This is a genomic window from Stenotrophomonas sp. YJH_SMC_14-1 (genome assembly GCF_059372275.1).
Genome location: NZ_JCAFVK010000015.1, coordinates 1 through 41,790 on the forward strand (window position 1 = coordinate 1; position 41,790 = coordinate 41,790).

Annotated in this window: 41 protein-coding genes; 40 read left to right on the forward strand and 1 reads right to left on the reverse strand. The window is 67.6% G+C overall.

The features are described from left to right. The 24 genes from AC5P9P_RS19915 to AC5P9P_RS20030 all read left to right on the forward strand — a co-directional run. The coding region (locus AC5P9P_RS19915; RefSeq protein WP_495233056.1) for a flagellin at positions 1–904 on the forward strand (904 nt) is incomplete at its 5' end. 440 nt (positions 905–1,344) lie between these two features. Then, positions 1,345–2,763 (forward strand): flagellar filament capping protein FliD, encoded by a 1,419-nt coding sequence (gene fliD / locus AC5P9P_RS19920; protein WP_012480116.1) that lies wholly within the window; start codon positions 1,345–1,347, stop codon positions 2,761–2,763. Positions 2,764–2,891: 128 nt separating this feature from the next. After that, on the forward strand, positions 2,892–3,308 hold the full coding sequence (fliS, locus tag AC5P9P_RS19925; RefSeq protein ID WP_005409561.1) for a flagellar export chaperone FliS: 417 nt from the start codon (positions 2,892–2,894) through the stop codon (positions 3,306–3,308). Continuing rightward, positions 3,305–3,598 (forward strand): hypothetical protein, encoded by a 294-nt coding sequence (locus AC5P9P_RS19930; protein ID WP_005413263.1) that lies wholly within the window; start codon positions 3,305–3,307, stop codon positions 3,596–3,598. Before fliS ends, AC5P9P_RS19930 begins: the two co-directional genes overlap by 4 nt. Continuing rightward, complete coding sequence (locus tag AC5P9P_RS19935) at positions 3,595–4,173, forward strand: PilZ domain-containing protein (RefSeq protein ID WP_005413262.1); 579 nt, start codon at positions 3,595–3,597, stop codon at positions 4,171–4,173. Before AC5P9P_RS19930 ends, AC5P9P_RS19935 begins: the two co-directional genes overlap by 4 nt. Positions 4,174–4,265: 92 nt before the next feature. After that, a complete protein-coding gene (locus tag AC5P9P_RS19940; RefSeq protein ID WP_005413261.1) occupies positions 4,266–4,898 on the forward strand; it encodes a response regulator in 633 nt (210 codons plus the stop codon). A 405-nt stretch (positions 4,899–5,303) separates the two neighbouring features. Continuing rightward, positions 5,304–6,713: an RNA polymerase factor sigma-54 gene (rpoN, locus tag AC5P9P_RS19945; protein ID WP_288468586.1), complete on the forward strand. Its 1,410-nt coding sequence runs from the start codon at positions 5,304–5,306 to the stop codon at positions 6,711–6,713. Between the two features lie 14 nt (positions 6,714–6,727). Continuing rightward, positions 6,728–7,105 carry a response regulator gene (locus AC5P9P_RS19950; RefSeq protein ID WP_033833134.1) on the forward strand — a complete coding sequence of 126 codons (378 nt, stop codon included), beginning with the start codon at positions 6,728–6,730 and terminating at the stop codon, positions 7,103–7,105. Next, positions 7,102–8,607 (forward strand): sigma-54 dependent transcriptional regulator, encoded by a 1,506-nt coding sequence (locus AC5P9P_RS19955; RefSeq protein ID WP_495233057.1) that lies wholly within the window; start codon positions 7,102–7,104, stop codon positions 8,605–8,607. Before AC5P9P_RS19950 ends, AC5P9P_RS19955 begins: the two co-directional genes overlap by 4 nt. A gap of 725 nt (positions 8,608–9,332) precedes the next feature. Further along, entirely contained in the window at positions 9,333–9,698 is a 366-nt protein-coding gene (fliE, locus tag AC5P9P_RS19960; RefSeq protein ID WP_005409552.1) for a flagellar hook-basal body complex protein FliE, read from the forward strand. A 13-nt stretch (positions 9,699–9,711) separates the two neighbouring features. Further along, positions 9,712–11,358, forward strand: coding sequence for a flagellar basal-body MS-ring/collar protein FliF (gene fliF / locus AC5P9P_RS19965; protein ID WP_033833132.1), 1,647 nt, complete (start codon positions 9,712–9,714; stop codon positions 11,356–11,358). 7 nt (positions 11,359–11,365) lie between these two features. Next, positions 11,366–12,352, forward strand: a complete 987-nt coding sequence (fliG, locus tag AC5P9P_RS19970) for a flagellar motor switch protein FliG (RefSeq protein WP_024958226.1) — start codon at positions 11,366–11,368, stop codon at positions 12,350–12,352. Further along, entirely contained in the window at positions 12,349–12,990 is a 642-nt protein-coding gene (locus AC5P9P_RS19975) for a FliH/SctL family protein (RefSeq protein ID WP_005409549.1), read from the forward strand. Before fliG ends, AC5P9P_RS19975 begins: the two co-directional genes overlap by 4 nt. Continuing rightward, complete coding sequence (locus AC5P9P_RS19980; RefSeq protein ID WP_005413257.1) at positions 12,987–14,372, forward strand: FliI/YscN family ATPase; 1,386 nt, start codon at positions 12,987–12,989, stop codon at positions 14,370–14,372. Before AC5P9P_RS19975 ends, AC5P9P_RS19980 begins: the two co-directional genes overlap by 4 nt. Positions 14,373–14,375: 3 nt before the next feature. Continuing rightward, the gene (gene fliJ / locus AC5P9P_RS19985) at positions 14,376–14,843 is read left to right on the forward strand and encodes a flagellar export protein FliJ (protein ID WP_495233058.1); all 468 of its coding nucleotides are present in this window, start codon (positions 14,376–14,378) and stop codon (positions 14,841–14,843) included. Beyond that, entirely contained in the window at positions 14,843–15,985 is a 1,143-nt protein-coding gene (locus AC5P9P_RS19990) for a flagellar hook-length control protein FliK (RefSeq protein ID WP_495233059.1), read from the forward strand. Before fliJ ends, AC5P9P_RS19990 begins: the two co-directional genes overlap by 1 nt. Before the next feature lie 222 nt (positions 15,986–16,207). Next, a complete protein-coding gene (locus tag AC5P9P_RS19995; protein ID WP_012480107.1) occupies positions 16,208–16,723 on the forward strand; it encodes a flagellar basal body-associated FliL family protein in 516 nt (171 codons plus the stop codon). Between the two features lie 10 nt (positions 16,724–16,733). Beyond that, positions 16,734–17,738: a flagellar motor switch protein FliM gene (gene fliM / locus AC5P9P_RS20000; RefSeq protein ID WP_005409544.1), complete on the forward strand. Its 1,005-nt coding sequence runs from the start codon at positions 16,734–16,736 to the stop codon at positions 17,736–17,738. Then, the gene (gene fliN / locus AC5P9P_RS20005; RefSeq protein ID WP_005409543.1) at positions 17,735–18,070 is read left to right on the forward strand and encodes a flagellar motor switch protein FliN; all 336 of its coding nucleotides are present in this window, start codon (positions 17,735–17,737) and stop codon (positions 18,068–18,070) included. The genes fliM and fliN overlap by 4 nt, the downstream gene beginning before the upstream one ends. Then, a complete protein-coding gene (gene fliO / locus AC5P9P_RS20010; protein ID WP_005409542.1) occupies positions 18,067–18,486 on the forward strand; it encodes a flagellar biosynthetic protein FliO in 420 nt (139 codons plus the stop codon). The genes fliN and fliO overlap by 4 nt, the downstream gene beginning before the upstream one ends. Before the next feature lies 1 nt (position 18,487). Beyond that, a complete protein-coding gene (fliP, locus tag AC5P9P_RS20015) occupies positions 18,488–19,267 on the forward strand; it encodes a flagellar type III secretion system pore protein FliP (RefSeq protein WP_005409541.1) in 780 nt (259 codons plus the stop codon). Between the two features lie 82 nt (positions 19,268–19,349). Continuing rightward, positions 19,350–19,619, forward strand: a complete 270-nt coding sequence (locus AC5P9P_RS20020) for a flagellar biosynthetic protein FliQ (RefSeq protein WP_005413254.1) — start codon at positions 19,350–19,352, stop codon at positions 19,617–19,619. Between the two features lie 13 nt (positions 19,620–19,632). Beyond that, positions 19,633–20,424: a flagellar biosynthetic protein FliR gene (gene fliR / locus AC5P9P_RS20025; RefSeq protein ID WP_005409539.1), complete on the forward strand. Its 792-nt coding sequence runs from the start codon at positions 19,633–19,635 to the stop codon at positions 20,422–20,424. 164 nt (positions 20,425–20,588) lie between these two features. Continuing rightward, positions 20,589–22,724 (forward strand): putative bifunctional diguanylate cyclase/phosphodiesterase, encoded by a 2,136-nt coding sequence (locus AC5P9P_RS20030; protein ID WP_111188682.1) that lies wholly within the window; start codon positions 20,589–20,591, stop codon positions 22,722–22,724. Positions 22,725–23,016: 292 nt separating this feature from the next. Here AC5P9P_RS20030 and AC5P9P_RS20035 read toward each other — a convergent pair whose 3' ends face one another. Then, positions 23,017–23,436: a hypothetical protein gene (locus tag AC5P9P_RS20035; protein WP_235643019.1), complete on the reverse strand. Its 420-nt coding sequence runs from the start codon at positions 23,434–23,436 to the stop codon at positions 23,017–23,019. Between the two features lie 198 nt (positions 23,437–23,634). Between AC5P9P_RS20035 and flhB the strand changes: the two genes are divergently transcribed. The 16 genes from flhB to AC5P9P_RS20115 all read left to right on the forward strand — a co-directional run. Then, positions 23,635–24,765, forward strand: coding sequence for a flagellar biosynthesis protein FlhB (gene flhB, locus AC5P9P_RS20040; protein ID WP_111188683.1), 1,131 nt, complete (start codon positions 23,635–23,637; stop codon positions 24,763–24,765). 44 nt (positions 24,766–24,809) lie between these two features. After that, on the forward strand, positions 24,810–26,870 hold the full coding sequence (gene flhA / locus AC5P9P_RS20045) for a flagellar biosynthesis protein FlhA (RefSeq protein WP_174842200.1): 2,061 nt from the start codon (positions 24,810–24,812) through the stop codon (positions 26,868–26,870). Between the two features lie 145 nt (positions 26,871–27,015). Continuing rightward, positions 27,016–28,632: a flagellar biosynthesis GTPase FlhF gene (gene flhF, locus AC5P9P_RS20050; protein WP_285311289.1), complete on the forward strand. Its 1,617-nt coding sequence runs from the start codon at positions 27,016–27,018 to the stop codon at positions 28,630–28,632. After that, positions 28,619–29,506: a MinD/ParA family ATP-binding protein gene (locus tag AC5P9P_RS20055; RefSeq protein ID WP_005409532.1), complete on the forward strand. Its 888-nt coding sequence runs from the start codon at positions 28,619–28,621 to the stop codon at positions 29,504–29,506. Before flhF ends, AC5P9P_RS20055 begins: the two co-directional genes overlap by 14 nt. Beyond that, complete coding sequence (locus AC5P9P_RS20060; protein WP_005413248.1) at positions 29,503–30,246, forward strand: RNA polymerase sigma factor FliA; 744 nt, start codon at positions 29,503–29,505, stop codon at positions 30,244–30,246. The genes AC5P9P_RS20055 and AC5P9P_RS20060 overlap by 4 nt, the downstream gene beginning before the upstream one ends. 57 nt (positions 30,247–30,303) lie before the next feature. Continuing rightward, positions 30,304–30,696, forward strand: coding sequence for a chemotaxis response regulator CheY (gene cheY, locus AC5P9P_RS20065; RefSeq protein WP_005413247.1), 393 nt, complete (start codon positions 30,304–30,306; stop codon positions 30,694–30,696). Then, positions 30,696–31,301, forward strand: coding sequence for a protein phosphatase CheZ (locus AC5P9P_RS20070; RefSeq protein WP_010482455.1), 606 nt, complete (start codon positions 30,696–30,698; stop codon positions 31,299–31,301). The genes cheY and AC5P9P_RS20070 overlap by 1 nt, the downstream gene beginning before the upstream one ends. A gap of 2 nt (positions 31,302–31,303) precedes the next feature. Further along, positions 31,304–33,133, forward strand: coding sequence for a chemotaxis protein CheA (locus AC5P9P_RS20075; protein ID WP_049404616.1), 1,830 nt, complete (start codon positions 31,304–31,306; stop codon positions 33,131–33,133). 101 nt (positions 33,134–33,234) lie between these two features. Further along, positions 33,235–33,975 carry a flagellar motor protein gene (locus AC5P9P_RS20080; protein WP_005409527.1) on the forward strand — a complete coding sequence of 247 codons (741 nt, stop codon included), beginning with the start codon at positions 33,235–33,237 and terminating at the stop codon, positions 33,973–33,975. Position 33,976: 1 nt separating this feature from the next. Beyond that, positions 33,977–34,993 (forward strand): flagellar motor protein MotD, encoded by a 1,017-nt coding sequence (motD, locus tag AC5P9P_RS20085; RefSeq protein ID WP_005409526.1) that lies wholly within the window; start codon positions 33,977–33,979, stop codon positions 34,991–34,993. 4 nt (positions 34,994–34,997) lie between these two features. After that, entirely contained in the window at positions 34,998–35,780 is a 783-nt protein-coding gene (locus AC5P9P_RS20090; protein WP_033833123.1) for a ParA family protein, read from the forward strand. Beyond that, positions 35,777–36,991 (forward strand): chemotaxis protein CheW, encoded by a 1,215-nt coding sequence (locus tag AC5P9P_RS20095; protein WP_111109032.1) that lies wholly within the window; start codon positions 35,777–35,779, stop codon positions 36,989–36,991. The genes AC5P9P_RS20090 and AC5P9P_RS20095 overlap by 4 nt, the downstream gene beginning before the upstream one ends. Positions 36,992–37,275: 284 nt before the next feature. Beyond that, the gene (locus AC5P9P_RS20100) at positions 37,276–37,584 is read left to right on the forward strand and encodes an STAS domain-containing protein (RefSeq protein WP_005409522.1); all 309 of its coding nucleotides are present in this window, start codon (positions 37,276–37,278) and stop codon (positions 37,582–37,584) included. Then, positions 37,581–37,946 (forward strand): response regulator, encoded by a 366-nt coding sequence (locus AC5P9P_RS20105; protein WP_005409521.1) that lies wholly within the window; start codon positions 37,581–37,583, stop codon positions 37,944–37,946. The genes AC5P9P_RS20100 and AC5P9P_RS20105 overlap by 4 nt, the downstream gene beginning before the upstream one ends. A 45-nt stretch (positions 37,947–37,991) precedes the next feature. Beyond that, on the forward strand, positions 37,992–39,983 hold the full coding sequence (locus AC5P9P_RS20110) for a chemotaxis protein CheA (protein ID WP_495233060.1): 1,992 nt from the start codon (positions 37,992–37,994) through the stop codon (positions 39,981–39,983). 343 nt (positions 39,984–40,326) lie between these two features. Beyond that, positions 40,327–41,790: MCP four helix bundle domain-containing protein (locus tag AC5P9P_RS20115; protein ID WP_495233061.1), on the forward strand; the 1,464-nt coding region annotated here is incomplete at its 3' end.

Below are 41,790 nucleotides of genomic sequence, written 5' to 3' on the forward strand. Positions count from 1 at the left end.
CAGCGACCGCAAGGCCCTGCAGGCCGAAGTGACCCAGCTGGTCAGCGAAATCGACCGCGTCGCCAAGCAGTCGGACTTCAACGGCACAAAGCTGCTGGACGGCTCGTTCTCCAGCCAGCTGTTCCAGGTCGGCGCCAATGCGGGCCAGGCCATTGCCATCGACAAGACCATCGATGCCAAGGCAAATGCCCTGGGTGGTGCGATGTTCGATTCGGTCAGCTTCACCATCGCCGCTCCGGCAGACGGCGCAACCGGCGTGAAGGTCAGCGGCATGACCATCACCAACGGCGCAGGTTCGGCAATCAGCATCGCCGACATCGACGTGGCCGCCCAGGGCGGTGCCGATGGCACCAAGACCCAGGACGCCGCCACCAAGGCCATGGTCGCTGCGATCAATGCCAAGATCGGTGAGACCGGCGTCCTGGCCGAGGTCGACGCTGCCGGTGGTGGCAAGATCAACCTGAGCTCGGTCAAGGACAGCGTCGACAAGAATGGCGCCTTCCTCGGTATCGCCGTGGAAACCGGCACCTGGACCGGCATCGCCACCGGCCCGGCCGACATCACCGCCAGCACCACCGCAGTGGCCAAGAGCTTCGCCGACAAGATCGACGTGTCCACCGTGAAGGGCGCGCAGCAGGCGATGGAAGTGGTCGACAAGGCCCTGGGTGCGATCAACAGCACCCGCGCCGACCTCGGTGCGATCCAGAACCGCTTCACCTCGGTCGTCGCCAACCTGCAGACCTCGTCGGAAAACCTGTCGGCGTCGCGCAGCCGCATCAAGGACACCGACTTCGCCAAGGAAACCGCAGAACTGACCCGCACCCAGATCCTGCAGCAGGCCGGTACGGCCATGCTGGCCCAGGCCAACCAGGTGCCGCAGGGCGTGCTCAGCCTGCTGCGCTGATCCACGGCAAGAAGGCGCCGCTACCGTCGGGTCGAACCGACGGTAGCGGCAACCGGGAAGCCACGATGCACGAAGGCGCGGGCCATGCCCGGCCCGGGATCACTCCCGAACCGGCTTGGCATCGCCCGCTCCTGCGGACCTCTCTTTCAGCGCTGTACCTTTGACTGTACGTACCGGGCGGCTTCGTCTCCCCCCGATTGTCAGTAGCCTGATCCCTCCCCTGCATTGGGGGAGGGCTTTTTGCAGACTCCCGGCAGCCCGCGGTGAACCTACCCGCACCCTGCCCCAGCCTTCCTGCAACCCGCGTGCCAGAACCTGCGCCAGACCATTGGCACGGCACGTGCATCAACGAAGTCCTCAAGACCCAGCGGCGCAGGCCGCTATTTTCGTTGACGACGGGCCACCGCACGACGGCCAGGCCCGGATACCAGGAGAATCACATGGCAAGCTTTGGATACGGTGGCATTGGCTCGGGGCTCAACATCTCGGACATCGTCAACCAGCTGGTCGCGGCCGACCGCAAGCCCGCCGACAACGCGCTGAACCTGCAGCAGTCCAAGGCCAAGATGCAGCTGTCGTCGATCGGCACCGTCACTGCGGCCTTCGACAAGCTGAAGACCGCGCTGACCGCACTGAAGGCCACCACCGCCTTCGATACCCGCACCGTGACCGCCACCGGCAAGGCGCAACCCGCCAACACCGACGACGTGCTGACGGCCTCGGTGGCACTGTACGACCTTGGCACGACCAAGGCAGCAGCCTCCAATGGCACCCACCAGGTGGAGGTGAAATCCCTTGCCACCGCACACAAGCTGATTGCCAATACCTCGGTAGGGAAGACCGACACCTTCGGCGCCGGAACCTTGACGCTGACCGTTGGCGTCGGCGACAAGGCAAAGACGATGAAGGTCGAGGTGGAAGCCGGCGATACGCTGACCACCGTGCGCAACAAGATCGACGCCGCAGGCCGCAAGGAAGGCGTGCAGGCGACCCTGATCGCCTCGGGCGACAACCAGTACCTGTCGATTGCCCAGGAAAAGACCGGCGCCGCCAATGCCATCAAGCTCGAATACGGCGGCAGCGACCCGAAACTGACCGCACTGGTGGGCAGCCTCCAGGAAAACACCGCGGCAGCCGATGCCGAGCTGACCATCGATGGCGTCACGGTGGTCAGCGCCAGCAACACCGTGGCCGACGCCGTGCCGGGGTTGACCCTGAACCTCAAGGTCAAGGGCAAGAGCACCGTCGTGATCAGCACCGATACCACTGCAGCCACCAAGGTGATGCAGGAGTTCGTGACCGCCTACAACGCAGCAATCGCGGCGATCAACACCGAGACCAAGTACGACGCCAAGACCAAGGAAGCCGCCACGCTGACCGGCGACGCGCAGATGCGTGGTGCCTCCAGCCAGTTGCGCTCGGTGATGTCGGGCGTGCTGAAGGAACTGTCCGCCGATGGCCTGGACCCGAAAACGCTGGGACTGCAGACGCGTGGCTACCCCAACGCCGACGGCAGCCTGGTGCTGGACGCCACCAAGTTTGCCGCCGCGCTGGCCAGTCAGCCCGAGAAGATCCGCTCGGCAATCACCGGTGACACCGGCGGTGCCGGCACGCTCTACACCATGGTCGACGGCTACGTCAGCACCACGGTCGGCAAGGAAGGCGCCTTCGTCGCCCGCACCAAGGGCCTCAACACCACGCTGGACAACATCGACAAGCGCCGCAAGGACCTCGACACGCGCATGAAGAACGTGGAAGAGCGCTACAAGAAGCAGTTCATCGCGTTGGACAGCCTGATGGGCAAGTTGCAGCAGAGCAATACGTCGCTGCAGCAGCAGCTGGCACAGCTGAACCGCTAAAGGACTGCGTGCAACGCTCAAGTTTGGCGTGCAACGCACCGATAACGGACGCAACAGCAATCAACGCCGCACCGCCGGCAGCGGTCCCCACGACCGTCCGGCGGCACCCCGCGCAAGGAGAATCACGAATGTACGGTTCCAGCCGTCAATATGCCGAGCAGTACCGCCAGGTGGGAGTGACCAGTGCGGTCGCCGATGCCGATCCGCACAAGCTGGTGGCGATGCTGCTGGCCGGCGCGCTGGAGCGCGTGCGGCGCGCCCTGGCCAGCCTCGAGCGTGGCGACCAGGCCGGCAAGGGCAAGGCGATCGGCGAGGTCTGCGCGATCGTCGGCCACCTCAATGGCTCGCTGGATCATGAGGCTGGCGGTGAAATCGCCGGGAACCTGTCGGCACTCTACGACTACGTGCTGCAGCGCCTGACCGAGGCCAACCTGCACAACGACCGTGCCGCCCTCGATGAATCCCTGCAGTTGCTGGGCGAGATCGACAGCGCCTGGAATGCAATCCCACAGGAACAGCGCCGCCCGGCCGCGGTGGCGCCATGAGCCTGCACGAACTGCACGCCCAGCTGGACGCCTTCGAAAAGGCCCTGGGCGAAGACGCCCTCGACCAGGCCGACAGCCTGCTCGACGGTCACGACAGCACGCTGCATGCCCTGCTCAGCCAGCCGCTGACCTCGGACGACCACGCACCGCTCAGTGCGCTGTTCGAGCGCCAGCAGAACCTGCTGGGCCTGCTGCGCCAGCGTCGCGATGCGGTGGCAGCACTGATGAATGACGGCCAGCGCTCTCTTCGCGCGGCCCATGCCTACCTGCAGGCAGAATCGCTGGCATGACCCAACTGCCGACAACGTCGCTGCACCATCCCGCCGAAAGCGAGCTGTTCGACGAAACGCTCAGCTGCGAGCTGGCACTGCCCGCCGAATTCCAGGCAGGCAGTGGCACCGGCCGTACCGGCAGTGCCGAGGGCCTGCTGCGCAGCCTGGCGCTGGTTGAAGACAGCCGCGTTGACGAGCATGACGACCGCAATGAAGCCAGCCTGCAACTGCAGCGGCTGGAGGCGAAGCTGGATCTGGCGATGGTGCTGCTTGGCCGCCTGGTCCGCCAGCAGGGCCAGGAACTGACCCTGCGCCCGGTGCGCTGGTCGCGCCGTGGCATCCGCCTGCAACTGGGCCCGCGCAGTGGCGCCAGCCCCGGCCAGGCGGGCCTGGTCCGTCTGCAGCCCAGTGATTGGCTGCCCGACCATATCGACCTGCCGGTAGAAGTGATTGCCGAAGCGGCCGATGGCGGCGGCGGCCACTATCTGTGGCTGCGCTTCCAGCGCCTTGGCGATGGCCTGGAAATGGCCATGGAGCGCCACCTGTTCCGCCTGCACCGGCGCCAGGTGGCCGAGGCACGCCGGGCGCGCTGAAACCTGCCACCATCACGCTTGGCGGGCAAGCCTTGGCGCGCCCGTTCAGCTAAGTTAAGGTGGACTCCCCTACACGGACCTGCTGCGTGCCTGTGCGAGTTCTCATCGTCGACGATCACACCCTGGTCCGCGCCGGCCTGGCGCGGCTGCTGCAGGGGTTTGCCGACGTGCAGCTGGTTGCAGAGGCCAGCAACGCCGAACAGGCGCTGCAGCTGGCCCTGCAGCACGCCCCCGACGTGGTCCTGATGGACCTGTCATTGCCTGGCCGTACGGGTCTGGAAGCGCTCAGCGATATCCGGCTGCGCGCGCCCGGTACCCGGGTTGTGATGATGACCATGCACGACGACGCCGCGCACGTGCGCGATGCCCTCGACCGCGGCGCGGTCGGGTTCGTGGTCAAGGATGCCGCGCCGCAGGAACTGGAGCTGGCGCTTCGCGCGGCGCATGCCGGCCAGGTGTTCCTGAGCCCGCAGATCTCCGCCAAGATGCTGGCACCGATGCTCGGCCGCGAGAAACCCACCGGCATCGCCGCGCTGTCGCCGCGCCAGCGCGAGATCCTGCGCCGCATCGGCAAGGGTGAGAGCAACAAGGAAATCGCCGCCGACCTCGGCATCAGCGTCAAGACAGTGGAAACCCACCGCGCACGCATGATGGAGTCACTGGGCTGCCGTCGCGCCAACGATCTGCTGCTGCTGGCCGCGCGCCACCAGCACGAGCTGGAGTGATCCAACCCCACCGTGGGCGTCGGGAAAATGCCGGGTAGAGTCGACTGCCAGTCGACTTGCGCGCGAAGCGCGCGGGCGTTTTTCGCTATCTGACCGGAGAGCAGTCGACTGGCAGTCGACTCTACCAACCCACGCCCGCCCACTTCACCGGCGTCGAATTCCCGTCATCCCGACACTCCCCGACAGGAATACGTACACGGCGCAGCCCGATCAATCCGGGCCTTGCACCGGAAATCAGCAACTTAGCGGAGCTCATCGTCAACATTCCGCGCCGCTGTAGGGAATACCCCTACACGCCGTCAGGAAATTCACGAAGCTCCTCAGGAACCCCCCGATTCCGCCACCGCCGGATCAAAAGCAAGATGCGTTCCACAAGGCGCCGGGGAGCGGCGCCGGGGAACCACGATGAAGGCTGCACTCTCGACCCAGCTGGGCCAACAACTTCACCTCACCCCGCAGCTGCTGCAGTCGATCCGGCTGCTGCAGCTTGATGGCCTGCACCTGGAACAGGAAATCCAGCGCCTGCTGGACTCCAATCCCCTGCTGGAAATCGAAGAACCCGAAGCACCGGCCGCCGACGCCACCGACGTTGCCACCGCGACACTGGAAACTGCCGCGTTCGACGAGCTGCCCGAGTCGTCGATGTGGGACGTGGCCGGCGCCAGCTGGCAGGACGGCGACGACGACCGCATGGCGCGCATCGCCGCCGGCGAATCCACCGACCCGCAGCTGCGCGTGCTGCAGCGTCTGTCGCTGGACATGGATGATCGCCAGCTGGCAGTAGCCGCATTCTGGCTGGACCACTGCGACGAGGCTGGCTACCTGCAGGCGCCACTGGGCCAGCTGCAGCTGCTGGCCAGCGCCCAGTTCGACATCGATGCCGACGGCGTCGAAGCCATCCGCCAGCAGCTGCTGCACGGTGACCCGGCCGGCATGGCCGCCCAGGACCTGCGCGAGGGCCTGCAGGCGCAGCTGCGCAGCCTGCACGGCGCGGTGCCTGCCCGCCACCTGGCCACGCGCATCCTGGACGGCGCGCTCGATGCGCTGGCCGCACATGATTACCCCGCCCTCGCCCGCCAGCACGACGCCGAGATCGACGATGTGCGCGAAGCGGTACGCCTGATCCTGTCGCTGCAGCCACGCCCAGGCGACAGCCTGCTGCCGGAACGCAATGCCGTTGTGGTTCCGGATGTGGTCGCCTGGCACGCCGATGGCCAGTGGAAAGTGGCATTGAACCCGGCCACCAGTCGCCGCGTCTCCATCAACAGCCAGTACGAACAGGCGCTGGCAGAGACCAGTGAGGCCGCCCCGGCACTGCGCGAGGCGCTGCAGGAAGCTCGCTGGTTCAGCCGCGGCCTGTCGATGCGCTACGACACCCTGCTGCGCACCGCGCGGGTGATCGTCGAGCGCCAGGCCGCGTTCCTGGTGCGTGGCGAGGAAGCCATGGCACCGCTGACCCTGAAGGAAGTGGCCGAGGAAATCGGCATGCACGAGTCCACCGTCTCGCGCATCACCACCGGCAAGTTCCTGCAGACCCCGCGCGGCACCTTCGAACTGAAGCACTTCTTCGCCGTCCGACTGGAAGGCGCCAGCGTCTCCGGGCAGGCGGTCAAGGCCATGGTCCGCCGCCTGATCGACGCCGAACCGGCCGGTCGGCCACTGGCCGATGAGGCGATCGCCGGCCTGTTGTCACGCCAGGGGGTGAACATTGCCCGCCGAACCGTCGCAAAATACCGGGAACAACTGGACATCGCCCCGGCCCGTGAACGGCGCCGGCTCGGCGCCAGGCAACCACAGCTGGCCCGGGTGGGCTGAAAAGGATGTTGGACATGAACAAGCTTACCGTCCTGCTGGTCGATGACCACGAGGGCTTCATCAACGCGGCAATGCGCCACTTCCGCAAGATCGACTGGCTGCAGATCGTCGGCAGCGCCGGCAACGGCCTGGAAGCGATCGAGCGTTCGGAAACGTTGCGCCCGCAGGTCGTATTGATGGATCTGGCAATGCCTGAGATGGGCGGCCTGCAGGCCACCCGCCTGATCAAGTCGCAGGACGACGCACCGTACATCGTGATCGCCAGCCACTTCGACGACGCCGAGCACCGCGAGCACGCGCTGCGTGCCGGTGCCGACAATTTCGTCAGCAAGCTGTCCTACATCCAGGAAGTCATGCCGATCCTGGAAGGCCTCAGGGAGGAACGGTCGTGAGCGAATCGCGCATCCTTGTGCTGGACAACGACGCCGTGCGTGCAGAGCGCACCGTTGCCCTGCTGGAGTTCATGGACTTCAACCCGCGCTGGGTCTCCGACGCGGCCGACTTCGATCTGGGCCGGCAGCGCCAGAACGATTGGATGGCAGTGATCGTCGGCAGCCTGGACGACAACGCCGCCAGCACCGCACTCTACAACTGGCTGGGCGGCAGCAGCCTGCCACCGCCGGTACTGCTGGCCGACGGTGATGCCGCAGCCTTCGCGCAGCAGCACGGCCTGCACGAAGCCAACATCTGGCCACTGGAGACGCCGCTGCGCCACGCGCAGATGGAAGCGCTGCTGCGCCGCGCCAGCCTCAAGCGCCTGGATGCCGAGCACCAGGCCGGCGCCGCGCAGGACCAGGGGCCGACCGGCAACGGCCCGGCGGTCACTGCGCTGCGCACCATGATCGAGCAGGTCGCCGCGTTCGACACCACCGTGCTGGTGCTGGGTGAGTCCGGCACCGGCAAGGAAGTGGTTTCGCGCGCCATCCACCAGCGCTCGCCGCGCCGTGATGGCCCGTTCGTGGCGATCAACTGCGGCGCCATTCCGGCCGACCTGCTGGAAAGCGAACTGTTCGGTCACGAAAAGGGTGCCTTCACCGGCGCATTGACCGCCCGCAAGGGTCGTTTCGAAATGGCCGAGGGCGGCACCCTGCTGCTGGACGAAATTGGCGACATGAGCCTGCCGATGCAGGTGAAGCTGCTGCGCGTGCTGCAGGAACGCAGCTTCGAGCGCGTCGGTGGCAACCAGACCATCCGCTGCAACGTACGTGTCGTGGCCGCGACCCACCGTGATCTGGAAACGCGGATTGCCGAAGGCAAGTTCCGTGAGGATCTGTTCTACCGCCTCAACGTGTTCCCGATTGAAGTACCCGCGCTGCGCGAGCGTCGCGAGGACCTGCCGGCACTGGTGGAAACCATCGCCGCACAGCTGGCGCGAACCGGCCGTGGCGAAGTGCGCTTCACCCCGGAAGCCCTGCAGGCACTGGCCGGCTACGAGTGGCCGGGCAACGTGCGCGAGCTGACCAACCTGGTCGAGCGCCTGGCCGTGCTGCATCCGGGTGGATCGGTGCGCGTACAGGACCTGCCGGCCCGCTACCGTGGCGATGCCGCGCTGGCCGCCGTCGCTACGCCGGCGCCGGCACAGGCCGCCACCAGCGAAGAGCGACTGGACCTGCGCAGCTTCTCGTTCCACACGCCCGGCAGCGGCAACCAGCCGGCGCTGGAGCACGGCATCGCCGTCAATCGCCCGGCGGCACCGGCCGCCCTGCCCGACGAAGGCATGGACCTGCGCAACCACATGGCCAACATCGAACTGGGCCTGATCAACGAAGCACTGGAACGCACCCAGGGCGTGGTCGCCCACGCCGCCCAGCTGCTCGGCCTGCGCCGCACCACCCTGGTGGAAAAGCTGCGCAAGTACGGCATCGAACGCGAGCAGGCCGAACTGGCCGGCTGACGCGCGCTACCAGCATGAAGGGGGCACGAACGCCTGGGCTTGCCCGGGCGTTGGTGTTTCTGGCGCCGCTGCACGACGTCAGTAGATCCACGTCATGCGTGGATAGGGACCGTGGCCGCGCGCTGACAACGCCGCGCATCTGCACGAATTCCTACAGACAACGTTGCCGCGTTCCGGAGGATGGAGTGGGACCTCCCAACGAGGCTCCACCATGCATCCCCTCACCCTGCTCGCCGCCCTGCTCTGCCCCGGCATTGTCACCGCCACCGGCTGCACCCTGCCCGCCACGCTCGACCAGCGCCAGAATTCCGGCCGCTGGATCCTGCAGCCCCAGGCCAGAAAACCGACGCCGGTTAAATGGCGCCACCAATGGGGTCAGATCCCGTGCCGACCAACGGTCGGCACCCACCATCAGCAGCAGGTTCCAACAGATCGCGGCCACCTGTCTAAGGCGGGGTGGGTCCGGTTGCGGGGGCGTGAGCGCCATGGATGGCGCGACCGAGCCTCCATGGACGGATTTACGGCGTCCCCCGTAACCGGACCCACCCCGCCACCCCACGGATAGCCCGATTTTGACGTTGATGTTGACGTGGCGTCGGCGGGTGCAGGGCGCAGCCCTGCCAGCACCCCCAACCCTCACTTCACTGAATCGAAAACCGGTTTCGGCACGGCACTTGCACTGGCTACAGCAGACAACCCCATCCCTGTTTCTGGAACCGTTGCAGATGTCCCACTCCGTCACTTCGATCCTTTCGCAGATCCGCTCCTATCAGACCCAGATGGGACAGCCGGCGCTCAACCCGCTGGGCGAAACGCCTCGCAGCAACGCCCTGCCGGGCACGGTGCTGGATGCACCGCAGGCCCAGCCGGCCAGCTTCACCGAAACCCTGCGTGGTGCGATTGCCGGCGTCAACGATGCGCAACAGAAATCCGGCGCCCTCGCCAAGGCCTTCGAAATGGGCGACCCCAGCGCCGACCTCGCCAAGGTGATGGTCGCCTCGCAGCAGTCCCAGATCGCCTTCCGCGCCACCGTGGAAGTCCGCAACCGTCTCGTCCAGGCTTACCAGGACGTGATGAACATGCCGCTGTAAGGAATAGAGACGCATGGCACTGACGCTCTCCAAGGACAGCCTGAACGCCGAAAAGGCCGGGCAATGGTTCGACCGCCTGCAGAGCCTGCAGATCACCCGTCGGCTGGGCCTGATGGCGATGATCGCGGTGGCGGTGGCGGCAGGCCTGTCCGTGTTCTTCTGGTCGCAGAAGCCGGGCATGGTCCCGCTGTACACCGGCCTGGACCAGAAGGCGACCGCTGAAGCGACCGACCTGCTGCGCGCCGCGCAGATTCCGTTCGCACTCGACCCGGCCACCGGTGGCATCACCGTGCCTGAAAAGAACCTGCACGATGCCCGCCTGAAGCTGGCCGGCTCGGGCCTGACCGATAGCGGCAAGCTCGGCTTCGAGCTCATGGAACGCGACCCGGGCTTCGGCGTCAGCCAGTTCGTGGAAAGCGCGCGTTACCAGCATGCGCTGGAAACCGAGCTGTCGCGCACCATCAACACGCTGCGCCCGGTGCGCGATTCGCGCGTGCACCTGGCCATTCCCAAGCCCAGCGCCTTCACCCGCCAGCGTGACGTAGCCAGTGCCTCGGTCACCCTGGAACTGCGTGGTGGCCAGCAGCTGGAACGCAGCCAGGTCGATGCCATCGTGCACATGGTTGCGGCCAGCATCCCGGATCTCGCGCCGGAGCGGGTGACCGTGGTCGACCAGAGTGGGCGCATGCTCAGCATCACCGACCCGAACAGCGAAGCGGCGGTCAACGCTGCCCAGTTCGAGCAGGTGCGCCGCCAGGAAACCTCGTTCAACCAGCGCATCCGCGAGCTGCTGGAACCGATGACCGGCCCTGGCCGGGTCAACCCGGAAGTGAGCGTGGACATGGATTTCTCGGTGACCGAGGAGGCCCGCGAGCTCTACAACGGTGAGCCGCAGAAGCTGCGCAGCGAGCAGATGAGCGAGAACACCACCAGCACCCCTGGCCCGCAGGGTGTGCCGGGTGCCACCAGCAACAGCCCGCCGGGCCAGCAGGCTGCACCGGCCACCGCGCAGACGCCGACCGAAAGCAGCAAGAACGCCACCCGCAACTACGAGCTGGACCGCACCCTGCAGCACACCCGCCAGCCGGCAGGCCGCATCAAGCGCGTCTCGGTGGCGGTGCTGGTGGACAACGTGCCGCGCGCCGGCGCCAACGGCAAGATGAGCCCGCAGCCGCTGTCGGCCGCCGAACTGACCCGCGTCGAAGCGCTGGTCAAGCAGGCCGTCGGCTTCAACGCCGAGCGTGGCGATACCGTGTCGGTGATGAATGCCCCGTTCGTGCGGGATACCACGCCGGTCGAAGGGCCGGCCTGGTGGGAACTGCCGTGGGTGCACGATGCCGGCCGCATGCTGCTCGGCGCGGTGGTGGTGCTGGCGCTGCTGTTCGGTGTGCTGCGCCCGGCACTGCGTGCGATCACCGGCCAGAACAGGAAGAACGACGAACCGGCACTGGAACCGCATACCGCGGATGTGCAGCTGGTCGATGACGATGGCATGCCGCTGCCGGCGCTGGGCGCCGACCGGGCCAGCCTGGCCGGACCAGACGCACTGGCCCTGCCGGTGGATTCTTATGAGGAACGACTGCGGATGGCGCGTGAAGCCGTGAAGACCGACTCCAAGCGCGTGGCCCAGGTGGTCAAGGGCTGGGTGGCCAATGACTGAGGCACAACTGACCGGCGTACAGCGCGCGGCCGTGCTGCTGCTGTCCCTGGGTGAGCTGGATGCAGCCGAAGTGCTGCGCCACATGGAACCCAAGGAGGTGCAGAAGATCGGCATCGCCATGGCCACCATGACCGACATCACCCGCGAGCAGGTGGAACGGGTGATGGACCAGTTCGGCCAGGAGCTGGGCTCGAAGACCTCGCTGGGCGTGGGCTCTGACGACTACATCCGCAACATGCTGGTGCAGGCGCTGGGCAGCGAGAAGGCCGGCAACCTGATCGACCGCATCCTGCTCGGCCGCAACACCACCGGCCTGGACGCGCTGAAGTGGATGGACCCGCGTGCGGTGGCCGACCTGGTGCGCAACGAGCACCCGCAGATCATCGCCATCGTGATGGCGCACCTGGAGACCGACCAGGCCGCCGACGCGCTGAAGCTGCTGCCGGACCGTACCCGCGTGGACGTGCTGCTGCGCATCGCCACCCTCGACGGCATTCCGCCGAACGCGCTCAATGAACTCAACGAGATCATGGAGCGCCAGTTCGCCGGCAACCAGAACCTGAAATCGTCCAACATCGGCGGCGTGCAGTGCGCGGCCAACATCCTGAACTTCATGGACAGCGGCCAGGACCAGGCGATCCTGGGCGAAATCGCCCGCATCGATGCGCCGTTGAGCAACCGCATCCAGGACCTGATGTTCGTGTTCGACGATCTGGTCGACCTGGATGACCGCGAAATGCAGCTGGTGCTGCGCGAAGTGAGCGGCGAGCGCCTGGGCCTGGCCCTGCGCGGTGCCGACATCAAGGTGCGCGACAAGATCACCCGCAACATGTCGCAGCGCGCGGCCGAAATCCTGCTGGAAGACATGGAAGCCCGTGGCCCGGTGCGCCTGTCCGACGTGGAAGGCGCACAGCGCGAGATCCTGGCCATCGTCAAGCGCATGGCCGATGAAGGCACCGTCACCATCGGTGGCAGCGCGGAGGCCATGCTGTGAGCAACGTCGTGCGCTGGCTTGCCCCGGACCTGCTGGCCCAGCCCGAACCGGTGCTGGAGCAGGAGGATGCGTTCGAACTCACCGAGCCGGACCCGGAACACGAGCCGGAGCCGCCGCTGCAGCTGCCGACCCTGGAGGAGATCCAGGCCATCCAGGACAGCGCCGAGAAGGAAGGCTTCCAGCACGGCCATGCCGAAGGTTACGGCCAGGGCCAGGCCGAAGTGCGTCGCCTCGCCGCGCAGATCGAAGGCATCCTCGACAACTTCAGCCGCCCCCTGGTGCGGCTGGAGAACGAAGTGGTCGGCGCACTGGGCGAACTGGCGGTACGCATCGCCGGTGCGCTGGTCGGCCGCGCCTACGAAGCTGACCCGGCACTGCTGGCACAGCTGGTCGGTGAGGCCATCGACGCGGTGGGTGGCAGCACCCGCGAGGTCGAAGTGCGACTGCACCCCGACGACATCGCCGCCCTCGCCCCGCTGTTGAGCCTGCCGCCACAACAGCGCCTGGTGCCAGACACCAGCCTCAGCCGCGGCGATCTTCGCGTGCACGCCGAAGCCGTGCGCATCGACGGCACCCTGGAAGCCCGCCTGCGCGGCGCGCTGGACGCGGTGATCCGCCAGACCGGAGCCAATGCATGAACCCCGATCCGCAGCCGACGCCGCCACCGGCCGACTGGGCCATGGCCCGCAACCTGCGCCTGGCCCGTCGCCTCGATGGACTGCGCGTGGATACCGCCCATGGCCGTGGCCTGATCCGCGAAGGCGTGCTGCGCCGCGCGGTCGGACTGACCCTGGAAGCCGTCGGCTGCGAGGCGCCGCTGGGGGCCAGCTGCAAGGTGGAAGTGGTCGACGGCGGCTGGGTCGATGCCGAAGTGGTCGGCTTCGCCGGCGAGCGCACTTACCTGATGCCCAGTGCCGAGCTGCATGGCCTGTTGCCCAACGCCCGCGTGGTGCCATCGGCGCGCCGCGGTGGCGTGGAAGTGGGCGAAGGCCTGCTTGGCCGCGTCATCGACAGCGATGGCGTGCCGCTGGACGGCAAGGGCCCGATCCGCGCCGAAGGCCATGTCGGCATGGCCGGCGTTTCGATCAATCCGCTGGCGCGTGAACCGATCACCCAGCCGCTGGACGTCGGCGTGCGCGCGATCAACGCGCTGCTGCCGATCGGCCGCGGCCAGCGTGTCGGCCTGTTCGCCGGCTCCGGCGTCGGCAAGTCGACCCTGCTGGGCATGATGACCCGCTACACCGCCGCCGACGTGATCGTGGTCGGCCTGATCGGTGAACGTGGCCGCGAAGTGCGCGATTTCGTCGAGACCACGCTGGGCGAGGAAGGCCTGCGCCGCGCCGTGGTAGTGGCCAGTCCCGCCGACCGGCCGCCGCTGGCGCGCCTGCACGGTGCCTACCGCGCTACCGCCATCGCCGAATGGTTCCGCGACCAGGGACTGAACGTGCTGCTGCTGATGGACTCGCTGACCCGCTTTGCCCAGGCACAGCGCGAGATCGGCCTGTCGGTGGGCGAGCCGCCGACCACCCGCGGCTACCCGCCGTCGGTGTTCGCCAAGCTGCCGGCACTGGTCGAACGCGCCGGCAATGGCGCCAAGGGCCGTGGCTCGATCACTGCGTTCTACACGGTGCTGACCGAGGGCGATGATCCGCAGGACCCGATCGCCGATGCGGCGCGCGCGATCCTCGACGGCCACATCCTGCTCTCGCGGCGCGTGGCCGACAGCGGCCTGTACCCGGCCATCGACGTCGAATCGTCGGTCAGCCGCGTGGTCACGGAAATCGCCGACGAGCCGTGGCGCCTGCGCATCCGCAAGTTGAAGCGACTGGTCTCGGCCTACTCGGCCAACCGTGACCTGATCGCCATCGGTGCCTACCAGCGCGGCAATGACGCGGCCACCGACGAAGCCCTGGAGCGCTGGCCGGAAATCATGGAGTTCCTCGGCCAGGACGTTGCCAAGGCCGCAGATCTCCCGCACAGCCAGGCGGCGCTGCAGCGCCTGGTGGAACAAGAGAGTTAAGCCATGAACCAGTCCAAGCGCATTGATCCCCTGCTCAAGCGGGCCCAGGAACACGAGGACGCGGTTGCCCGCGACCTTGCCGAACGCCAGCGCGTGCTCGATACCCATCTATCGCGACTGGACGAACTGCGCCGCTACGCCGAGGAGTACGCCAACGCTCAGATGGCCGCCACCAGCCCGGCGCAGCTGCTGAACCGACGCGCCTTCCTCGACCGGTTGGACAGTGCCGTTGAACAGCAGCAGGCCACGGTCAATGGCAACCGCGAAAAGGTGGAAGCCGAGCGCGCCCGGCTGATCCTGGCCAGCCGTGACAAGGCCGTGCTGGAACAGCTGGCCGCGAGCTACCGCGCGCAGGAAAAAGTGGTGACCGACCGCCGCGACCAGCGCGATATGGACGATATCGGTGCGCGCCGCGCGCGCCTGGTCCAGGCCGAAGACCAGGACGGCACCGAGCAGGGAGGTCGCTCGTGATGCCCTCCCCACTCGCCGGCAGCGCCAACCCTGCCACGCCGGCCACCAGCAACAGTAAGGCGCGCGCCCCGCGCAGCGAAGGCGGAAAGGACTTCAGCCAGCTGCTGCAGGACGGCGCGCCGTCTGCACCCGGCCCTGCCGGCAGCGCCACCACGCCGTCGCCATCCACGACGAGCCAGCCGTCGACCACTGACAGCAGTGGCCAGGCACCAGGCGAACGCAGCGACGCCGAAGCGATAACTGCTGAAGCGCCGCCGCCAGCGCCCGTTGCCGTGACCCCGGCTGCACCCGCTACCGACAAGGACAAGCCCGCCGCGACCGAAGACGCCCCTTGGCCGCCGCTCGGTCTGGCCGGCCTGGTGCTGGCGATGCCGACGACCGTGGATGCGGCCGCTGCCCTGCCGACCACCGCTGCACCGTCGCAGGCCAGCGACGGCAGCGCACTGCCCGTTGCCCCTGCCGCGAATCCGGCACTGCCTGCAACTGCCCCAGCAGCGGCCGCCGCAGCGACGGCCGACGGCAAACCGGCGGCGACCAGCGCGCTGCCACTGCCGGAGATGATCCTGCCCGGCAAGCGCAGCGAGCGCGGCGAAGGCAGTGACGTGGCCGCCGTTGGCGACCGCGCCAGTGCACCACTGCTGCATGCACCGGCGGGGGCCGCCGTACAGGACCTGAAGGCGGCGCTCGCCACCGGCAACGCGATCTTCAATGGCGAACCCACGCCCAAGCCCGTGCTGGGTGACGACGGCTTCGACCAGGCCATTGGCGCACGCCTGGGCTGGCTGGCCGACCAGAAAATCGGACACGCCCACATCCGCCTGAGCCCGGACGACATGGGCCCGGTCGACGTGCGCCTGCAGTTGAACGGCGACAAGGTGCATGCCAGCTTCAGCAGCCCGCACGTGGACGTGCGACAGGCTCTGGAAAGCAGCCTGCCGCGCCTGCGCGAGCTGCTGGGCGAACAGGGCTTCCAGCTGGCACACGCTGATGTTGGCCACCAGGCCCCGGGGGGCGACGGCAATGCGTCGGGAGCATATGGCAACGGTGGGACCGCCGGTGACGGAGAACCGTCGCCGGGCGACACCAACGTGTCGTCCGCACAGTTGATCCGCCAGCGCGGGTTGCTGGACGCCTACGCCTGACAGGCGTGCCAACCAAGGTTGGCACCCACCAGAGCGGGGCGGTTGGCACCCACCAGGGCACCGGGGCAATGGAGCCGCACCGGCCAGTATCGCGTTGGTGGGTGCGGAGCTTGCTCCGCACGGCCCCACCGCCCCCCGACGGAATTCCGTCGCACCCCTCTGCCCCGCCTTCGGCACACCCCTTGCATATCCCGGTGAAGCAACCCTCAGGAGCTTCACCCCGTGGCCGCAGCCGCTGACAAAACCAAGAAGACCGCCGAGAAGGACAAGGCCGCCAAGCCGCGCAGTCCGATCCTGATCACCGCACTGGTGGCCGTACTGGCCGCCGCTGCCGCCGGTGGCGGCGTCTGGTTCTTCACCCAGTCCAAGCACGAAGACAAGGCCGCGCAGGCCCCGAAGAAGACCACGACCCCGGCACCGGCCCAGTATTTCGCGCTGGACCCGGCCTTCGTGGTCAACCTCAACGGCCCGGTCGATGGCCCGCGCTACCTGCAGCTGGAAGTGCAGCTGATGACCCGTGACCCGGCTGCGCTGGAAGCTATCAAGACCCATGCACCCGCCATCCGCGCACGCCTGCTGATGCTGTTCTCGCAGGTCAGCCCGGACCAGATCGCCGATGTCGCCGGCAAGCAGAAGCTGCAGGCTGCGTCGCTGGCCGAAGTGCAGAAAGTGCTCAAGGCCGAGACCGGCAGCAATGGTGCCGACGACCTGCTGTTCACCAGCTTCGTGACCCAGTAAGGGCCCACCGATGAATGATCTGTTGTCCCAGGACGAGATCGATGCCCTGCTCCACGGCGTGGACAGTGGCGCGGTCGAAACCGATCCGGAACCGCCGTCAGGCGAAGCGCGCTCGTACGACTTCGCCAGCCAGGACCGCATCATCCGCGGTCGCATGCCAACCCTGGAAATGGTCCACGAGCGTTTCGCGCGCCTGTGGCGGATCGGCCTGTTCAACCTGATCCGCCGCTCGGCCGAGCTGTCGGTGCGCGGCATCGAGCTGATCAAGTTCAACGACTACATGCACTCGCTGTATGTGCCGACCAACCTGAACCTGATCCGCTTCAAGCCGCTGCGCGGTACCGGCCTGATCGTGTTCGAGCCGACCCTGGTGTTCGCCATCGTCGACAACTTCTTCGGTGGCGACGGGCGCTACCCCACCCGCATCGAAGGCCGCGAGTTCACCGCCACCGAAATGCGGGTGATCCACCTGCTGCTGAAGCAGACCTTCGCCGACCTGCGCGAGGCCTGGGCGCCGGTGATGGACGTCGACTTCGAGTACATCAACTCGGAGATCAACCCGCACTTCGCCAACATCGTGACGCCACGCGAATACGTCGTGGTGTGCCGCCTGCACGTCGAACTCGATGGCGGCGGTGGCGACATCCACGTCACCCTGCCGTATTCGATGCTGGAGCCGATCCGCGAGCTGCTCGACGCCGGCATCCAGAGCGACCGCAACGACCGCGACGAGAGCTGGGGCAAGACCCTGCGTGAACAGCTCAACATCGCCGAAGTCACCCTGTCCAGCGTACTGGCCAGCAAGCGCATGACCCTGCGTGACCTGACCCAGCTGAAGGTCGGCGACATCCTGCCGATCGAGCTGAGCCCGCAGGTGCCGGTGTGCGTGGAGAACATCCCGGTGTTCACCGGCGAGTTCGGCATCGCCAACGGCATGAACGCCGTGAAGATCACCGCTACCCATCCGCCGGGCACCCGCCCGCGCGTACCCGTCATCCAGGAAGACCCGCAATGAACGATATCGACGCCCTCGAACCCACTCCGGCCCAGTTCAGCAGCCTGCAGGCCGATGAGGCGAACGGCCCGGACCTGAACCTGGACGTGATCCTCGACGTACCGGTGACCCTGTCGCTGGAAGTCGGTCGCGCGCGCCTGCCGATCCGCAACCTGCTGCAGCTCAACCAGGGTTCGGTGGTGGAACTGGAACGTGGTGCCGGCGAGTCGCTGGATGTGTTCGTCAACGGCACCCTGATCGCCCATGGCGAAGTGGTGGTGATCAATGACCGCTTCGGCGTGCGCCTGACCGATGTGGTCAGCCCGAGCGAGCGGATCCGGAGACTGCGTTGAGCCTGCTGGCCTCCACCCTGCTGGCGGTCGGCAAGACCGCCGCTCCGGCCGGCCCGCAGATCGGCCAGCACGCAGCCGCCGCACCGAGCCTGTTCGGCGCGGTGCTGGCGCTGCTGGCAGTGCTGGCGCTGGTCATCGGCCTCGGCTGGCTGCTCAAGCGCCTGCCCGGCAGTGGTTTCCGCCCGGCCGAAGGCATGAAGGTGGTGGCCAGCCTGAGTGTCGGTGCCAAGGAGCGCGTGGTGGTGGTCGAGGTCAACGGCCAGCAGCTGCTGCTGGGCGTCACCGCCGGCGGCATCAACACCCTGCACACCCTGCCCGAACCGCTGCCGCCGCCCGCGCCCGTGCGCGTGCCGGACTTCAAGAATCTTCCGAATTTCGCCCAGCTGCTGCAGCAGCGGCTGCGCAAGGACCCCTGACATGCGTGTCACCCGTACCCGTCTTGCCACCCTGATGCCGTGGCTGCTGATGCTCGCCCTGTGCCTGTTGCCGGCACTGGCCTTCGCTGCACCCGGCGCACCGACCACGCCACTGCCGGACATCAACGTCGGCAAGATCGGTGGTGCGCCGGTCAGCCTGCCGCTGCAGACCCTGCTGCTGATGACGGCGATCACCCTGATCCCGTCGATGTTGCTGGTGCTGACCTCGTTCACCCGCATCATCATCGTGCTGGGCCTGCTGCGCCAGGCGCTGGGTACCGGGCAGACGCCGTCCAACCAGGTGCTGCTGGGCCTGGCCCTGTTCCTCACCGCGATGGTGATGATGCCGACCTGGGACAAGGCCTGGAGCACCGGCATGGCGCCGTACCTCAATGGCGAGATCGACTTCCAGACCGCCTGGACGCTGACCACCACGCCGTTGCGCGGCTTCATGCTGGCGCAGATCCGGGAGACCGACCTGATGACCTTCGCCGGCATCGCCGGGCACGGCACCTACGCCAGCCCCGACGCGATCCCGTTCCCGGTGCTGGTCGCATCGTTCGTCACCAGCGAGCTGAAAACCGCTTTCGAGATCGGCTTCCTGATCTTCATCCCGTTCGTGATCATCGACCTGGTCGTGGCCAGCGTACTGATGTCGATGGGCATGATGATGCTGTCGCCGATGCTGGTGTCGGCACCGTTCAAGATCCTGCTGTTCGTGCTGGTGGATGGCTGGGTGCTGACCGTGGGTACGTTGGCGGCGAGCTTCAATCCGGCGTGATTGAGAGGCAGTCGGGCATGGCTCGACTCTACAGAAGCACAGTCGAGCGCGGCTCGACTCCACACAAGCAGATGGACCCCGAATGTCTCCCGAACTTGCCTTGACCGAACTGCGTGGCGGCCTGATCACCGTGTTGTGGGTGGCCGGCCCGCTGCTGCTCACCGTGCTGGTGGTGGGCGTGGTGGTGGGCGTGGTGCAGGCCGCGACCCAGCTCAACGAACCGACCATCGCCTTCGTTGCCAAGGCGGCGGCACTGACCGCGGTGCTGTTCGCGCTGGGCAGCCTGCTGATCGGCCACCTGGTTGAATTCACCACGCTGCTGTTCCAGCGCATTCCACACCTGATCGGCTAGGACACGCGCCTCGATGGACGCCGCCACCCAGATGGCTGCCGACGGCCTGCAGGCCTTCGGCATGATCGGCACCGTGCTGTGGACCATGCTGCGCATCGGCGCGGTGGCCATGGCCATGCCCATGGTCGGCACCCGCGCGGTGCCGGCACGGATCCGCGTGATCCTGGCCGGTACCCTTGCCATCGCGTTGGCACCGCTGCTGCCGCCGGTTCCGGACTGGACCGGCTTCGATGCTGCCACCGTACTGACCATCGCCCGCGAGCTGGCCATCGGCGTGTCCATCGGCTTCCTGCTGCGGCTGGTGTTCGAGGCCGGCGCGATGGCCGGCGAACTGATCGCCCAGGGCACCGGCCTGGCCTTCGCGCAGATGAGCGACCCGCTTCGTGGCGGCACCTCCGGCGTGATCGGGCAGTGGTTCTACCTGCTGTTCGGCCTGCTGTTCTTCACTGCCAACGGCCATCTGGCGCTGATCTCGCTGGTGGTGGACAGCTACCGGGCGCTGCCGATCGGCGCCCCGCTGCCGGACCCGCACGCCTTCTTCAGCATCGCTCCGACCTTCCTGCTGACCGTGCTGCGCGGCGCACTGACCCTAGCCATTCCACTGACCGTGGCGATGCTGGCGGTGAACCTGGCCTTCGGCGTGCTGGCGCGTGCAGCCCCGGCACTGAATCCGATCCAGCTGGGCCTGCCGGTCTCACTGCTGCTGGGTCTGTTCCTGCTGGCCCTGCTGGCCGGGGAAATGGGCCCGCCGGTACAGCGCCTGTTCGATGCCGCCTTCCAGGCTGCGGACGCGGTCACACACTGACCCGATCATCACGTTTTACTGCTTGCCCTTCCCCCGGGTCTGCGCGCTAGAGTGAATGCGCGGCAACCGGGGGGATGCCGCACGTGGCCGCCGCCCTGCGTCGGCCTGCCTCATGCATGCCCCACCGTGGTTTCCGTCGACAGGCAGGTCCGGGAGACTGACGAATGCTGGTAGGCACGTACAACCCGTGGCTGGTGGCGATCTCGTTGCTGGTTGCCGTGATGGCTTCATACACCGCGCTGGCGATGGCCGGGCGCACGGTCACCGCACCCGGCAAGGGTGCGGCCTGGTGGTGGCGTCTCGGTGGTGGCTTCGCCATGGGCCTAGGCATCTGGTCGATGCACTTCATCGGCATGCTCGCCTTCGACCTGCCCATTCCGCTCGGTTACGACCTGCCGATCACCCTGCTCTCCCTGGCCCTGGCCATCGCCTCATCGGTGTTCGCGCTGTGGCTGGTTTCGCTGCGCACCCTGCCGCACCCACGCCTGGCCGGCGGGGCATTGCTGATGGGTACCGGCATTGCCGGCATGCACTACGTCGGCATGGCGGCGATGCGCATGCAACCCGGCATCGACTATGACCCGGGCTGGCTGCTGTTCTCGCTGATCGTGGCGGTCGCCGCCTCATGGACTGCGTTGTATGTGGCCTTCCGCCTGCGCGCGCAGCGCACCCGTGTCGGCGACCGGCTGGCAGCCGCTGGCCTGCTCGGGCTGGCCATCGTTGGCATGCACTACACCGGCATGGCCGCCGCACGCTTTCCGGAAGGCAGCATCTGCGGCGCGGCGGTCGGCGATGGCCTGCAGAACGAGTGGCTGGCCATGCTGGTAGTGGTGCTGACGGTCGCGATCCTCGCGGTGGTGCTGGTGGTGTCCTGGCTGGACCAGCGGGTGGAGGCGCAGCTGCTGCGGCTGCGCAACTCCATGCTGAGCACCTCGCTGACCGATGCGCAGCAGGAACTGACCCAGGCCGCACTGCATGATCCGCTCACCCGCCTGCCCAACCGCCTGCTGTTGCAGCGCCGCATCGTGCAGGCACTGGCCGAGGCCGAACAGGGCGGCAGCCGCTTCGCGGTGATGTTCATGGACCTGGACGGCTTCAAGCAGGTCAACGATGCCTATGGCCACCAGGCGGGTGACGCATTGCTGGTGGCGGTGGCCGAGCGCACCCGCCAGCTGCTGCGCCCCCATGACATGCTGGCGCGCCTGGGCGGCGATGAGTTCGTGCTGGTGGTGCGCATCGAGCACGATGAGGATCTGCCAACCCTCGCCCGGCGCATCCTGCAGGCGATCGGCAGTGGACCGCTGCTGCCGGACAACGAACTGCAGGTAACCGCCAGCATCGGTGTGGCGATCTGCCCCGACCACGCCGCCAGCGAGCGGCAGCTGATGGCCTTTGCCGACGCGGCGATGTACCAGGCCAAGGAATCCGGGCGCAACGCCTTCGTGCTGTTCGCCGACTGGATGAATGACAGCGCCGAACAACAGTTCCGGCTGCTGGCCGACCTGCGCCGGGCCATCGGCAGCGAGCAGCTGTTCCTGCACTACCAGCCCAAGATCCGCGTGGCCACGCAGAAGGTGGCCGGTGCCGAAGCATTGATCCGCTGGCACCACCCGGAGCATGGCCTGATTCCGCCCGATCGGTTCATCCGCCTGGCCGAGCGCAGCGGCGCGATCAACGAGATCGGGCGCTGGGCGCTGGACCAGGCCTGCCTGCAGCTGCGGCGCTGGCACGATGCCGGTCACGAAGGCTGGTCGATGTCGGTGAACCTGTCGCCGGTGCAGTTCAGTTCGCCGCACCTGCTGCAGGATGTGCGCGCGGTGATCGAACGCCACAACATCGCCCCGCGCCACCTGGTGCTGGAAATCACCGAAAGCACGGTGATGCGCGATACCGACACCAGCCTGCGCCTGCTGCAGGCGCTGTCGGCGCTGGGCGTAGGCATCTCCATCGATGACTTCGGCACCGGCTATTCCAGCCTGCTGTACCTGAAGCGGCTGCCGGCTACCGAGATCAAGATCGACCATGCGTTCGTGCGCGACCTGGAACACAGTGCAGAGGACGTGGTGATCGTCTCGGCGATCGTGGCGCTGGGCCATGCGCTGGACATGGACATCGTCGCCGAGGGCGTGGAGACCGCCGCGCAGCGCGCCTACCTGGAGCGCCTGGGCTGCGACTTCCTGCAGGGCTACCTGCTCGGCCGCCCGGTCGATGCGGCGCGCTTCATGCAGCTGCACGACCTGCCCCGGCCGCGGATCGAGCTGAGCACCGGCTTCAAAGCGCCCGAAGGTGGGGGACGCTGAATCCACCTGGCGATGCAACAGGTGATGGCCTGCTGAGATGCGCTCGGCGCACCGACCTGATGGTCGGAGGGTGCGTTGGTTGTCTGCAAGAGTTCTGGACTCTTCTGCAGGAATACGAAATTCACGGTAACGTCGACGTTGCCATTTGCGTCATCCCTGGAGCGGCCAGGTCGAACGCTGACGTGCCGGCAAGCCATCCAGCTTCATCTTGGGGATGCTTCCTCCTACCAGTCACCCGATGCTCAACGAGCCCTGGCCTCCCATGCCGTTGTCGCGAGCAAGATCGTCCGCTTCAGCAGGGAGGGGTAATCCTCGAGTTGTCGGAGACGGCAAACGCGACTGACTGCAACCGCTGGCAAAGTGTTGAAAGCAGGGCCATGAACTCAGAATTGGCTGCCTCAGACCATGCTCGACCGAATCGAAGAGTAAGGTGTATGGAGCTCACCGGGTCTCCGTTCAGAGCGGACTCGAGCGAGTAGCGCTCACCATCCGAGAATGCACCTTGGACACATCCGGGGAACACCAACTCCAATGATGCGATTATGGCCTGGGGACATCCGATGTCCTGCACAGCCTCGACATTGGAGAGGTCTTCTTCACCGAGGTCTTCCAGCTTCAAAACGACTATGTCAAAGCTCATTGCTGCGATATCCCATCCTGCAACCCATTCAGCACCGCCCTTCTCTCTGCGTGTCTTGGCATCATGCCTCATGTAGCTGCTAGCTGCCCCCTGTACAGCAGCAGTTGAACGATCTTCCTCGCGCCCTCTGGATGCGATAGCGCGGCAGCGCATACAGCACTGCGAACGCCAGAATGAGCAGGAGCAGACACACAGTGCTGCCGTTCGCGGCTGACGGATAGCGGCACGGTTCTTGCACGCCCTCCGGCAACCCCTGCCGCAGTGCCCGTGATGTCCGAGAACGAATCCGCCGGCGAAAAGACCGAACAACCTACCGAAAAGCGCCTGCGCGACGCCCGTGAACAGGGCAACCTGCCGCGCTCGCGCGAACTTGGCACCGCCGCCGTGTTCGGTGCCGGCGTGCTGGCGGTGATGGCCATGAGCGGCTCGATCGGCCGTGGCGCCAGTGCCTGGATGAAGCAGGCGCTCAGCCCGGAACAGGGCCTGCGGCAGAACCCGAAGGAACTGTTCGGCCACTTCGGCGACCTGCTGCTGCAGTTCATGCTGGTGATCGCACCGCTGGTGCTGGTCTGCCTGCTGGCCAGCTTCGTCGCCCCGCTGGTGATGGGCGGCCTGCGCTGGTCGCAGAAGGCGTTGCTGCCCGACATCAACCGCATGAACCCGATGAGCGGGCTCAAGCGCCTGTATGGCCCGGAGGCCATTGCCGAGTTCACCAAATCGCTGCTGCGCGTGGCCTTCGTCGGCGTCGCCGCCGGGCTGGTGGTCTGGACCGGCTTCGACACCCTGCGCGGGCTGATCCACCACCCGCTGGAAACCGCCATCACCGATGGCCTGGGCTTCACCCTGCGCCTGCTGCTGGCCACCGCCGGCGCGATGCTGGTGCTGGCCGCCATCGATGCGCCGTACCAGCGCTGGAACTGGATGCGCAAGCTGAAGATGACCCGTGAAGAGCTGCGCCGGGAAATGAAGGAGAGCGAGGGCAGCCCCGAGGTGAAGGGCCGCATCCGCCAGCTGCAGCAGCAGATGGCCAACCGCCGGATGATGGAAGCGGTACCCACCGCCGACGTGGTGGTGGTCAACCCGACCCACTACGCGGTGGCCCTGAAGTACGAGGGTGGCGCCATGAACGCCCCCACCGTGGTCGCCCTGGGCGTGGACGAGACCGCCCTGCGCATCCGTGAGGTGGCCGACGGCAACAAGGTCGCGATCGTCTCCGCCCCGCCTTTGGCACGCGCCTTGTATCGGGAAGGGCAACTCGGAAAGGAAATCCCCGTGAGACTGTATTCGGCCGTCGCCCAGGTCCTGTCCTACGTCTACCAGCTGCGCGCCTGGCGCACTGGCCCGATGCCGGACGCCCCGCACATCCAGGTGGATGAATTCGGCAAGGGGGGCCGCCCGTGAGCGCCCAGCCCTCCACCGGCTTCAACACCCGCCGCGCCCTGGAAATGATCCGCCAGGGCCTTGGCGCACCGCTGATCGTGCTGGCCCTGCTGGCCATGGTCGTGGTGCCGTTGGCCGCGCCGGTGCTCGATGCGCTGTTCACCTTCAACATCGCCATCTCGCTGATGGTGCTGCTGGCGGTGGTCTACGTGAAGCGCCCGCTGGACTTCACCATCTTCCCGATCGTGCTGCTGATCACCACCATGCTGCGGCTGGCGCTGAACGTGGCCTCCACCCGCGTGATCCTGCTGAACGGCCAGAACGGCCACGACGCCGCCGGCAAAGTCATCGCCGCCTTCGGCGAATTCGTGATCGGCGGCAACTATGCGGTCGGCATCGTGGTGTTCGCGATCCTGACCATCATCAACTTCGTGGTCATCACCAAGGGCGCCGGCCGCGTTTCGGAAGTGACCGCGCGCTTCATCCTGGACGCAATGCCCGGCAAGCAGATGGCGATCGACGCCGACCTCAACGCCGGTTTGCTGACGCGTGAAGAAGCCAAGCTGCGCCGCGAGGAAGTCCGCGAGGAAGCCGACTTCTACGGCGCGATGGACGGTGCCAGCAAGTTCATCCGCGGTGACGCCATCGCCGGCATCCTGATCCTGTTCATCAACATGCTCGGCGGCCTGGCCGTGGGCGTGCTGCAGCATGGCATGCCGTTCGGCGAAGCCGCCGCCACCTACACCCTGCTGTCCATCGGTGACGGCCTGGTGGCGCAGCTGCCGGCCCTGCTGGTCTCCAGCGCGGTGGCGATGCTGGTGACCCGCGCCTCGCGCTCGCAGGACATGGCCCAGGCGATGACCGGCCAGGTGTTCGGCCAGTACCGCGCGCTGGCGATCACCGCCGGCATCATCGGCGTGGTCGGCCTGGTGCCGGGCATGCCCAACGTCGCTTTCCTGACGCTGGCCGCGATCCTCGGCTTCATCGCCTGGAAGGTCTACCGCAAGGGCAAGGCCGCAGCCACCGACCCGGCAGCCGCCGGCAATGACGCGGCCGCACTCAACGCACTCGGCCGCCCGGCGGCACCTGCGCCGACCGCCGAACTGAGCTGGGACGAACTGCGCCCGGTCGATCCGCTGGGCCTGGAGGTCGGCTACCGGCTGATCCCGCTGGTGGACAGCAACCAGGGCGGCGAACTGATGGCGCGCATCAAGGGCGTGCGCCGCAAGCTGACCCAGGACGTCGGCTTCCTGATCCCGTCGGTGCATATCCGCGACAACCTGGAACTGCCCGCCAACGGCTACCGCGTGCTGGTGCACGGCGTGCCGGTGGCCACCGCCGAGATCCACCCCGACCGCGAACTGGCGCTGGACCCGGGCAGCGCGCTGGGCACCCTGGAGGGCATTGCCGGCAAGGATCCCGCGTTCGGCCTGGATGCCATCTGGATCCAGCCGCACCAGCGTGCCCAGGCTGAAACGCTGGGCTACACCGTGGTCGACCCGGCCACCGTGGTGGCCACCCACCTCTCGCACCTGATCCGCGAACATGCGCCGGAACTGCTCGGCCACGAGGAAGTGCAGCACCTGCTGGCCAACCTGGCCAAGAGCGCGCCCAAGCTCGTCGAAGATCTGACGCCGAAGGCGCTGCCGCTGTCGGCAGTGGTGCGCGTGCTGCAGAACCTGCTGGTCGAGCGCATCCCGATCCGACAGCTGCGCAAGATCGCCGAGGCGCTGGTCGAACACGCGCCCAGCAGCCAGGACCCGGCGGTGCTGACCGCTGCCGTGCGCACCGCGCTGGGCCGCTTCATCGTGCAGGAGATCGCCGGAATGTCGGCGGAGCTGCCGGTGTTCACCCTCAACCCGCAATTGGAACGTGTCTTGCAGGAGTCCACGCAGGGCAACGGCGCCGCGCTGGAACCCGGACTCGCAGAGCGACTGCACCAGAGCCTGGCCGAATGTGTCAGCAAGCAGGAAGCGCGAAACGAGCCGGCGGTCGTGCTGGTACCGGGCCCGGTGCGCGCCGCGCTGGCGCGCCTGGTCCGCCACAGCGTTCCGTCGTTGTCGGTCCTGGCCTACAGCGAGGTGCCGGAGGACAAGCGCCTGAAGCTGGTCGGAACGATCAGCTGACGCCGCCCACCGATGCGCCAGAAAACAGACACCACCTTCGAACCAACGCAACAGACAGATACCAAGGGGAACCCGCACCGTGCAGACCACCGACCACCCGAGTTCTCCGACCGCCACCCCGCCGTCTTCGTCCCGTGACCACAGCATGAAAATCAAACGATTCGTCGCCGCCGACATGCGCTCGGCCATGAACCTGGTGCGCAAGGAACATGGTCCTGACGCCGTGATCCTGTCCAACCGCCGGATCGAGGAAGGCATCGAGATCGTCGCCGCGGCCAACTACGACGAGAGCGCCGTGCAGCGTGCACTGGAAGCCTCGCGCCGTGATGTCGCACCGCCGCCGGCACCCAAGCCGCGCACCGCTGCTGACGCGGTGATCGCCGCGGTCACCCGCCGCCGCAGCAGCACCCCGGCGCCGGAACCGGTCGCCGCCACCACCTCGGCGGTGGCCGCCCTCGCCCGTGCGGCCGTTGGGGCCACCGGCCGTACCCTGGACAGCGCCGACGAGATCGTGCCGACCCGTGGCAGCACCGGCTTCGCCGCCACCCTGGCGCGCGCCGCCGTCAACGAACCGGCGCTGCCCGAACAGAGCTTCGCCCCGTTCGCCGAGGCCATCGTTGCACCGGCCGCCACCGTGCCGGCCAACCGCGCCCGCTTCCAGATCGACCCGCCGCAGGACATGCATGACGAAAGCGTGGCCCCGGCCGTGCAGCCGCCGCCGCTGCCGACCGCTGCCGTGACCGAAGCGCAGCCCGGGATCGCCGCCAGCGAACCGGCAGCGGCCGAAGCCGCCGGCGAAGCCAGCCCGGCCCCCATGCTGGCCCCGGCACCGACGCTGACCGTGGTTGCCCAGGACGACGCCGAGATCCGCCAGCTGCGCCAGGAAGTGGCCGGCATGCGCCAGGTGATCGAGCGCGAGATGAACCGCTTCACCGACGAGCGCCTGCGTGGCAGCCCGGTGCGCGCCACCGCGCTGGACCTGATGGACGAGTACGGTTTCGACGCCGGGCTGGCCCGCGACGTGGCCATGCAGATCCCGCTGGAGACCGAAGCCCATCGTGGCCGCGGCCTGATGCTGGGGCTGATCTCGCGCAAGCTGCCGATCGCCCCGGTCGACCCGCTGGAAGAAGGCGGCGTGATCGCCCTGGTCGGCCCGACCGGCGCCGGCAAGACCACCACCATCGCCAAGCTGGCCTCGCGCTTCGCCGAGAAGCATGCGCCGCGCGATGTGGCCCTGGTGACCACCGACACCACCCGCATCGGCGCCCGCGAGCAGCTGTACGGCTACGGCCGCCAGCTCGGCATCGCGGTGCACGAGGCCAACAGCGGCACCGACCTGGACCAGCTGCTGGAACGCCTGAAGGACTACAAGCTGGTGCTGATCGACACCGCCGGCCTGGGCCCGCGCGACCGCGCGCTGGCCGCGCAGCTGCAGTGGCTGCGCGCCGCCCGCCAGGTACGCACCCTGCTGGTGCTGCCGGCCAACACCAGCTTCGGCGACATGGACGAGGTGGTCCGCCGCTTCGGCGCCGCCAACCTGCAGGGCCTGGTGTTGAGCAAGCTGGACGAGACCGGCCGCTTCGGCAACGCCCTGTCAGTGGCCGTGGACCACGCCCTGCCGATCACCTGGGTGACCGATGGCCAGGACGTTCCGGAGGACCTGCACCGGGCCAGTGCGGCCAATCTCGTACTTCGCCTTGAAGATTTGCGCCGCGCGGCCGATATGCCCTGCAACCCGGAGTTGAACCATGCCGTCGCGTGAGTACGCCAAGCTGACCAAGACCTTCCCGCTGTCGGCCACCCGCAGCGAGCCGCTCGGCCCTGTGCGCACCATTGCCGTCACTGGCGGCAAGGGCGGCGTGGGCAAGACGAATGTGTCCGCCAACCTGGCGGTGGCACTGGCCGGCATGGGCAAGCGCACGCTGCTGCTGGACGCCGACCTGGGCCTGGCCAACATCGACGTGATCCTGGGGCTGAACCCGACCTTCACGCTGGCCGACCTGGTCGCCGGCCGCTGCTCGCTGGACGACGTCATCGTCGAAGGCCCGAACGGCGTGCTGGTGGTGCCGGCCGCGTCCGGCCGCCGGCACATGGCCGAGCTGGCCCCGGCCGAGCACGTCGGCCTGGTCAACGTGTTCTCCGAGCTGGAACGCGAACTGGACATCATGGTGGTGGACACCGCCGCCGGCATCACCGACGGCGTGCTGACCTTCTGCCAGGCCGCGCAGGACACCGTGGTGGTGGTATGTGACGAGCCGGCCTCGATCACCGACGCCTACGCGCTGATCAAGGTGCTGTCGCGCGAACGCGGCGTGGACCGCATCCAGGTAGTGGCCAACATGGTGCGCGACCCCAACGAGGGCCGCGTGCTGTACGAAAAGCTGACCCGCGTCTGCGAGAAGTTCCTCGCCGATGTCTCGCTGAACTACCTGGGCTGCGTGCCGCAGGACGACTGGCTGCGCCTGTCGGTGCAGCGCCAGCAGCCGGTGGTGAAGGCCTACCCGTCCAGCCCGGCCGCGCTGGCGATCACCGAGATCGCGCGTCGCACCGCACGCTGGCAGGCGCCGACCGAACCGCGTGGCGGCGTCGAGTTCTTCCTCGAGCGCATCCTCAAGCAGCGCGGGGTGGCCGCATGAAAGGCGCAGCCCAGTACAGGGAAGTCCAGCGCTCGGCGGCCAACGAGGTCATCGCCCAGCATTCGGACCTGGTGCGGCGCATCGCCCACCACCTGGCCGCGCGGTTGCCGGCCAGCGTTGAAGTGGACGACCTGATCCAGGCCGGCATGATGGGCCTGATCGAAGCGTCGCGCAGCTACGACGCCGACCAGGGCGCCTCGTTCGAGACCTATGCCTCGATCCGCATCCGCGGTTCGATGATCGACGAGATCCGCCGTGGCGACTGGGTGCCGCGCTCGGTGCACCGCCGTGCCCGCGATGCCGCCGCCACCATCCGCCGCCTGGAACAGAGCAGCGGCCGCGCCGCCAGCGCCACCGAGGTGGCCGCCGCGATGGAGATGCCGCTGCCCGAATACCTGCGGTTGATGGAGGACGCCGCACGTGGCCAGGTGCTGAGCCTGGAGTCGCGCATCGAGGACCAGGGCGAGCTGGACACCGTCGCCCAAGGCGGCCCGACCCCGCAGCAGGTGCTGGAGCGGGGTGAATTCGGCCGCGAGCTGGGCAAGGCCATCGGCCACCTGCCCGAGCGCGAACAGCTGGTGCTCTCGCTCTACTACGAGCAGGAACTGAACCTGAAGGAGATCGGCGCGGTGCTCGGCGTGAGCGAGTCGCGGGTCTGCCAGATCCACGGCCAGGCGGTGCTGCGCCTGCGTGGCCGGCTCAAGATTTTCGAGGCGGCGGACGCCGGCCTGGAAGAATGAACATGCCCGAGGCGGCTGCCCCCGGCCGCCCGGAATGAACAACAAAGGAACTCTGCTTTGAACAAGAACATGCGCATCCTGATCGTCGATGACTTCTCGACCATGCGTCGGATCGTCAAGAACCTGCTGGGCGATCTGGGCTTCACCAATACCGCCGAAGCCGAGGACGGGCATGCCGCGCTGTCGCTGCTGCAGAGCCAGCCGTTCGATTTCGTGGTCACCGACTGGAACATGCCGGTGATGACCGGCATCGAGCTGCTGAAGGCGATCCGTGCCGATGCCAAGCTGAAGACCCTGCCAGTGCTGATGGTCACCGCCGAAGCCAAGCGCGAACAGATCATCGAAGCCGCCCAGAACGGCGTGAACGGCTACATCATCAAGCCGTTCACTGCGCAGACGCTGGAAGAGAAGCTCGGCAAGATCTTCGAACGCCTGGCGGCCAGCGCCTGATGGATACCACGGTCGACAAGAGCGCCCTCGCCCTGCGCCTGCAGGAAGCCCTGGACGCACTCGAGTCCGGTGACGAGGCCGCCTGGCGGCAGCGCATCGACGGACTGGTCGCGCTGCGTACGCAGCCGATGATGAGCGGCCTCTCGCGGCTGGCCCGCGAGCTGGGGCAGGCACTGGGTGAGCTGCCGACCGTGCCCAGCGAGGCCGGTGAGCTGGACGACGCCTGCGCACGCCTGGACCACGTGGTGGCCATGACCGAACAGGCCACGCACCGCACCCTGGACCTGGCCGAGGAATGCCGCAGCCTGACCGAACAGCTGCGTGCTGAAGGCCTGCAGCCGGGCCAGGACGCGCAGCTCGAGCGCATCCGCCACAACCTGACCGAGATCGCCCTGACCCAGAGCTACCAGGACCTGACCGGGCAGATCATCCGTCGCGTGGTCGGCATCGTCCGCCGCGTGCACGAGGGCTTCGGCGCACTCGGCCTGCCGCCGGAACAGCATCGCACCGACCCGGAACTGGCCGGGCCGGCACTGAAGGGACTGGACCGCCACGCGGTCTCGCAGAACGACGCCGACGACCTGTTGTCGGATCTGGGGCTGTAAGCATGAGCGCGGTATCCGACGACATCACTGCCGATTTCATCATCGAGGCACAGGAAATCCTGGATCGCCTGGGCGAACAGCTGGTGTCGCTGGAGCAGGCACCGCAGGACACCGAGCAGCTCAACGCGGTGTTCCGTGGATACCACACGCTCAAGGGCGGTGCCGGCTTCCTTGGCGTCACTGCGATGGTCGAGCTGTGCCACGCCGCTGAAGAGGCCCTGGGCATCGCGCGTGCCGGGCAGGCGGTGCTGCAGGCCCACCACTTCGACGCCGCCCAGCAATCGCTGGACTACCTGCAGTCGATGCTGGACGCCGTGTCCTCCGGCACCGAGCCGGGTTATGCGCCGCCGGACCTGATCGCGCAGTTCGACATGAACGGTGGCACTGCCGCGCCGGCCGCTGCGGCCGCGCCTGCGGCAGCCGGCAGCGACCTGATCACCGACGACGAATTCGAGGCCCTGCTCGACCAGCTGCATGGCGGCAACGCGCCGACCGCGGTCGCGCCGGCGAAGAAAGCCGACGATGGCCTGATCAGCGAAGACGAGTTCGAAGCCCTGCTGGACCAGCTGCACGGTGGCGCTGCGCCAGGCGCCAAGCCTGCTGCCGCCGTCGCGGCGGCCCCCGCCGCAGCACCGCGCCCGGCACCCGCCCCGGCACCTGCAGCCAAGCCGGCAGCCAAGCCGATGGCCGAGGCCGAGCACACCGTGCGCGTGGACACCAAGCGCCTGGATGCGATCGTCAACCTGATCGGCGAACTGGTGCTTTCCCGCAACCGCCTGAAGACCCTGCGTGCACGCCTGCGCGACGAGGAGCTGGACCGCGCCGTATCGACGCTGGACATCGCCACTGCCCGCCTGCAGTCGGCGGTGATGCGTACCCGCATGCAGCCGGTGGGCAAGGTGTTCTCGCGCTTCCCCAAGGTCGCCCGCGACGTCGCCCGCTCGCTGAAGAAGGAAGTGGACCTGGAGCTGGTCGGCGCCGAGACCGAGCTCGACCGCAACCTGGTCGAAGCGCTGGCCGACCCGCTGGTGCACCTGGTCCGCAACGCCATCGACCACGGCGTGGAAATGCCCGACCTGCGCGAAGCACAAGGCAAGCCGCGGATGGGCCATGTGCGCCTGTCCGCCCAGCAGGAAGGTGACTACGTCAGCATCGAGGTGCAGGACGATGGCGCCGGCATCGACCCCGAGAAGCTGCGCGCGAAGGCGCGCGAGAAGGGCCTGATCGACCCGGAAGCCGCTGCCCGCCTGAGCAGCGAGGAGTGCCTGCACCTGGTGTTCCTGCCCGGCTTCTCGACCAAGCAGCAGGTCACCGATATTTCCGGCCGCGGCGTCGGCATGGACGTGGTGCAGTCGCGCATCCGCGAACTGAGCGGCCAGATCCAGATCCAGTCGGAACTGGGGCGTGGCAGCCGCTTCCTGATCCGCGTGCCGCTCACCCTCGCGATCCTGCCGACCCTGCTGGTGCAGGCCGGCGAGGACGTCTACGCGCTACCGCTGGCACGCGTGATGGAAGTGCTGCACGCGCCGCGCACCTCGCTGGGCTGGTTCGATGGCCGCGCCGTGCTTGATCGCCGCTCGCACACCCTGCCGCTGGTCGACCTGCGCCAGTGGCTGGATGTGACGCCGGCCGCGTCAACCCTGCTGACCATCGTGGTGCTGCAGGCCGGCGAAGCGCGCTTCGGCCTGGTCGTGGACCAGGTACGCGGGCGCGAGGAAGTGGTCATCAAGCCACTGCCAAAAGCCCTGCGCGGCCTGCGCGGTTATGCCGGTGCAACGTTGATCGGCGATGGTCGCATGGCACTGATCCTGGACGTGGACGGCATACGCTGAACGCCGCCGGGCATGGCCCGGCGACCCGAAAACTGTGACTACCGTCTGTACGCATTCTCCCGGTGTCTCAAGTCCCATTCATACAAGCCGATACCGGAACCATGGATAGACTCAGCCTCATTGGACTCTTTCTCGCCCTGGCCTCGCTGGTCGGCGGCAGCATCCTCAAGGGCGCCGGCCTGGCGTCGTTGTGGTCGCCTGCGGCGTTCGTGATCGTCATCGTCGGTACCGTTGCCGCGATCCTGCTTCACACCTCGCCGGCGGTGTTCAAGCATGCGTTCAAGATCGTGCGCTGGGTCGTGCGCCCGCCGCACAGCGATCGCCGCGAACTGATCCAGCAGATCGTCGAGTGGAGCAACATCGCCCGCCGCCAGGGCCTGCTGGGCCTGGAATCGCAGGTGGAAGCGCAGCAGGACCCGTTCCTGCGCAAGGGCCTGCAGCTGCTGGTGGACGGCGTTGAACCCGAATCGATGCGTCACATGCTGGAGATCGAACTGGGCAGCCAGGAGCACCAGGACCAGGCCGGTGCCAAGGTCTTCGAAGCGATGGGCATCTACGCGCCCACGCTCGGCATCATCGGTGCCGTTCTCGGCCTGATCGCGGTGATGAAGAACCTGGCCGACCCGAGCAAACTCGGCCACGGCATCGCCGCCGCGTTCACCGCCACCATCTACGGCATCGCCTCGGCCAATCTGCTGTTCCTGCCGATCGCCGCCAAGCTCAAGAGCGTGATCTCGCACAACACCCGCGACCGCGAAATGGTCATTGAAGGCCTGATTTCGATCGCCCAGGGCGAGAACCCGCGCAACATCGAAACCAACCTCTCCGGCTTCCTGCACTGACATGGCCCGCCGCAAGCACCACGAAGAGCACGCCAACCATGAAGCATGGGCGATCCCCTATGCCGACCTGATGACGTTGCTGCTCGCCTTCTTCGTGGTCATGTACGCGATCTCCTCGGTCAACGAGGGCAAGTACCGGATCATGGCCGACGCGCTCACCGATGCCTTCGGCGGCGCGCCGCGCACCATCAATCCGGTGCAGGTGGGTAACAAGCAGGTGCAGGGTGGCGGCTGGGACAGCCCCTCGGTGATCAAGTCCGGCACCAAGATCGGCCCCTCCGCGCCCGCGCCGTCGCACGACCCGACCCTGCTGCCGTCGATGGCCTCGCAGATGCGCATGCCGGTCTCCGTGCACAACCAGGAACAGATCGCCCGTGCCGAGCGCCAGCTCAACAGCATCGCCGACCGCCTCACCGCCGCACTGGCGCCGCTGATCGACCGCGGCATGATCAGCGTGCGCCGCACCGAGTTGTGGATCGAAGTGGAGATCAACAGCGACATCCTGTTCCCCACCGGCTCGGCCGCGCTGGACGTGCATGCACGGCAGACGCTGGCCAGCCTGGCCGAGGTGCTGCGCGACGTGCCCAACAGCGTGCGCGTGGAAGGCCATACCGACAACGTGCCGATCGCCACCGCCACCTTCCCTTCGAACTGGGAACTGTCGGCCGGTCGCGCCGCCAGCGTGGTGCACCTGTTCGCCGACCAGGGCGTGCAGCCATCACGGCTGGCGATGGTTGGCTATGGCCAGTTCCGTCCGCGCGAAGAGAACGACAGCGCGCAGGGGCGCAACCGCAACCGCCGGGTGATGGTCATCATCCTGGCCGACACCTCGCATTCGGTGGATCCGCTTGGCCAGCGCCTCAATGCGGCCACCGGCGCCGTCGACGACAGCACCACCGAACAAGCCGCCGCAACTCCGGCTACCGCCCCCACCTCCCCCATCGCACCGGTGAAGTTGCCGCCGGTGCCGGCTGGCAGCCGCGTCGGCGCCGCCGTTCCCCCGGCAATGAAGGAGTAAACCGATGCGCATCTGGGCAGTCGCCAACCAGAAGGGCGGAGTCGGCAAGACCACCACCACCCTCGCCCTCGGCCGCGGCCTGGCCGCGCTTGGCCATCGCGTGCTGCTGATCGACCTCGATCCGCATGCCTCGCTCAGCCGCGCCTTTGGCGTGCCGGTGGATCCGCCGCCGGCGGGCGTGCTGGAACTGTTCGGCGCCCCGCCGGCCGATCTTTCCAGCCTGTGCCATGCCAGCAGCATCCACGGCCTGGACTACGTCTGCGCGCAGTCGGCGCTGGCCACGCTGGAGCGCCGCAGCGCCAACCAGCCCGGACTCGGCCTGGCCCTGCAGAACGCACTGGCGCGTCACCAGGGCCAGCACGACTACATCCTGCTGGACTGTGCCCCCACCCTTGGCCTGTTGATGATCAACGCGCTGGCCGCTGCCGACCGCCTGATCATTCCCACCCAGGCCGAGCCGCTGGCCCTGCATGGCCTGGACGGCATGGTCCGCACCGGCGAGATGGTCGAGCGCTCGCGCCGCCGCCCGCTGCCGATCTCGATCCTGCCGACCCTGTTCGATCGCCGCACCCGCGCCGGCAACGAGTCGCTGCGCACGATGCAGGATCGCCACGGCATCCGCGTGTGGGAAGACGCCATTCCGATCGACACCCGCATCAGCAACGCCGCAGGCCTGACCCTGCCCAGCGTTGGTGAGGACTACCCGGGCCGCGGCCTGGCCGCCTATCGCCGCGCACTGAACTGGATCCTCGGTGAGGATGCCCGTGCCCTGGAGCAGGCCGCATGAACAGCACCGGCGTACTGGACGACTACCTGGACGAACTGCTGGGCGAAGCGATCGCCCCGGCGGCCGTCGTGCTGCCAACGCCGGACAGCGCCGCCCCGGTTCCGGACAGCACATCGGAACCGGAACGCGAGCCGACCTGGGATGACCTGCCGGCCGAGGTGATCTACGAAACCGACAGCGTCGCCGCGGGGCCTGCCGTGGACAACGCCGCGCTCGAAGCCGCCTTCGAGGCGGCCACAACGGCCGAGCGCGAGCCCACCTGGGACGATCTGCCCGCTGAAGTGATCTATGAGACGGACGCTGTTGCCGTTGCCCCGGCACAGGATGACGCAGCACTGGAAGCCGCCTTCGAGGCCGCCGCAGTGCCGGTCGCCGCTCCCGAGCGCGAACCGACCTGGGATGACCTGCCTGACGAGGTGATCCACGAGACGGCCCCGGCCAAGGCCGGCCCGGAGCCCACCTGGGACGACCTGCCCGACGAAGTGATCTACGAGACCGACGCGGCCGACAGCCATCAGCTCGCCCACACTGACAGCCCCGGTCTGCAGGCTGCGTTCGAAGCCGCTGCTGGTGGTGAGGATGTCCCCACGCCGCCACCGGCCGTGGTTGCGCCCCCGGCACCGCGCCCTGCACCCGCGCCCGTCCCGGCCGCGCGTGCTGCCGCCGCGCCGCCGCCCCGCGTTGCCCTGGATGCCCCGGCCACCAACCGTCCCGGTACCTGGCAGGAGCTGCAGGCGCAGGCGCACCAGCCCGCCAGCAGTCCGCACCCGCAGAACCGCCGCGCCGGCGAGCGCACCTCGCGCTGGCTGCGCCTGCGCTGCGGGACCCAGGCCTATGCGCTGGAACTGTTGAAAGTGCAGGAAGTGGTGTTGCCGGTGCCACTGCTGCCGTTGCGTGGCACGGCACCGGCGATGCTCGGGATCATGAACCTGCGTGGCCAGGTGGTGCCGGTGATGGACCTCGGCCTGCACCTCGGCGCCGCATCGGCAGAAGACGATGCCCAGACCCGCATCGTGGTGCTGGAAGAGGACGGCGAGACCATCGGCCTGCGCGTGTCGGCAGTGGAAGATGTCGCCAACCTCACCGATTCACAGATCGAACCCCCGGATACCGCCCGCATCTGCCAGATCTCCAATGATCTGTTCCGCGGCGTCGCCCGGGTCAGCCAGCGCCCGATGATCCTGCTGGACGCCACACGGCTGTTGAGTTGATCTGGAAAAAAGGGGACGGAGGGGATTAAGTCGCAAGTGGCTCGGCGCTTTGCGCCGAAGCGGTGCCTGTCGGGGACGCAAGGAGTTGAACCGTTGGATCAACTCCTTACGTCCCCACTGCGCGGTCGCCGTTGCCGAGGGGGCTGCAGTAGAGCCAGGTCGCTTGCGACTTAATCCCCTCCGTCCTTTTCAGCGGCGACCGCATCGACGCACCGCGTCGATTCCTCTAAAGAACCCCGCCGGGGTGCCGTTATGGATCACGGAACCGTTTGTCCGGAGCAACGATGAGCACTGTCGAACTGGGTGAGGATCTCGGCATCGAGAGCAGCACCGAGCTCAAGAACCGCCTCGCGCCGCTGGTGGCGCAGGCAGGCGAGCTGACCCTGGATGCAAGCCAGGTCGCCCGCATCCACACGGCCGCCGTGCAGGTGCTGTGTGCATTCGTGCAGGCCCGCCGCGAGGCAGGCCTGGGCACCGGCTTCCACGGTTGCACCGCAACCTTCCGTGACGCCGCACGCCTGCTGGGCGTCACCCAGGCCCTGGGCCTGGACGTAACCCATGACAACCTGAAATCTGTGGAGAACGCTGCATGAGCGCACGTATCTTGGTGGTGGACGATTCGGCGTCGATGCGCCAGATGGTTTCCTTCGCCCTCACCTCGGCCGGTTTTGCCGTCGAAGAAGCCGAAGACGGCGCGGTCGCGCTCGGTCGCGCCAAGGGCCAGCGCTTCAATGCGGTGGTCACCGACGTCAACATGCCGAACATGGACGGCATCGCGCTGATCCGCGAACTGCGCCAGCTGCCGGACTACAAGTTCACCCCGCTGCTGATGCTGACCACCGAATCGGCCGCCGACAAGAAGTCCGAAGGCAAGGCCGCCGGTGCCACCGGCTGGCTGGTCAAGCCGTTCAATCCGGAACAGCTGGTCGCCACCGTGCAGAAAGTGCTGGGCTGATCGCCCCGCACCGCTCCCCTTCTTCGCTTCCGGACCACCACTGCCATGAGCATGGACCTGCAACGCTTCCACGCCACCTTCTTCGAGGAGAGCCGCGAAGGCCTCGACGCGATGGAGGCTGGCCTGCTGGCCCTGGAATCGGGGCAGCAGGACGCGGAGATCATCAATTCGGTGTTCCGCGCCGCCCACTCGATCAAGGGCGGCGCCGGCACCTTCGGCTTCGATGCCATCGCCGGCCTGACCCACGTGCTGGAAACGCTGCTCGATGAGCTGCGTGCCGGCAAGCGCGCCCTGGAAGGCCATGCCGTCGATGCCATGCTGTCCTCGGTGGATGTGCTGCGCGCCCTGCTGCGCGAAGCCGAACATGGCCAGGCCGCAGACCCCGCTGCGGTCGCCGCAGTGAAGGCGCGCCTTGAAGCCGTTCTCTCCGGCCAGGCCGCACCGAGCGCGCCGGCCGCTGCCGCAGCCAAGGTGGACGATACGCCGGAAGCCTGGCAGATCGGGTTCACCCCGGCACCCTCGCTGTTCATGAGCGGCAACGACCCGTTGCGCATCATCCGCGAACTGGAACACCTCGGCTCGCTGCAGGTGGCCGCGCGCATGGAACGCCTGCCGGGCTTCGCCCAGCTCGACCCGCTCGAGGCCCACCTGGCGTGGGACCTGGGCCTGGTCGGCAAGGTGCCGCGCAGCAAGATCGAAGACACCTTCGCCTGGGTACTGGACGACTGCGAGCTGGACATCCGTCCGGCAGCGCCGCCGAGCCTGGCAACCCAGGCGCCCGTTGCTGCATCCCCTTCCACACTTGCTGCCGTCGTGCCGGCAGCGCCTGCTGCGCCTGCCGCCGGCGGTGCTGCCACCCAGGAAGGCGAAACGTCGATCCGCGTCAGCGTCGACAAGGTCGATGCGCTGATCAACCTGGTCGGCGAACTGGTCATCACCCAGGCCATGCTCAAGCAGGTCTCGCATGCGCTGGACCCGGTCCACGCCGAGAGCCTGTTCGCTGGCCTGGACCAGCTTGAACGCAACACCCGCGACCTGCAGGAAGCGGTGATCGGCGTGCGCATGCTGCCGGTCGATGCGGTGTTCCGTCGCTTCCCGCGCCTGGTCCGCGACCTGTCCAGCCGCCTCGGCAAGCAGGTGCGGCTGCGCACCGTCGGCGAAGGTACCGAGCTGGACAAGGGGCTGATCGAGAAGATCGCCGATCCGCTGGTGCACCTGGTGCGCAACTCGATCGACCACGGCCTGGAAATGCCCGACGTGCGCCGCGGTGCAGGCAAGGACGAAACCGGCACGATCACCCTGGCGGCCTCGCACCAGGGCGGCCACATTGTCATCGAAGTCAGCGACGACGGTCGCGGCCTGGACCGCGCCAAGATCCTGGCCAAGGCCACCGAGCGCGGCCTGGCCGTACCGGACAACCCGACCGATTCGCAGGTCTGGGACCTGATCTTCCAGCCCGGCTTCTCCACGGCCGATGCGGTCACTGACCTGTCCGGGCGTGGCGTCGGCATGGACGTGGTTCGCCGCAACATCCAGGCACTGGGCGGCGAGGTCCAGATCGAAAGCAGCCTGGGTACTGGCACCCGCACGCTGATCCGCCTGCCGCTGACCCTGGCCATCCTCGACGGCATGACCGTGGCGGTTGCCGGCGAAACCCTGATCCTGCCGCTGGCCTATGTGCTTGAGGCGTTGCAGCCGCAGGCCGAGGACATCCGCAGCATGGCCGGCGAAGGCCGCGTGCTGCGCGTACGTGGCGAGTACCTGCCGATCCTCTCGCTGAGCGAGTACTACGGCTACGGCAACCGTGCGCCGGGCAGTGAATCGCTGGTGGTCGTGGTCGAAGGCGATGGCCAGAAGATCGCACTGGAAGTGGATGAACTGGTCGGCCAGCAGCAGGTGGTGGTGAAGAACATCGAGAACAACTACCGCCGTATCGGCGGGGTGTCCGGTGCCACCATACTTGGCGACGGCCGCGTCGCGTTGATCGTCGACATCGGCGGACTGGTGCGCTCGTTGCGGATGCCGCAGGCCGCCTGATCCACGCTGCATGCGTGTACTGGACCGCCGCCCTTCGGGGCGGCGGTTTTTGTTTATGCGCGCTCTGCCAAGGGATCCGACCCCATCCCTTCTGTGAACTCCGTCGCCATGATGGTTGCGGGCGCAACTACTTCATCCAAGCGAAAGCACGCCGCTGCAACGCTTTCGCGCTGTCATCCCTACGCAACCGAATGTGATCTGCGTCCATAAAGTCCACGCGGACGGCGCCGTTATTTCGCAATGACGGTCGTCACCGAACCCCACCGGGCACCCCCGTTCGCTCTGCAACCACCCCCGAACCGGCGCACAGACGCCGGCACTCTGCCCACCTGGAGCACCCTGCATGAAGTGGTTCCAAGATCTGCCCATCGCCCGCAAGCTGGCCGTGGGGTTCACCCTCACCACCTTGATGACCCTGATCCTCGGCGCCTTCGCACTGCTGCGCCTGAGCGAAGCCAACGCGCAGTTGCGCGAGATGGCTGGCAACGACATCCCCTCGGTCCAGCACCTGGGCGAGGCGCGCTCGCAGCTGGGGGAATTCCGCACCTATGAACTTGCACAGCTGAGCATGCTCGACCGGCCGGAGAAGGTCGCCGACTACAACAAGCGCATGGACGACACCGCCAAGGCCGTGCATGACGAGCTGGCCGCGTACTCGGCGCTGCCGGCGCTGGCCAAGGAGCGTGAACTCTATCGCGCGGCCAGCGCACAACTGGACCGCTACTTCGCCGCCAACAAGGCGATGCGCGACGCCGTGGCCGCCGGTGATGGCGCTCGGGCCCAGCAGATCTCCGACGAGCAGTCGCGCCCGGCGCGTCGCGACCTGTTCGCTGCGATGAAGGCGCTGGGCACCCACATCGCCGGCCAGATGGACGGCAAGATCGCCGACGCCAACGCCACCCATCGCAACAGCATGATCGCCATCATCGGCTGCATCGTCCTGCTGTCCCTTGTGGCCGCTGCGCTGGCCATCGTCATCTCACGTGCAGTGACCGGCCCCCTGGGCAAGGCCGTGAACGCCATCCAGGCCGTCGCACGCGGCGACCTCAGCGTCACCACCCAGAGCACCGGCAAGGACGAGGCTGGCCGCATGCTGGCGGCCACCGCCGACATGACCGCGATGCTGCGCCGCTTCAGCGAACAGACCCAGTTGATGGCACGGATGCATGCCGGCCCGGACATCAGCCACCGTATTCCGGAAGACTTCCCGGGCGTCTACGGCCAGCTGGCCAGCGGCATCAACACGGTGATCTTCGAACACCTCGATGCGATCGTCGATGCCATTGAAGTGCTCAACCAGTACGCCATCGGCAACCTCGCCCCGGACGCCCGCCGCCTGCCCGGCAGCCGCGCGATCCTGCACGAGTCGATGGACGCGGCCAAGGCCAGCCTGCTGGCCATCAACACGCAGATCCAGCAGCTGGCCTCGGCCGCCGCCGCCGGCGACTTCAGCCAGCGCGGTGATGCGCAGCGTTTCGATCACGATTTCCGCGTGATGATCGAGCAGCTCAACAGCATGATGCAGGTGGCCGACGGCAACCTCGGCCAGCTCTCGCAGCTGCTGCAGTCGATCGCCGCCGGCGACCTGACCGCACGCATGGACGGCCAGTTCAACGGCGTGTTCGCACGCATGCGTGACGACGCCAACACCACCGTCGCACAGCTCACCCAGATCGTCGGCCAGATCCAGGCCAGTGCCTCCAGCATCACCCTGGCCGCTGGCGAGATCGCGTCCGGCAACAGCGACCTGTCGCGCCGTACCGAGCAGCAGGCCGCCAACCTGGAAGAGACCGCTGCCTCGATGGAG

What these genes read in the sequence shown, in the direction of transcription:
- fliD (WP_012480116.1), top strand. Translation starts at nt 1,345, where the DNA reads ATGGCAAGCTTTGGATACGGTGGCATTGGCTCGGGGCTCAACATCTCG.
- fliS (WP_005409561.1), top strand. Translation starts at nt 2,892, where the DNA reads ATGTACGGTTCCAGCCGTCAATATGCCGAGCAGTACCGCCAGGTGGGA.
- AC5P9P_RS19930 (WP_005413263.1), top strand. Translation starts at nt 3,305, where the DNA reads ATGAGCCTGCACGAACTGCACGCCCAGCTGGACGCCTTCGAAAAGGCC.
- AC5P9P_RS19935 (WP_005413262.1), top strand. Translation starts at nt 3,595, where the DNA reads ATGACCCAACTGCCGACAACGTCGCTGCACCATCCCGCCGAAAGCGAG.
- rpoN (WP_288468586.1), top strand. Translation starts at nt 5,304, where the DNA reads ATGAAGGCTGCACTCTCGACCCAGCTGGGCCAACAACTTCACCTCACC.
- AC5P9P_RS19950 (WP_033833134.1), top strand. Translation starts at nt 6,728, where the DNA reads ATGAACAAGCTTACCGTCCTGCTGGTCGATGACCACGAGGGCTTCATC.
- fliE (WP_005409552.1), top strand. Translation starts at nt 9,333, where the DNA reads ATGTCCCACTCCGTCACTTCGATCCTTTCGCAGATCCGCTCCTATCAG.
- fliF (WP_033833132.1), top strand. Translation starts at nt 9,712, where the DNA reads ATGGCACTGACGCTCTCCAAGGACAGCCTGAACGCCGAAAAGGCCGGG.
- AC5P9P_RS19980 (WP_005413257.1), top strand. Translation starts at nt 12,987, where the DNA reads ATGAACCCCGATCCGCAGCCGACGCCGCCACCGGCCGACTGGGCCATG.
- fliJ (WP_495233058.1), top strand. Translation starts at nt 14,376, where the DNA reads ATGAACCAGTCCAAGCGCATTGATCCCCTGCTCAAGCGGGCCCAGGAA.
- AC5P9P_RS19990 (WP_495233059.1), top strand. Translation starts at nt 14,843, where the DNA reads ATGCCCTCCCCACTCGCCGGCAGCGCCAACCCTGCCACGCCGGCCACC.
- fliM (WP_005409544.1), top strand. Translation starts at nt 16,734, where the DNA reads ATGAATGATCTGTTGTCCCAGGACGAGATCGATGCCCTGCTCCACGGC.
- fliN (WP_005409543.1), top strand. Translation starts at nt 17,735, where the DNA reads ATGAACGATATCGACGCCCTCGAACCCACTCCGGCCCAGTTCAGCAGC.
- fliP (WP_005409541.1), top strand. Translation starts at nt 18,488, where the DNA reads ATGCGTGTCACCCGTACCCGTCTTGCCACCCTGATGCCGTGGCTGCTG.
- AC5P9P_RS20020 (WP_005413254.1), top strand. Translation starts at nt 19,350, where the DNA reads ATGTCTCCCGAACTTGCCTTGACCGAACTGCGTGGCGGCCTGATCACC.
- fliR (WP_005409539.1), top strand. Translation starts at nt 19,633, where the DNA reads ATGGACGCCGCCACCCAGATGGCTGCCGACGGCCTGCAGGCCTTCGGC.
- AC5P9P_RS20030 (WP_111188682.1), top strand. Translation starts at nt 20,589, where the DNA reads ATGCTGGTAGGCACGTACAACCCGTGGCTGGTGGCGATCTCGTTGCTG.
- AC5P9P_RS20035 (WP_235643019.1), bottom strand. Translation starts at nt 23,436, where the DNA reads ATGAGGCATGATGCCAAGACACGCAGAGAGAAGGGCGGTGCTGAATGG.
- flhB (WP_111188683.1), top strand. Translation starts at nt 23,635, where the DNA reads ATGTCCGAGAACGAATCCGCCGGCGAAAAGACCGAACAACCTACCGAA.
- flhA (WP_174842200.1), top strand. Translation starts at nt 24,810, where the DNA reads ATGATCCGCCAGGGCCTTGGCGCACCGCTGATCGTGCTGGCCCTGCTG.
- flhF (WP_285311289.1), top strand. Translation starts at nt 27,016, where the DNA reads ATGAAAATCAAACGATTCGTCGCCGCCGACATGCGCTCGGCCATGAAC.
- AC5P9P_RS20055 (WP_005409532.1), top strand. Translation starts at nt 28,619, where the DNA reads ATGCCGTCGCGTGAGTACGCCAAGCTGACCAAGACCTTCCCGCTGTCG.
- AC5P9P_RS20060 (WP_005413248.1), top strand. Translation starts at nt 29,503, where the DNA reads ATGAAAGGCGCAGCCCAGTACAGGGAAGTCCAGCGCTCGGCGGCCAAC.
- AC5P9P_RS20070 (WP_010482455.1), top strand. Translation starts at nt 30,696, where the DNA reads ATGGATACCACGGTCGACAAGAGCGCCCTCGCCCTGCGCCTGCAGGAA.
- AC5P9P_RS20075 (WP_049404616.1), top strand. Translation starts at nt 31,304, where the DNA reads ATGAGCGCGGTATCCGACGACATCACTGCCGATTTCATCATCGAGGCA.
- AC5P9P_RS20080 (WP_005409527.1), top strand. Translation starts at nt 33,235, where the DNA reads ATGGATAGACTCAGCCTCATTGGACTCTTTCTCGCCCTGGCCTCGCTG.
- motD (WP_005409526.1), top strand. Translation starts at nt 33,977, where the DNA reads ATGGCCCGCCGCAAGCACCACGAAGAGCACGCCAACCATGAAGCATGG.
- AC5P9P_RS20090 (WP_033833123.1), top strand. Translation starts at nt 34,998, where the DNA reads ATGCGCATCTGGGCAGTCGCCAACCAGAAGGGCGGAGTCGGCAAGACC.
- AC5P9P_RS20095 (WP_111109032.1), top strand. Translation starts at nt 35,777, where the DNA reads ATGAACAGCACCGGCGTACTGGACGACTACCTGGACGAACTGCTGGGC.
- AC5P9P_RS20100 (WP_005409522.1), top strand. Translation starts at nt 37,276, where the DNA reads ATGAGCACTGTCGAACTGGGTGAGGATCTCGGCATCGAGAGCAGCACC.
- AC5P9P_RS20105 (WP_005409521.1), top strand. Translation starts at nt 37,581, where the DNA reads ATGAGCGCACGTATCTTGGTGGTGGACGATTCGGCGTCGATGCGCCAG.
- AC5P9P_RS20110 (WP_495233060.1), top strand. Translation starts at nt 37,992, where the DNA reads ATGAGCATGGACCTGCAACGCTTCCACGCCACCTTCTTCGAGGAGAGC.